Origin of the sequence: Klebsiella sp. DY2415, from assembly GCF_026314315.1 — a bacterium.
In the GTDB taxonomy this organism is placed as follows: domain Bacteria; phylum Pseudomonadota; class Gammaproteobacteria; order Enterobacterales; family Enterobacteriaceae; genus Klebsiella; species Klebsiella ornithinolytica.
The window spans coordinates 5,501,200-5,558,870 of record NZ_CP111115.1 but is presented as its reverse complement, the minus strand read 5'-3'; the positions used below and the strand labels follow the sequence as shown (position 1 = coordinate 5,558,870).

Here is a 57,671-nt window from a genome sequence, read left to right as displayed (position 1 = left end):
ACGTTTCGCCGTCGGCGGTGAGTAAATCATTAGCTAAACTGCGCGCCTGGTTTGACGATCCGCTATTCGTCAAAACGCCGCTCGGTCTGTCGCCGACGCCATTGATGACCAGCATGGAGCAGGATCTGGCGGACTGGATGCAGATGGGCAATCAGATCCTCGATAAACCCCACCACATCATGCCGAGCGGTCTGAAGTTCGAACTGGCGGCGGAAACGCCGCTGCTGATGATTCTGTTTAATTCGCTGTCGCAGCAAATCTACCAGCGCTATCCCCAGGCGCTGATTCGCCTGCGCAACTGGGACTATGACTCGCTGGATGCGATCATTCGCGGTGAAGTCGATATCGGCTTTTGCGGACGTGAAACACATCCGCGTTCACGGGAGCAACTCAGCCAGCTGCCGTGGTATATCGATTTTGAAGTCCTGTTTACCGACCTGCCTCAGGTCTGGCTGCGCGCGGATCACCCGGCGCTCAACGAAGAGTGGAATCTGGAGACCTTTTTACGCTATCCGCATATCAATATCAGCTGGGAACAGAGTGATACCTGGGCGCTGGATGATGTTCTCCACGAGCTGGGGCATAAACGCACCGTTGCGTTAACCCTGCCGGGGTTTGAACAATCGCTGTTTATGGCCGCCCAGCCGAATCACACGATGCTGGCCACCGCGCCGCGTTATTGCCATCACTATAACCGGCAGCACCACCTGCCGCTGGTGTCGCGGCCGCTTCCGCTGGAGCCGCTATTGCTGGAAAAAACGCGGGTGCCCTTTACCCTGCTATGGCACAAACGCAACAGCGACAACCCGAAGATAGTCTGGCTCAGAGAAACGTTTAAGCGACTCTATGCGGACCCCCTCTGACGTGTTTTCTCCTGCCATCCCCGCCTGACTGCGCAAGAAATTGTAAAAATCGCGCAAATCCCTTTTCAAGGGGGGATTTCCGCATTAAAACCTATCAATACCAGGTGATAATAGACCCCCAACTTTTTCTCTGACCATTAATCACGGAGCGACGAATGGCAACGCATTTTGCAAGAGGGATACTCAGCACCAGGGAGCCGCTATCGACACGACTGTCCGCGGCCTGTCATCAATCCGCGCAGCGCCTGCCAGAATACCGACAGACCCGCTATCGCGCATCACGTTCGCTGCTCGCCGAACTGTTGTTTATGCTGTATGGCATTAGCGAGCTCCCCGAAATCATCAGCGAAGAGAACGGCAGACCCGTTTTTCGCGATCCCCACCTGCCGCGATTTTCCATTTCCTATGCCGGAAACATTGTCGGCGTGAGCCTGACGACGGAAGGCGATTGTGGGCTGGATATGGAGCTTCAGCACGCCTCGCGCGGCGTCCACCCGCTGCACGACGCCAACCGCTACGTGTTCAACAGCAATGAGAATTTATGGATTAACATCCAGCATGACCCTGACGAAGCGCGCGCCCAGCTGGTGGCGCTGCGCAGGAGCGTGCTGAAGTTGACCGGTGAAGCGCCCGTCCGTCTGCAGCTGCTACCCGGCGCGGGGCGACTACGGACCACCAACATGCAACCTGTTGAAGCCCTGTGCGATGCGGAACCGATACTGGTCTGGTCGATTGCCGCCACGCCGGCCATCGGCCAGCTTAAAGTCTGGGAATACAATTGTCAGGAAGGCTGGCGTAGCCTGCCGGACGCACAGATGCGAGCGAAGGAGCCCTCTGCCCGTCTGATGCGCTTTACCAGCCTGCCCACAGAAAAAGCACTCTCCCTCAACTGACCGGTCTGTCCGGCTATCATGATGCAAAGGAGCAATCATGTCTGATACGTTGAAAGTTGTTACGCTACTCGGAAGTCTGCGCAAGGGGTCTTTTAATGGCATGGTAGCGCGCACCCTGCCTGGCATTGCGCCGGCGGGCATGGAGATCTCCGCATTGCCATCGATTGGCGACATTCCGTTATATGACGCGGATATCCAGCAGGAAGACGGGTTTCCGCAAAGCGTGCAGGATATTGCACAACAGATTCGCGAAGCCGACGGCGTTGTTATCGTTACACCTGAATATAACTATTCCGTTCCCGGCGGCCTGAAAAACGCGATTGACTGGCTGTCGCGCCTGCCTGAACAACCGCTGTCCGGGAAACCGGTCCTGATTCAAACCAGCTCCATGGGCGCAATTGGCGGCGCACGCTGCCAGTATCACCTGCGTCAAATTCTGGTGTTCCTCGATGCGATGGTGATGAACAAGCCTGAGTTTATGGGCGGCGTGATTCAGAACAAGGTCGATCCGCAGTCAGGAGAGGTGGTCGATCAGAGCACGCTCGACCATCTGAGTGGACAGCTGAGCGCCTTTGCCGAGTATATTCAGCGAGTGAAAGCGTAAAAAAAAGCCCGGCAGCGCTGCCGGGCTTTCTTATTATGCTCGACGCTTAGTGCGCGTCGATAAACACGATTTTCAGCACGAACAGCAGCGAGACGATAATCACGCACGGGCTGAGATCGCGCAGACGACCGGTACCAATCTTCATCACGCAGTAAGAGATAAAGCCTAACGCAATCCCTTCGGTAATCGAGAAGCTGAACGGCATCATCACGGCGGTCACAAAGGCCGGCACCGCTTCCGTCAGGTCGTCCCACTTCACGCGCGACAGGCTGGATGTCATCAGTACGCCCACATAGATCAGCGCACCTGCTGCGGCATACGCCGGCACCATGCCCGCCAGCGGCGACAGGAAGATAACCAGCAGGAACAGAATCCCCACGACCACCGCCGTCAGACCGGTACGCCCGCCCACGGAAACACCGGAGGAGGATTCGATATAGGCGGTCACAGAAGAGGTGCCGATAAAGGAACCGGCCACCGATGAGATACTGTCGACAAACAGCGCCTGTTTCATCCGCGGGAATTTGCCTTTTTCATCGGCCAGACCGGCTTTATCAGTCACGCCGATCAAGGTTCCGGAGGAGTCGAACAGGTTCACCAGCATAAAGGAGAAGATGATACCCGCCAGACCGAGATTAAATGAGCCAGCCAAATCAACATGGCCAATCACCGACGTAATGCTCGGTGGAGCGGAAACAATACCGGTGTAGTGGACATCACCCAGAATCCAGCCCAGCAGCGTCGTGACGATGATGGAAACCAGCACCGCAGCATGAATGTTACGGGAGGCGAGAATAGCGATAATAAAGAAGCCGAGAATCCCCAGCAGCACGCTGTGGGAGGTCAGGTTACCGATGCTCACCAGCGTGTCTTTGTTTGCGACAATCACGCCGGCATTTTTCAGCCCCATCATGCCGATAAACAACCCGATACCGCTGGTGATCCCCACCCGCAGGCTGACGGGAATATTGGCAATCATCCAGTAACGTACGCGGAAAATAGTCAGCAGCAGCAGACCAACGGCGCCCCAGAAGATAGCGCCCATCCCCACCTGCCACGGCAGCCCCATCGCCTGGACGACGACAAAGGCGAAGAAGGCATTCAGCCCCATTGCCGGCGCCAGCGCAACCGGCAGGTTAGCAAACAGCCCCATCAAAATACTACCGAAGGCGGCGATCAGACAGGTCGTCACAAAGACAGCGCTGGTATCCATACCCGCTACGCCAAGAATTTGTGGGTTAACGAAAACAATGTAGACCATTGTCAAAAAGGTGGTGAAACCTGCTATCGCTTCGGTACGTGCCGTCGTGCCGTGTTCACGTAGTTTGAATACGCGCTCCAGCAGACCCTGGCCAGAAGACTGGCTGGTTTGTTGTTGACTCATTATCGGTTTCCGAACAAAAGGAGGGAAAATTCGTCGCTATCCTATACCAAAATGCGACACCGGGGGCAGTTGTATGGTAATTTTTTTCATTGAATTTGCTTATACGGCAACGATTGCGTCTTGTGAATAGGCAGGACGAAAACGTTAACTTGTTAAAATGGAAACGGCATGTCCCAAATAGAAGCCCTGTTTTTCGACTGCGACGGCACGCTGGTCGACAGCGAAGTGATCTGTTCCCGCGCCTATGTTCACATGTTCAAAGCGTTCGGCATTACGCTGGATTTAGACGAGATTTTTAAGCGTTTCAAAGGCGTAAAGCTCTACGAAATCATTGATACCATCAACCAGGAGCACGGCGTTAATCTACAAAAACCAGAGCTCGAACCTCTCTACCGTGCCGAAGTCGCACGCCTGTTTGATTCTGAACTGGAAGCGATTGCCGGAGCGGAAACGCTGCTGGATACGATCAGCGTGCCGATGTGCGTGGTCTCTAACGGCCCGGTCAGTAAAATGCAGCACTCGCTGGGAAGAACCGGCATGTTGCGCCATTTTCCCGACCGACTGTACAGCGGTTACGATATTCAGCGCTGGAAACCCGATCCGGCACTGATGTTCCATGCAGCAAAGGCGATGAACGTTAACGTCGAAAACTGCATTCTGGTGGATGATTCCAGTGCAGGCGCTCAGTCCGGGATTGAGGCAGGAATGGAAGTGTTTTACTTCTGCGCCGATCCGCACAACAAACCGATAGTTCATCCAAAAGTGACGACCTTTACTGATTTGGCACAGCTGCCTGCGCTGTGGAAAGCCCGTGGATGGCATATTACGCGTTAATGAAAAAAGCCGGATAGCGCGAGCGCGTATCCGGCCTCCAGGATCCGGGGTTTTGTCGACCCGGTAAGCGTAGCGCCTGCGGGTATTTTACGGCGGATCACTCTTTCGGATCTTTACCCGCCAGCAGCTTATCCAGCTCGTCGCCGCCAACGTGGCGGAAATCCTGACCTTTGACGAAGTAGAAAATATATTCGCAAATATTCTGGCAGCGGTCGCCGATACGCTCGATTGAACGGGCGCAGAACAGCGCGGTCAGCACGCTTGGAATCGTACGTGAATCTTCCATCATATAGGTCATCAGCTGACGCACGATGCCCTCATATTCCTGATCCACCTTCTTATCTTCGCGATAGATACGCACCGCTTCGTCGAGATCCATGCGAGCGAAGGCATCCAGCACGTCATGCAGCATCTGCACGGTATGACGCCCTAGCGATTCCAGGCTCACCAGCAGCGGCTGGTGCTGCTGGGAGAACTTCTCCAGCGCGGTGCGGCAAATTTTATCCGCCACATCACCGATACGTTCCAGCTCGGCGATAGTCTTGATAATCGCCATGACTAAACGCAGATCGCTGGCGGTTGGCTGACGCTTGGCGATGATGCGCACGCAGGCTTCATCAATGGCCACTTCCATCATGTTGACCTGCTTATCGCCGTCAATCACGCGTTTTGCCAGATCGCTGTCCTGATTGTGCATCGCGGTGATCGCATCAGACAGCTGCTGTTCCACCAGCCCACCCATGGTCAACACCTGAGTGCGGATATACTCCAGTTCTGCATTGAACTGGCCAGAAATATGTTTGTTAAGATTTAGGTTGTCCATGGTGTCTCCTGAATGCCCAACGGGTTAGATCCTGTGAAAGCAGAAGGGCAATCAACCGTAGCGGCCAGTAATATAATCTTCAGTTTGTTTCTTCGCGGGCTTCGTAAACAGATCGTCCGTGTTACTGAATTCAATCAGCTCGCCAAGATACATAAATGCCGTATGGTCTGAACAACGCGCAGCCTGCTGCATGTTGTGGGTAACAATAACGACGGTGTAGTCCTGTTTCAGTTCGGTGATCAGCTCTTCAATGCGCCCGGTGGAGATCGGGTCCAGCGCTGAACACGGTTCATCCAGTAACAGCACTTCCGGACGAATCGCGATACCGCGCGCGATGCACAGACGCTGCTGCTGACCGCCGGAGAGAGAATATCCGCTCTGATGCAGTTTATCTTTGGTTTCGTTCCATAATGCGGCTTTGGTCAAGGCCCACTGCACGCGCTCATCCATATCGGCACGCGACAGCTTTTCAAACAGGCGAACGCCAAAGGCAATATTGTCATAAATCGACATCGGGAACGGCGTCGGCTTCTGGAAAACCATGCCGACTTTGGCACGCAGCAGAGCGATATCCTGAGTATTGGTCAGAATATTATCGCCATCCAGCAGGATTTCGCCTTCCGCGCGCTGCTCCGGGTAGAGCTCGAACATTTTGTTGAACGTCCGCAGCAGGGTCGATTTACCGCAGCCTGACGGGCCGATAAACGCCGTAACCTGGTTTTTGGTGATATCCAGGTTGATATTTTTCAGGGCATGGAATTTTCCGTAGTAGAAGTTCAGGTTACGAACTGAAAGTTTACCCGGGGTCGCATTCGCCATACTCATCAATCTCTTCCTCATTCGGCGCCGCATTTCGCCGCGCCGCAAAAATTAACCGTGTTTATTCTTCGCGAAAACCACGCGCGCCAGAATGTTCAGCAGCAATACGCACAGGGTGATAAGCAGTACCCCGGCCCATGCCAGTTGCTGCCACTCCGCGAACGGACTCATGGCAAATTTGAAAATAGTCACCGGCAGGTTGGCAATCGGCTGCATCATATCGGTGCTCCAGAACTGGTTGGAGAGCGCGGTGAACAGCAGCGGCGCCGTTTCCCCGGCGATACGCGCGATAGCCAGCAGGATCCCCGTCATGATGCCGGACACCGAGGCCTTCAGCGTGATCGCAGAAATCATTTTCCACTTCGGCGTGCCCAGCGCATAGGCCGCCTCACGCAGGCTGTCCGGCACCAGTTTCAGCATATTCTCGGTAGTACGAATCACGATAGGCACCTGCAGCAACGCCAGGGCGATAACCCCAGCCCAGCCGGAAAAGTGCTGCATCTGTGCAACCACGATGGTATAGACGAACAGACCCACGACGATGGATGGCGCGGAAAGCAGAATATCGTTAATAAACCGAATCACTTCCGCCAGCGCGGACTTACGCCCGTATTCCGCCAGATAGATACCCGCCATAATGCCCAGCGGCGTACCGAAAACCGTCGACCACAGGATCAGCAGGCCGCTGCCCGCCAGGGCATTCGCCAGACCACCGCCCGCGGTGTTCGGCGGCGGCGTCATTTCGGTAAACAGCGCCAGACTCATGCCATCGATACCGCGGGTAACGGTGGACATCAGGATCCAGATAAGCCAGAACAACCCGAAGACCATGGTTCCCATTGACAGGGTCAGGGCGATACGGTTTTTCAGCCGGCGTTTAGCCTGCATCTTACGACGGGATTCAGCCAGCTCGGTGCTGGTTTGCAATTCAATCGTGGCCATTAGCGCGCCCCCTCACTCTTCGCCAGACGCATCACCATAAACTTCGATGCGGCCAGAACAATAAAGGTAATCACAAACAGAATCAGCCCCAGCTCCATCAGCGCCGCCACGTGCAGCCCGGTTTCCGCTTCGGCAAACTCATTCGCCAGAGCGGAAGTAATACTGTTCCCCGGCATATACAGTGAAACGCTATCCAGCTGGTAAGTGTTGCCGATAATGAAGGTCACCGCCATGGTTTCCCCCAGCGCGCGCCCCAGACCGAGCATCACGCCGCCGATAACCCCGTTCTTGGTAAAGGGCAGGACGATACGCCAGATGACCTCCCAGGTCGTACAGCCGATACCGTAGGCCGACTCTTTCATCATCACCGGCGTTTGTTCAAACACATCGCGCATGACGGCGGCGATGTACGGAATAATCATGATGGCCAGAATGACGCCCGCCGCCAGAATACCGATACCAAATGCCGGACCGGCAAACAGCGCTCCCACAAACGGGATCGTCGACAGGACGTTGCCTACCGGTTCCTGGAAGTAGGTGGCAAACAGCGGAGCAAAGATAAACAGGCCCCACATGCCGTAAACGATACTCGGAATGGCCGCCAGCAGTTCAATGGCGATGCCAAGAGGACGTTTCAGCCAGGCAGGAGAGAGCTCCGTCAGGAACAGTGCGATACCAAAGCTCACCGGAACGGCGATCAGCAGCGCTATAAATGAGGTCACCAGCGTCCCGTATATCGGCACCAGCGCACCGAAAATTTCGTTGGGCGCATCCCACTCTTTGGTCCACAAAAAGGAAAAACCAAACTTCTGAATGCTTGGCCATGAAGAGATGATGAGGGAAACGATGATGCCGCCCAGCATCAATAGCACAATCAGCGCCGCCAGTTTGACCAGCACGCCGAAAATTATGTCACCCTTTTTCCCCGGAGGGTTAAATGCCGGCTTGGTTGCAGCCATAGATTACTCTTTCTGTTTGGGCCTGGAAGCGCGCATTTTACCGTGCCTCCAGGCTAACGTAATGCTATACCCTAAATAATTCGAGTTGCAGCAAGCGCAGCCAACGCAGCTGCGGCTCGAAGTATGACGGGTATTTAGTACAGCGCTTTACCGCTGCTGTCTTTCACGTTGGTTTTCCATGCAGCACGAACCTGCTCAACCACGCTTTCCGGCAGCGTTGCGTAATCCAGCGCGTTGGCTTCTTTACTGCCATTTTTGTACGCCCAATCGAAGAACTTCAGCACTTCAGCAGTCTGTTCTGGCTTGTTCGTAGCTTTGTGTACCAGGATAAAGGTGGTTGAGGTGATCGGCCATGCATTCTCACCTTTCTGGTTAGTCAGATCCTGTGCGAAGGATTTGCTCCAGTCGATACCTTTAGCCGCGTTAGCGAAGTTATCTTCCGTCGGGCTGACCGGCTTGCCATCTGCGGAAAGCAGTTTGGTGTAAGCCAGGTTGTTCTGCTTCGCATAGGCGTATTCTACGTAGCCAATGGAGCCCGGCAGACGTTGAACGAAAGCGGCGATACCGTCGTTACCTTTACCGCCCAGACCGGTCGGCCAGTTAACGGTAGAACCCGCGCCAATCTTAGATTTCCACTCTTCGTTCACTTTCGCCAGGTAGCTGGTGAACACGAAGGAAGTGCCGGAACCATCGGCGCGACGAACCACGGCGATATTCTGAGACGGCAGCTTCATACCCGGGTTGAGTTTAGCGATCGCTTCGTCATCCCACTTTTTAATTTTGCCCAGGTAGATATCACCCAGAGTTTTTCCGTCCAGAACCAGCTCACCCGACTTCACGCCAGGCAGGTTGATTGCCAGAACCACACCGCCGATAACGGTCGGGAACTGGAACAGGCCTTCCTGAGCCAGTTTGTCATCGGCCAGAGGAGCATCAGAAGCACCGAAATCAACGGTGTTAGCAATAATTTGTTTGACACCACCGGAAGAGCCAATGCCCTGGTAGTTCACTTTATTGCCGGTTTCTTTCTGATAGGTATCAGCCCATTTGGCATACACCGGTGCAGGGAAAGTTGCGCCCGCGCCAGTCAGGCTTGCAGCTGCAAATGCAGAGAAAGCGCTCATCGATAAGGTCGCGGCGACAACTGTTGCGACGGTGGTACGCATAACGTTCATAATGTCTCCTGCTGGATTCGTAAATCGTTGTTTCGAGGCTATGGTGAGCAAAATAGGACAAAGAGGTGACAGTAAAATGTACGAATTATTACAGTTTTATGACACCCAAAAAGATAGCGGACTGGCGAAAATAAAAACAATATAAATCATAATGTTAATTATTTAAGTGACCGTAAGATTGCAGAAAAATTTTCTTTTTATGACACTTAAAATCGTAGTCGAAGATGACGGTTTGTCATAAACCCGCGCAGCAGCATTTTTCAGCAGAGCGCTGAAAAACGATCGCGGGAAATAAAAAAGGGCCGCCGGATGGCAGCCCTTTGTCTGATGCGTGTTGGCTTATTCTACGGTGACCGATTTTGCCAGGTTACGCGGCTGGTCAACGTCAGTGCCTTTAATCAGCGCAACGTGATAGGCCAGCAGCTGCAGTGGCACGGTGTAGAAGATCGGCGCAATGACCTCTTCAACATGCGGCATTTCAATAATGTGCATATTGTCGCTGCTGCTAAAACCCGCCTCGCCATCGGCGAAGACATACAGCTGGCCGCCACGCGCGCGAACTTCTTCAATGTTGGATTTCAGCTTCTCCAGCAATTCGTTATTCGGCGCCACGACGATCACCGGCATTTCGGCGTCAATCAGGGCCAGAGGGCCGTGCTTCAGCTCACCGGCCGCGTACGCTTCCGCGTGGATATAAGAGATCTCTTTGAGCTTCAGCGCCCCTTCCAGCGCGATCGGATACTGATCGCCACGGCCAAGGAACAGCGCATGGTGCTTATCGGAGAAGTTCTCGGCCAGCGCCTCAATACGCTTATCCTGCGACAGCATCTGCTCAATACGGTTCGGCAACGCCTGCAGCCCATGAACGATATCATGCTCAACGGCGGCATCCAGACCTTTAAGGCGCGCCAGTTTTGCCACCAGCAGCAGCAATACGGTCAGCTGAGTGGTAAAGGCTTTGGTCGAGGCCACGCCGATCTCAGTGCCCGCTTTGGTCATCAGAGCCAAATCGGACTCGCGGACCAGAGAAGAACTCGCCACGTTACAAATAGCCAGCGATCCGAGGTAGCCCAGCTCTTTTGACAGACGCAGCGCGGCCAGCGTATCCGCGGTCTCACCGGACTGGGAAAGCGTGATCATCAGACTGTTGCGACGCACCGCCGATTTGCGATAGCGGAATTCAGAGGCGATTTCAACATCGCACGGCACGCCCGCTAGCGCTTCAAACCAGTAGCGAGAAACCATGCCGGAGTTATACGAAGTGCCACAGGCTACGATCTGGATATGTTCAACCTGAGACAGCATTTCGTTAGCATGCGTGCCCAGCTCGCTGAGATCCACTTCGCCATGGCTGATGCGCCCGGAGAGGGTGTTTTTGATCGCATTCGGCTGTTCGTAAATCTCTTTTTGCATGTAGTGGCGGTAAGTGCCTTTGTCGCCTGCGTCGTACTGCAGATTAGATTCGATCTCCTGACGTTTCACCTGCGCGCCTTTGGTATCGAATACGGTCACGTTGCGGCGAGTCACTTCCGCGATATCGCCTTCTTCCAGGAAGATAAAGCGACGGGTAACCGGCAGCAGAGCCAGCTGATCGGAGGCAATAAAGTTTTCCCCCATACCCAGACCGATAACCATCGGGCTACCGGAACGCGCTGCCAGCAGCGTGGACGGATCGCGGGAATCCATGATCACCGTACCGTAGGCACCGCGAAGCTGAGGAATGGCTCGCAGTACCGCTTCACGCAGCGTGCCGCCCTGCTCCAGCTCCCAGTGCACCAGGTGAGCAATCACTTCGGTGTCAGTTTCAGAGACGAAGGTGTAACCGCGCGCTTTCAGCTCTTCGCGCAGCGGCTCGTGGTTTTCGATGATGCCGTTATGGACCACCACAATGTGTTCAGAAACATGCGGATGCGCGTTACCTTCAGACGGCTCACCGTGCGTTGCCCAGCGGGTATGGGCAATCCCCGTACCACCGTGTAACGGGTGTTCTTCTACCGCCTGAGCCAGCATCTGGACTTTACCGAGACGACGAACGCGGGACATATGCCCTGCGTTATCAACCACTGCCAGACCGGCAGAGTCATATCCACGGTATTCCAGACGACGTAGACCTTCGAGAAGGATTTCAGCAATATCACGCTGCGCGACTGCGCCAACAATTCCACACATAGTTAAATTTCCTGATAATGGCGTTATGCCATGCGTTGTCGCTGACCTGTATTTGCCCGCGTTACGGGCGCCCCGAGCCTTGTAGAGAGTGGGGTTATTTTTATGGTACTGCCTGCGGACGGGGACCTATATTGATCCTCTCATCCTGGTTCGCCGGGCGGTTTCCCCCCGGCGATAAGCCAAAAATTACTTCTTCTTCACCGGACGCTGCCAGCCCTGTTTATGGACCTGCGGCACACGGCTTAAAACCAGTTCGTTGTCGGCGATATCGCGCGTGACCGTCGTACCGGCGGCAATCGTGACGCCTTTACCCACGGTCACCGGCGCCACCAGCTGAGTGTCGGAACCGACAAACACATCATCGCCGATAATGGTTTTGAATTTATTTGCGCCATCGTAGTTACAGGTAATGGTACCGGCGCCGATGTTCACGTTGTCGCCGATTTCCGCGTCGCCGAGGTAGGAGAGATGCCCTGCCTTCGAACCTTTACCTAGTCGCGCTTTTTTCATTTCTACGAAGTTGCCGACATGCGCACCTTCCAGCAGTTCGGCGCCTGGCCGCAGACGTGCGAACGGCCCGATGGTGCAGGCGGCCTGCAGATGAGCATCTTCCACCACCGAGTACGGGCTGATCTCACAATCATCGCCAATGGTGCTGTTCTTGATCACGCAGCCGGCGCCGATCTTCACGCGCTCACCCAGAACCACGTTGCCTTCGAGGATAACGTTAGTATCAATCTCCACATCACGCCCATGTTTCAGGGTACCACGGAGATCAAAACGCGCAGGATCGCGCAGCATCACGCCCGCCAGCAGCAGTTTTTCCGCCTGCTCGGCTTGATAAACGCGCTCCAGACGCGACAGCTGCAGGCGGTTGTTTACCCCTTCAACTTCGCTTAAGCGCTGCGGATGAACGGCAACGATTTCACGCCCTTCCTGATACGCCATGGCGATAATATCGGTGATGTAGTATTCGCCCTGCACATTGTTGTTCGTCAGCTTCGCCAGCCAGCGTTTTAAATCCGCCCCACCAGCGATCAAAATACCGGTGTTAATTTCCTGAATCTGACGCTGCGCATCGCTGGCATCTTTATGCTCCACGATGCCGGTTACCTGACCGTTTTCACGCGTAATGCGACCATATCCGCTCGGATCGTCCAGCTTTACCGTCAGCAGGCCAATGCCGCCCTGCGGCTTCGCCGCGCGCAGGCGTTGTAGCGTATCAACGGAAATCAGCGGAACATCGCCGTACAGCATCATGATGTCTTCATCATCATGGAAGAACGGCGCCGCCTGTTGCATGGCATGGCCGGTACCGAGCTGTTCAGCTTGTAAGACCCAGTTAAGATTATCTTCATGCAGCGTCTGGCGCAGCAAATCGCCACCGTGCCCGTACACCAGATGTACGGCCGAAGCACCGAGATCTTTAGTCGCATCAATAACATGTTGCACCATTGGCTTCCCGGCCAGGGAGTGCAGCACCTTAGGAAGATCGGAATACATGCGGGTCCCTTTGCCTGCGGCAAGGATAACCACGCTCATCGCACTGTTTGACATACGCATCCTGACAACAATTAGAACGAAAAGTAAAAGCCTTTCACGTTGAAATATCTACATATTTTTCATCATGAAACGAGACGAGGATAAAACGCTCAGGCTCAACGATATACACCATTTTATGGTGCTATTTTTCACCGCTGTAAATGAGTTTATCTCCTGAAAAAGCGCATAAGGGAGATAAATCCCTGCTATCCCACTGCTTTTCCTGTTTTTTTGACACCTGAATAAAGCAAATCAATAAAATAAAACATAGTTTCAATATTCATTAATTGTGACGTGTCAAATAGAAACGCCATTTCATTATTATGATAATACTGCTCAATAATTACCCAGGAGACAAAAATGAATAAAAAAATACCTTTGGCATTAGCCCTTTGCAGCACAATTATCGCATTACCGCTGCAGGCTGACGAGCAGCATGTCTGGCGAGGCATCGCTTTTGGTCAATCAACTGACGTGAATTTTTCCTCCAACGTGCTGCCGGAAAAGATCGGCGTTAACGACGTAACGATAGCAGGCAAAAAACTGGCTCCGCAGGATACTGCCAACCTCCAGGCCCCCATCACCATTGAGAGCCGCGGCGGAAAAATAGCTAATTCGCACGACGGTTTGACCTTCTTTTATACCGAACTACCGGCCCGACAGAATTTCATCCTGCAGGCCACGGTGACGGTGGATCAATTTGGTCCAGAAAATGGCGCCCTTCCGGCTGCACAGGAGGGCGCCGGGCTGCTGGTACGCGATATCATCGGCCATCCGCGGCAGCAGCCTTTGGTGGTTGGCTACGAAGAGTTTCCGGCGGCATCCAATATGGTCATGAACGCGATTATGACCCAAGATAAAAAAGATCGCTCGCACGTCAAACTCCAGGCCATCACCCGGGAAGGGATCGCGCAACCGTGGGGAAACGCAGGTTCGACTATCAACCGGCTGAGTTATAAAGAGAATATCGATCTTAAACAGACACCGGACTTCCAGCTCAGACTCGAACGAACCAACGAAGGATTTGTAACATCATGGGCGCCAGTCGGCAGCGATAAGTGGGTGAGCCAAAAAGTGCCTCATGCCGATCTGATCACCCAACAGGATAAAGATAGCTACTACGTTGGCTTTTTTGCCTCTCGTAACGCCAAAATCACCGTCAGCCATGCATCTCTGGTGACATCCCCGGCGAATACCGTTGCTTCACAGCCCTATGTTGCCAAAACCTGGCCGGTCGTGATGCAAATCGCCTCAGGCGCAGTAAGCCAGAGCGCAGATTACGTATTGCAGGCCCGGGCCAGTAGCGACGGTAACTTCACGGTTCGTCAGGATGAGGTGACGATTGGGATGAATAAAAAGGTCAAGGCCGGTGAGATGTTTACTCAACCCGCGACGCTCAAAGAGAAAAGTACCTTTGAGATTGTTTTTACACCCACCAGCAGCCAAAAACCCATCACACAAAGCCTGACGGTTGAACGCAGCCACCGCATTGAAGGGAGTACGCTACATGTCTCCCCTGAGGGGCTGTCTGACGCGAAAGGGACGCTTGATTCTCCGCTCGATCTCTCCACCGCGGTCGATTTGTTGCCTCCGGGCGTAAAGATTATCTTAGCCGCCGGGGATTATCCGCAAACGGTGATTCCGCTACAGGCCAGCGGGCTCAGAGAAAAGGTAAAAACGCTGCAGGCCGACGACAAGGCGGTTATTCATGGCCTGCTGCTGGATGCAAGCTACTGGCATATCAAGGGTATCTCAATAACAGACAAGAGCCTGCGCATACAGGGCAGCCATAACCTGATCGAGAACGTCACCGCCTACAAAAACGAGGATACCGGGATCCAGATCTCCTCCCCGGACAAAACCGATCGCCCGCTATGGGCCAGCTACAACCGGGTCGTGAACTCAGAATCCTACGGCAATGAGGATCCCGGTAAGATTAACGCCGATGGTTTCGCCGTAAAAATGCGGGTAGGGGAAGGTAATCGCCTGGAAGGCTGCTACTCACACGACAATATCGATGACGGATTCGACCTGTTTAACAAAATCGAAGACGGTGCCAATGGCGTTGTGGTGATCGAGAATTCAATTGCCCGCAATAACACCAGTAACGGTTTTAAACTCGGTGGGGAAGGGCAGCCGGTTGCCCACGAAATACGTAACAGCATTGCTATCGGTAACCATCTGGACGGGTTCACTGATAATTTCAATCCCGGCAAGCTGGTGGTGGTCAATAACGTCGCGGTAGATAACCAGCGCTTTAACTATCTCTTCCGCCCCAGCCCATACGGTAAGCCAGAGACTCAAGGCAACTTCAGCGACAATCTGTCGCTGCGCAGCCAGCCCGGAAAATATGATGATGCCGTTGTCGGGAATATTGAAGATAACAACTACTTTATTCGCGGGGGAAAAAGCGTCAATGCAGAGGGGAAAACCATTCTGAGCACCGATTATCAAACCCTGGCGCTACCGGATCCGCTGCTGCGTCATGCCGATGGCAGTTTTGCTACCGGAGACTTTCTCAACCGTAGATAGCAATATCCGGCTGAGAAAAACACAAAGGCCGCCCTCGGGCGACCTTTTTTGTTCTGCTTCGCACCGCAGGTGTTGTCGTTTTCGTTAGCGGTACAGCGCAAATGCAGAGAGGCTGGCGACTTAGTGATTGAAGGTACCGAAAGTGACGTTCATAGCACTGAAGAAAGCGATGATTTTGTTAAGCAGTTTCATGATGACTTCCTGGATAAAGAATGTGTTCTGGTAAATTTGTTTTGTGATTTACATCACAAAAACAAGTCTACGCTTCATTTTTTAACCGATCAACAAAAATGAGACGCTCATCACAAAAAATTAAAATGCCATTTTAGTTTTGATAAATTTGAAACGAAGCCATAAAAAAAGCCAGCCTGGAAACCAGACTGGCTTTTTAACTTTCAAGCCGGTGTTACATCGCTTTTTTGGTCAACTCGATAACGCGCAGTTTGGCGATCGCTTTGGCCAGTTCCGCGGACGCCTGAGCGTAATCCACGTCGCCGTGAGAGCTGTTAATGTGCTCTTCCGCTTTACGCTTCGATTCCAGGGCTCGCGCTTCGTCGAGATCCTGGCCACGAATTGCCGTATCAGCCAGAACGGTCACGCTACCAGGCTGCACTTCAAGAATGCCGCCAGACAGATAGATAAACTCTTCATGACCGTGCTGTTTAACGATGCGAATCATACCAGGCTTAATGGCGGTGAGCAGCGGTGCGTGACCCGGGTAAATACCCAGTTCACCTTCACTACCCGTTACCTGGATTTTTTCGACCAGACCGGAGAACATTTGCTGCTCCGCGCTGACGACGTCCAGGTGGTAAGTCATTGCCATATCACCCTCCGATTAAGGCGTTAAAGTTTTTTGGCTTTTTCCACGGCTTCGTCGATAGAACCGACCATGTAGAACGCCTGCTCTGGCAGGTGATCGTATTCGCCTTCCATGATGCCTTTAAAGCCACGGATGGTGTCTTTCAGGGAGACATACTTGCCCGGAGAACCGGTAAATACTTCTGCCACGAAGAACGGCTGGGACAGGAAGCGCTGAATCTTACGTGCGCGAGCTACCACCAGTTTGTCTTCTTCAGACAGTTCATCCATACCGAGGATGGCGATGATGTCTTTCAGTTCCTGATAACGTTGCAGCAGGGACTGTACGCCACGTGCGGTGTCGTAGTGCTCCTGACCCACAACCAGCGGATCCAGCTGACGGCTGGTGGAGTCCAGCGGGTCAACGGCCGGGTAGATACCCAGAGACGCGATCTGACGGCTCAGTACCACGGTTGCATCAAGGTGAGCAAAGGTGGTGGCTGGTGACGGGTCAGTCAAGTCATCCGCAGGGACGTATACGGCCTGTACGGAAGTGATAGAACCGGTTTTGGTGGAGGTGATACGTTCCTGCAGAACACCCATCTCTTCCGCCAGGGTCGGCTGATAACCTACCGCTGAAGGCATACGACCCAGCAGTGCGGATACTTCAGTACCGGCCAGGGTATAACGATAGATGTTATCGACGAACAGCAGAACGTCACGACCTTCGTCACGGAATTTCTCAGCCATGGTCAGGCCGGTCAGAGCAACGCGCAGACGGTTTCCCGGCGGCTCGTTCATCTGGCCATAAACCAGGGATACTTTATCCAGAACGTTGGAGTCGGTCATTTCGTGGTAGAAGTCGTTACCCTCACGAGTACGTTCACCTACGCCCGCAAACACGGAGTAACCGGAGTGCTCGATCGCGATGTTACGGATCAGCTCCATCATGTTTACGGTTTTACCTACACCCGCACCACCGAACAGACCAACTTTACCGCCCTTAGCGAACGGACACATCAGGTCGATAACTTTGATGCCGGTTTCCAGCAGTTCCTGAGAGCTGGACAGCTCTTCATAGGACGGAGCTGCACGGTGAATAGCCCAACGCTCTTCTTCGCCGATGTCGCCTTTCATATCGATTGGCTGACCCAGCACGTTCATGATACGACCCAGCGTTGCTTTACCAACCGGGACTTCGATCGGGTGCTCAAGGTCTTTAACTTCCAGACCACGACGCAGACCGTCGGAAGAACCCATGGCGATAGCACGTACGATACCACCGCCGAGCTGCTGCTGAACTTCCAGCACCAGGCTCTCATTACCATTCTGTACCTCAAGAGCATCGTACACGCGCGGTACGGCATCCTGAGGGAATTCGACGTCAACCACGGCGCCGATTACCTGGACAATTTTTCCAGTAGCCATCTTGAATCCTCTACGAATTAACCTGGTTATACCGCGGATGCACCACCGACGATCTCGGTGAGTTCCTGAGTAATGCTGGCCTGACGAGCTTTGTTGTATACCAACTGCAGCTCTTTAATCAGGCTGCCGCCATTATCGGTTGCGGCTTTCATCGCCACCATACGTGCGGCCTGCTCGCTGGCCAGGTTTTCTACCACGCCCTGATAAACCTGGGACTCGACATAACGACGCAGGAGGGTATCCAGCAGCGCTTTCGGGTCTGGCTCATACAGATAATCCCAGGATTTACGCTTCAGCTCAGCATCTTCTGATGCCGGTAACGGCAGCAGCTGAGTGATGGTCGGAGTCTGGGACATGGTATTAATAAATTTGTTGCTGACAACGTACAGCTTGTCCAGACGGCCTTCATCATAGGCCTGCAACATCACTTTTACCGGGCCGATCAGTTCGGACAGCGATGGGTTATCCCCCATGCCAGTCACCTGGGCGACAATATTGCCACCGACGGAACTAAAGAAAGATACGCCTTTAGAGCCGATCATTGCGATGTCGCACTGAACGCCTTTATCGGACCATACTTTCATATCTGCCAGCACTTTCTTGAACAGGTTAATGTTCAAGCCGCCGCACAGACCACGGTCGGTCGACACCACCAGGTAGCCCACGCGTTTAACGTCGCGTTCTTCCAGGTACGGGTGCTTATATTCCAGATTACCGTTTGCAAGGTGACCAATCACTTTGCGCATAGTATCTGCATAAGGACGGCTGGCCGCCATGCGCTCCTGCGATTTACGCATTTTGGAAGCGGCGACCATTTCCATCGCTTTAGTGATCTTTTGCGTGTTCTGGACGCTTGCGATCTTACTACGTATCTCTTTTGCGCCGGCCATGAACTTCTCCTCAATGCCTTGCGGCCTGCCCTAAGGCAAGCCGCCAGACTTTACCAGGACTGGGTTGCTTTAAAGGAGTCGAGGATGCTTTTCAGCTTGCCTTCGATCTCGTCGTTATAGCCACCGGTCTGGTTAATCTCTTGCATCAGCGGAGCGTGGTCACGGTCAACGTAAGCCAGCAGAGCGGCTTCGAAGCTACCGATTTTCGCCAGTTCCACATCTTCGAGGTAACCGCGTTCAGCAGCAAACAGGACCAGACCCTGCTGTGCTACAGACATAGGTGCATACTGTTTCTGTTTCAGCAGCTCGGTTACTTTCTGACCATGGCTCAGCTGTTTACGGGTTGCTTCATCCAGATCGGATGCGAACTGAGAGAACGCAGCCAGTTCACGATACTGTGCCAGCGCGGTACGGATACCACCGGACAGTTTCTTGATGATCTTGGTCTGAGCAGCACCACCCACACGGGATACGGAGATACCCGGGTTAACCGCAGGACGAATACCGGAGTTAAACAGGTTGGTTTCCAGGAAGATCTGACCATCGGTAATGGAGATTACGTTGGTCGGAACGAACGCAGAAACGTCACCCGCCTGGGTTTCGATAATCGGCAGTGCGGTCAGGGAGCCGGTTTTACCTTTAACTTCACCTTTGGTGAATTTCTCAACGTATTCCGCGTTAACGCGGGATGCGCGCTCCAGCAGACGGGAGTGGAGGTAGAACACGTCGCCCGGGAATGCTTCACGTCCTGGCGGACGACGGAGCAGCAGGGAAACCTGACGGTAAGCAACAGCCTGTTTAGACAGGTCATCGTAAACGATCAGCGCATCTTCACCGCGATCGCGGAAGTATTCGCCCATTGCGCAACCGGCATACGGTGCCAGGTATTGCAGTGCAGCAGATTCAGAAGCGGTCGCCACAACAACGATAGTGTTGGACAGCGCGCCGTGCTCTTCCAGTTTACGTACCACGTTAGAAATGGTGGACGCTTTCTGGCCGATAGCAACGTAGACGCACTTGATACCGGAATCACGTTGGTTGATGATCGCATCGATTGCCATCGCGGTTTTACCGGTCTGACGGTCACCGATGATCAGCTCACGCTGGCCACGGCCGATTGGAATCATGGCATCGACGGATTTATAACCGGTTTGTACCGGCTGATCGACGGACTGACGTTCGATAACGCCCGGAGCGATAACTTCGATTGGCGAGAAGCCATCGTGCTCAACCGGACCTTTACCGTCGATAGGTGCACCCAGGGTGTTCACCACGCGACCCAGCAGGCCACGGCCAACCGGAACTTCAAGGATACGGCCAGTACATTTAACCTTCATGCCTTCGGCGAGGTCAGCGTACGGACCCATGACTACTGCACCTACGGAGTCGCGCTCCAGGTTCAGTGCGATAGCGTAACGGTTACCCGGCAGGGAAATCATCTCACCCTGCATACAATCGGCCAGGCCGTGGATGCGGATAACACCGTCACTGACGGAAACAATAGTACCTTCGTTGTGAGCTTCGCTCACCACATTGAACTGAGCAATGCGCTGCTTGATCAGTTCGCTGATTTCGGTGGAATTCAGTTGCATGCTCCAGTCCCCTTAAGACTGCAAGACGTCTGCAAGGCGATCAAGACGGCCGCGTACGCTACCATCAATGACCATATCACCCGCACGGATGATAACACCTGCCATAACAGACTTATCGATTTTGCAATTCAGCTTAACTTTGCGTGACAGACGTTTTTCCATCGCGCCGACGATCTTCTCAAGCTGTGCTTCACTCAACTGGGAGGCAGAAATAACATCTACCTCTGCGGTTGCCTCACTGGCAGCGCGCAGGTGAATAAATTGCTCAAGAACATCCGGGAGCACTTGCAGACGACCATTTTCAGCCATAACCCGAATCAGGTTCTGGCCATTTTCGTCCAGTTGCTCACCGCATACCGCAATGAACGCGTCAGAGAGCGTTTCCGGCGCCAGAGCACCGGACAGAAGCTCTGCCATTTGTTCGTTTTTGGTCACTTCAGCGGCAAACGCCAGCATATCCTGCCAGCGTTCAACACTTTTGTGTTCGACGGCAAAGTCAAAAGCTGCTTTGGCGTAGGGGCGAGCTACCGTTACAAATTCAGACATCAGCCCCTCCCTCCTTACAGTTCAGCGACAAGTTTGTCCACGATGTCGCTGTTAGCAGCTTCATCCACGGAACGTTCGATGATCTTCTCGGCGCCAGCAACAGCCAGGATTGCGACCTGCTTACGCAGCTCCTCGCGAGCACGTTTACGTTCGGCATCGATTTCAGCCTGCGCCTGTGCGACGATTTTGGTGCGTTCCTGTTCTGCTTCAGCTTTAGCTTCGTCCAGCATCTGAGAGCGACGCTTGTTCGCCTGCTCGATGATGACCTGAGCTTCCGCTTTCGCTTTTTTCAGCTGGTCGGTCGCGTTGGCCTGTGCAAGGTCCAAATCTTTCTTAGCGCGTTCTGCAGAAGCCAAACCGTCAGAAATCTCTTTCTGACGTTTTTCGATGGCAGCCATTAACGGCGGCCATACGTACTTCATGCAGAACCATACGAAAAGAACAAACGCGATGGCCTGGCCGAGGATTGTTGCGTTCATGTTCACAGCACAATACCTCTTAAATTAACTCTGTGGCTTAGGTTTCTTTCGAACAACTTACTACGCGACAGCAAACATCACGTACAGACCCAGACCTACAGCGATCATCGGGATAGCATCCACCAGACCCATAACGATAAAGAACTGAGTACGCAGCAGAGGAATCAGATCCGGTTGACGCGCTGCGCCTTCCAGGAATTTGCCCCCGAGGATGCCGATACCGATCGCAGCACCGATCGCCGCCAGACCCATCATCACAGCGGCAGCCATGTACAGCAGATCCATATTCAGGTTTTCCATGACAGTCTCCAGTTTGTTTCAGTAAAAACGTAGTATGTTGGTAAAAATCAATGCTCTTCAGATGCCATCGACAGATAGACGATCGTCAGAACCATGAAGATGAAGGCTTGCAGCGTAATAATCAGGATGTGGAAAATGGCCCATGGCACATTCAGAACCCACTGTGACCACCACGGCAGCAGACCAGCAATCAGAATGAAAATCAGCTCACCGGCATACATGTTGCCGAACAGTCGCAGACCAAGTGAAACCGGTTTGGACAGCAGGCTTACCCCTTCAAGGATTAAGTTGACAGGAATGAACGCCCAGTGATTGAACGGCTGCAGAGTCAGTTCTTTAACGAACCCACCCACGCCTTTCATTTTGATGCTGTAGAAAAGAATCAGGATAAACACGCCAAGCGCCATCGACAGGGTGATGTTCACGTCAGCAGACGGAACCACGCGCAGTGCAGGCAGGCCGAAAATGTGTTCGCCGATATACGGAATCAGGTCGATTGGCAGCAGGTCCATCAGGTTCATCAGGAATACCCAGACGAACACGGTGAGGGCCAGCGGAGCAATCAGCTTGCTCTTGCCATGATACATGTCTTTGACGCTGCCATGGACGAAGCCAATGGTCATTTCGATAGCCGTCTGGAGTTTACCAGGAACACCGCTGGTCGCTTTTTTCGCAACGCTACGGAAAATGGTAAGGAACAACAGACCGAGCACCACTGAGAAGAACATGGAGTCAATGTTGAGCGTCCAGAAGGTGGCCGGGGGGTTGTGCGGATCCACCAGCGAGAAAGTACGCAGGTCCAGCTGAAGGTTGTTCAGATGGTGGCCTATGTATTCCTGCGGCGTCATATTTTCTGCAGCCATGATGCCTTTTACCCTTTGTTGTTAATTACAGCTGGTGCCAGAATTTGTACCACCAGCACCAAAACCCACGTCACTATCAGCGGCATGAATACCACTTTGAATACGGCCAGCGCCACCGCGAGGAGGGCAAAGGTCAGCAACACCTTGAAAGCTTCGCCGAAGGCGAAGGTCCAGGCCACTCGGCCTTTAGATGGTGTATGCGCCTGATGACGCCAGGCAAAAATCATAAACAACATGTTTGGCAAAACAACCGCCAAACCTCCGCATACTGCGGAGACGCCCCAGAAGGGGTCTTTTAGGCTGAACAGCAGTCCACTTGCTATTACTGCCAGTAACTGAATAAACAGAAGCTTACGAGCAACGTTTCGACTCAAGAGCGACACAGACATCACGTTTTTACTCCTGCTCCCTTCGAGGTATGTCGCGTGTCGTATAAAACGTCCTTTAAGACGAAGAGTCAAGCATCAAAAAGCGGACAAATTATACGGTGACGCCCCGTGATTTCAAACAATAAGTAGCAAAATAGTGAATAAATGTTTAATTATTTTCCAGCAGGCAACTTTTCCTGCATTTTGCCAATCTGTGAGCCGTCATACGAAACTGCAAATACTGAGAAAACACAGAGATTAAAGCGTGCACCAGATCACATATTAAACATTTTAGAGTAAAGCGAATTAATTCCGCTCATAAATTGTCTGTTTTCATCTTTTTGATATTAAAGATAAAAAATGAGCAGTTTTTATAAAACAACCGCGCATACAATGAAAACCTTTTATTGACATTTATAATAAATATTTAACATCCGTATGCCCTGTCAGTTGCTCGATTTTTAGCGTACTGATATTTTCAATGTTGACTATTTTATGGGTTAACCAACCGTTAAAGTTAACTTCGAGATAACCCATAGTAAAAACATGGTTAAAACACGCCGGGAATAGCTCGCAGTGACATTTATTTTTGTAACATGCGGCGGTCTCATTTTTTTCACATTTTTTGATAAAAACTAAATCATTTTTGGCTTAATAACCACCAGGTGACGCTCCCCTTCCAGCTCAGGAACATGCAGCCTGATGATCTCGCTGACGGTGTATCCTTCGGGAAGATTTGCCATTTCATCTTCCTGGGCCACCCCTTTCAACGCATAGAAGCAGCCGGTTTCCGACGGCAGATGATGACACCAGCTGACCATGTCATTCAACGAGGCAAATGCGCGGCTGATGACGCCATCGAACGGCGGCTCAGCGGGGAAATCTTCCACGCGGCTCTGTACCGGGGCGATATTCTCCAGTTTTAACTCATGCTGGACCTGACGAAGAAAACGCACGCGCTTACCGAGGCTGTCCAGCAGCGTGAAATGTGCTTGCGGGAGAACTATCGCCAGCGGGATTCCCGGTAGTCCAGGCCCTGTTCCGACGTCGATAAAACGCGTTCCCTGCAGGTACGGCGCAACAACAATGCTATCGAGGATATGGCGAATCAGCATCTCATTCGGATCGCGAACGGAAGTCAGATTGTAGGCTTTGTTCCACTTATCCAGCATGCCAACGTAGGCCACCAGCTGGTTTTTCTGGTGATCGGTGAGCGAAATACCGGCTTCAGCCAGCAGACGAGAGAGTTTGTTGAGCACGTTCAGTACCTGTCCAGAAATAATGAGCCCGGAGGCGATGACGCTTACCGGGCCGGTGAATCAAAAAGGGCGGAGAAGCAGCCTGCTATCCGCCAAATTCCGCCTGTCAGGGCAATCAGGCGCTACGGCGCAGCATCCCCTGCTTTTTCAGCCAGACCAGCAAAATAGAGATCGCCGCTGGCGTGATGCCGGAAATACGCGAAGCCTGACCGATTGAAGACGGTTTGTGATCGTTGAGCTTGGCAATCACCTCATTCGACAACCCGATCACCTGACGATAATCAAGCGTTGCCGGCAGGATCGTATTCTCATTACGCTGCTGTCTTTCGATCTCTTCCTGCTGACGAGCAATATACCCTTCGTACTTCACCTGGATTTCGACCTGTTCTGCGGCCTGCACATCTTCGAGGCCCGGCGCGAACGGCGACAGCTGAACCAGCTGCTCATAGGTCATTTCCGGACGACGGAGTAAATCTTCTCCACTCGCTTCGCGAGAAAGTGGTGCAGTCAGGTGAGTATTCACTTCTTCCGCACTGTCCGCCGCCGGATAAACCCAGGTGGATTTCAGACGCTGACGCTCCAGCTCAATGCTTTCCAGCTTCTCGTTGAAACGCGCCCAGCGTTCATCATCGACCAGACCCAGTTCACGCCCCTGTTCCGTCAGACGCAAATCGGCGTTATCTTCGCGCAGCATCAGACGATATTCGGCGCGTGAAGTAAACATCCGGTACGGTTCTTTGGTCCCCAGAGTACACAGATCGTCGACCAGCACGCCGAGGTAGGCTTCCGAACGCGCCGGCGCCCATCCCTCTTTTTCCGCAGAGAAACGACCGGCGTTCAGACCGGCAAGCAGCCCCTGGGCGGCAGCTTCTTCGTAACCCGTGGTGCCGTTAATCTGTCCGGCAAAGAACAGACCGTGGATATATTTACTTTCCAGCGTCGGCTTCAGATCGCGCGGGTCGAAAAAGTCGTACTCAATAGCGTAGCCTGGACGAACGATTCTGGCGTTCTCCATGCCTTGCATAGAGCGAACAATTTGCATTTGTACGTCAAACGGCAGGCTGGTGGAGATACCGTTTGGATAAATTTCGTTGGATGTCAGCCCTTCTGGCTCGAGGAAGATCTGATGCTGGTTACGATCGGCAAAACGCATCACTTTATCTTCGATCGACGGGCAATAACGCGGTCCGATCCCTTCAATCACCCCGGCATACATTGGGCTACGATCGAGGTTATTACGGATCACGTCGTGGGTTTTCTCGTTGGTATACGTGATATAGCACGGTACCTGCTGCGGATGCTGAGCCACGTTGCCCATGAACGAGAAGACCGGCATGGGGTTATCACCATGCTGCGGCGCCAGAACGCTAAAATCGATGGTACGGGCGTCAATACGCGGCGGCGTACCGGTTTTCAGGCGGCTGACGCGCAGCGGCAGCTCACGTAAGCGGCGAGAAAGGGGGATGGACGGCGGATCGCCTGCGCGACCACCGCTGTAATTATCCAGTCCGATATGGATCTTGCCGTCAAGGAAGGTGCCGACGGTCAGGACCACCGCTTTGGCGCGGAATTTCAGACCCATTTGGGTAACGGCACCGACAACCCGATCGTTTTCAACAATCAGATCCTCAACCGCCTGCTGGAAGATCATCAGGTTGGGCTGGTTTTCCAGCGCAGTGCGCACCGCCTGACGATAGAGCACGCGGTCTGCCTGAGCGCGTGTCGCCCGTACCGCCGGGCCTTTGCTGGCGTTTAGTATCCTAAACTGAATGCCTGCCTGGTCGATCGCTTTCGCCATCAGTCCGCCAAGCGCATCCACTTCTTTTACCAGGTGTCCTTTCCCAATGCCGCCAATCGCCGGGTTGCAGCTCATCTGCCCCAACGTGTCGATATTGTGTGTCAAAAGCAGGGTCTGCTGACCCATTCGCGCTGCGGCCATCGCGGCCTCAGTGCCTGCATGACCCCCGCCAATGATGATGACGTCAAAAGGATCCTGATAAAACATGGTGGTATGCCTCGCATAAAGCGGTTTGAAAATGGATTGAAGCCCGGGCCGTGGATTCTACTCAACTTTAGTCGATCGAGAAAGCTCCGGGATCTTGAGTATTAAAAAGAAGATCTTTTATTTAGAGATCTGTTTTATTGTGATCTCTTATTAGGATCGAACCTTTCTGTGGATAAGCCGGATCCGCGTTTTAAGATCAAATGCTTAAGAAGGATCACTATCTGTGAATGATCGGTGATCCTGTTCCGTATAAGCTGGGATCAAAATGAAGGGTTATACACAGGTCAAAAAGCAGCCACTGGTTATACGTTGGATAACTACCGGTTGATCAGAGCTTTTAACTGTAGTTATCCACAGAAGATCGGACGATCTTTACAAAACTTAGAGTAAATCTTTCCAGGATCCGACCCAAATCTCAGCCGGATCCTCCGGAATTTCATGTTCCAGGACATTTATCTTCAGCGTTTCGCCGATCTGTTGGGCTCCACATGCCTTCAATGCGCTGTCGATTTTGTCGATGGCGCCGCAAAAGGTGTCGTATTCGCGGCTACCAATACCTACGGCGCCAAAACGAACGGCGGACAGGTCTGCCTGCTTTTCCTGAAGCGCTTCATAGAACGGCAGCAGATTATCAGGGATATCGCCCGCACCATGTGTCGAGGAGATAACTAACCAGATCCCTTCAGCCTGCAGATCCTCGATCAACGGACCGTGCTGGATTTCGGTGCTGTAGCCCGCCTCTTCCAGCTTTTCAGCCAGATGCTCCGCTACATATTCCGCACTGCCCAGGGTACTGCCGCTGATAAGCGTAATGTCTGCCATGATCGTCTGCTCAATTATTCAGAGTGGCACATTGTACGCTGTGTGAGAGCTGGGATCTACCTGTGGAAAATGTGGGATTAAAAAAGCCCGATCACGGGCGGATGGTCCGCATGATCGGGTTCTGCAGGGAGATCAGGGTCTCGGTGGACTGAATTTCATCGATTGTTTGGATCTTGTTGATAAGTACCTGCTGCAGGGCATCGATCGAGCGGCACATCACCTTAATAAAGATGCTGTAGTGCCCGGTGGTGTAGTAGGCCTCGGTAACCTCGTCGAGGCTTTCGAGTTTGGCCAGCGCAGAGGGATAGTCTTTGGCGCTTTTCAAAATAATGCCGATAAAGCAGCAGACGTCGTAACCGAGCTGTTTGGGGTTCACGTCGATACGGGCACCGGTGATGATGCCCGCCTGTTTCATCTTCTCCACACGAACATGAATCGTCCCCGGGCTGACGCCAAACTGTTTGGCCAGTTCAGCATAGGCGGTACGGGCATTGGCCATTAAGGCTTCCAGGATGCCGCGGTCCAGATTGTCGATCTGATAATTTTCCATAGGTTTTTCTTATGATGTTTGATGATTCTTTCTATATTAGCCATATATTTTAATGAATCAAAAGTGAACATGGCTTTTTGTTGTTTGATTATTGAATTGGTGGTCGTTTTTGTTGCTTAATCAATATCAACAGGACGCAGGAGTAATAAAAAATGAAAACCGCATACATCGCAAAACAACGCCAGATTAGTTTCGTTAAGTCTCACTTTTCCCGCCAGCTGGAAGAGAAGCTTGGTCTGATTGAAGTCCAGGCACCTATCTTAAGCCGCGTAGGAGACGGGACTCAGGACAACCTGTCTGGTTGCGAGAAAGCGGTTCAGGTGAAAGTGAAAACACTGCCAGACGCCCAGTTCGAAGTGGTTCATTCACTGGCGAAGTGGAAACGTCAAACCCTGGGACAACACGACTTCAGCGCGGGCGAAGGGCTGTACACGCACATGAAGGCCCTTCGCCCCGATGAAGACCGACTGACCGCCATTCACTCCGTTTACGTCGACCAGTGGGACTGGGAACGCGTGATGGGTGATGATGAACGTCATGTCGGCACATTAAAATCAACCGTAGAGGCTATCTACGCCGGGATCAAAGCGACCGAAGCCGCCGTATGTAAAGAGTTCGGCCTGACGCCGTTCCTGCCGGAACAGATTCAGTTTGTCCATAGCCAGACGCTGCTGAGCCGTTATCCGGATCTCGATGCCAAAGGCCGCGAGCGGGCGATTGCCAAAGAGCTGGGAGCCGTATTCCTGATAGGGATTGGCGGTAAGCTTTCTGATGGTCAGCGTCACGACGTTCGTGCGCCGGATTATGATGACTGGAGTACGTCGGTTGAGGAAGGCTTTAGCGGCCTGAACGGCGATATTCTGGTGTGGAACCCGGTGCTGGAAGACGCTTTCGAGCTCTCCTCTATGGGGATTCGCGTGGATGCCGAGGCCCTGAAGCGCCAGCTGGCGATCACCGGTGATGAGGATCGTCTGAAACTGGAGTGGCACCAGGCGCTGCTGCGCGGTGAAATGCCGCAGACTATTGGCGGCGGCATTGGTCAATCCCGTCTTACCATGCTGCTGCTGCAGCTGGATCATATCGGCCAGGTGCAGTGCGGCGTATGGCCGGCGCAGGTTCGTGAGAGCGTGACTTCGCTCCTTTAATTGCCCGGAGAGATCCGTTAACGCCGCCAGCGTCGCAGCAGGCGGCTACGTAACCCGGTATCAAAGCGCCAGATATGATCGAAGATGCGCATTATGCCGGGTTTGCCATGTACAGACATCGCCACCGCATGAAAGCGATGATGATGCTTGCGCTGTAGCTCCCCCACCTTATTGATCACCTCGTCCGGCAGCCGCTGGGCAATAAAATCGGAAATCACCACCGCATCGGCATCGACCCACTGCGGATTTTGCATTCGCTCAATGATCGAACGGAAACAGCTGGCTAAATCCGTACCGCCGCGAAAACGCTGGCTCAGGAAGCGGATCGCCTGCTCCAGACCCTGCGGGCCCGTCAGCTCGTAATGCACGACTTCACTGGAGAAAAGCATAATAAAGCAGCGGCGATTGTCCGCCAGCGCCACCCGCATTAATGCCAGGCAAAATGCCTTGGCGCACTGTTCGTTGAAACCGCCCATCGAGCCGGAAGTATCGACGCAGACGATAAACGGTCCGCGCGGCTGCTCGTCAACATCTTGTCGGGTCACCGGCCGCTCGGTGATTTTTTCCCGCCAGGCGTCGCCATGTAGCCGATAGGTCAGCAGCTGCTTTTCTACCAGCTTGCGATAGAACTCGAATTCCAGTTCAGTGATCCCCAGCGTCGCCAGCTCCGGCGGCAGCAGGCGCAGGATATCGTCGCTCTGTTGTAGGCCATCAACCTGTTCCGGTACCGTTGCCGGCTCACGCACCAGGCTGCGAAAGGCTTCCATCGGCGCATCCTTTTTCGGTACCGATTTGGCTTCCCGCGAGCGGCCTAACTGTTCAGCCAGCTGCATCAGCTCCGGCTGCTGGCTGAGAAAGTCACCGTAGCGAACGATCAGCTGATAGTCACCGCGCTTCAGCTCACCTGCGCTCATATCCCACAGCCGGCCCGCGGCGTTATCGTTTTCCACCAGCACCGGCTCCAGCTGCCCGCTCAGCGTCATCCTCTCCTGGACTTCGCTCAGCAGCTGATCGCGTTCTTCATCCAGTAGCTGCTGGTTGAGTGTGGTTGCCTGCACCACCAGACTCAGACGCCAGCGTTGTAAAAACAGGGTATGTAGTGCGGGCGTGAAGGTCGCATTGTCATCCACCAGCAGCTGCGCCTGGGCTGCAAACGGCGAGTGCAGCTGATGCAGCTGGCCAAGGATCTGCGGGAGCTGCACGATGAACTGCGAGGTGGAGAGCAGCTGCGATCGCTGATAGTGCTGTACTTCAATATCCAGCTCCGGCGGGATCGGCGTCTCTTTGAGTCGTGCTCTGACGGCTTGCCGCCAGCGTGGAATATCGGCGGCGATAATATTCTTCAGGCGCGGAAATTTTTCGAAGAACACGGCAAGCTGAGGAGAGGCCAGCAGCGCCAGCAGCATCTCCTCGATCATCCCCTCTTCGCTGACTGCCAGCATGACATTCAGCATATCCAGCGTCATGGCTGTCGCGCCTGTTTAATCTGCGTGCCGACGTCCTGCAGGCTGGCTTCAATACGTCCTAGCCAGTCACCGGGAATAAACAGACATTTTTGCTGTTCGCTAAAGCGGTTATGTTGCTGGTGCCACTCGTCATCCAGCGCTTCCAGCTGCTGGCGGATTTCTGCCGGCATGTTTTCTTGCGATTCGCTGCCGGGCAACGAAAGACGGGATCCTTGCAGGCTGACGTCGCGCACAACCAGATGCTGGCTGGCATCGACATCGATATTCAACTGCTGGGCGAAACCAATGCCGTTAAGCTTGCCGCGGATTTCACCGCCTTTTTCCAGCCAGTGCGAAAGCTCTTCGCGGACGAAGGTAATATGAATCACTTCCATATCGTGCAGCTTAAGCGGCTGCTGGAGCAGCAGAGTCAGCGTGGTATCTTTGAGTTCAGACGGTAATTCATAATGCGGCTTACGGCTGAACATCCCGCCGAGGCGCGTGACCTTCAGCGCGGTTTTGTCGCTGTGCTGCTGTTGGATTTGGATGCGTCTTTGGGTTATGGCGCCCAGTTTGGTCAGCATTGCCTGCTGTTGCCAGGCATGGCTGGTCATCAAGGTTTCCAGCTGCTGTGACATCAGATTCATGCTTTCGATATCGTGCCACAGACAATCTTTCAGCAAAATCAGATCGATAGGAGCAATAGTATCCCGGCCGCTGAAGAAGGCGCTGGCCTGCAGCAGACGAATGGCCTTTTTCCAGCGCCGATCCGAGACATAAGGCGAACCCGGTAACGTATCCAGCTGCTGGCGGAGCTGGAAGATAAGCTCAAACACACTATCCGGAAGCTTCACGGCGCTGATATCCTGCTGCCACTGCCGGAACTCTTCGTCGCTGACCTGCAGGCTGGCGGGGACCGGGTTGCTGTTTTCATCCTGCTGGCTTATCAGCATCGAGCGGAAGTTCGTTTTATCCTGAACCTTATCCAGCCATAAACGGATGAGCATACGGTCGTACAGCGCTTCAAGGCTGCTGTCCGCTTCCGGTAATTCGTTTGAGGCCGCCACCAGCAGGCGCATGGGGATTTTTTCTTCTTTCGCCCCGTTGCGGAAATGACGTTCGTTGATTGCCGTCAGTAAGGTGTTGAGGATAGCCGGCCCGGCTTTCCAGATTTCATCGAGGAAGACAATTTCGGCTTCCGGAAGGTAGCCTGTCGTCAGGCGTTCGTAGCGTCCTTCATCCTTCAGCGCCTGGATGGAGAGTGGACCAAAAACCTCTTCCGGAGTGGAAAAGCGGGTCATCAGGTATTCAAAGGCGCGGGCTTGCTGAAAGGCAAATTTGAGGCGGCGGGCGATCAGGCTTTTAGCGATGCCCGGCGGACCGAGTAAAAAAACGCTTTCGCCGCTGAGTGCGGCAAGCAGGCAGAGTCGTATCGCGTGACTGCGTTCGAACAAACCTTTTTCGAGGGAGGCGCTGAGCCGGGAAATTCTTTCTGCCAGTAAATGTGATTGAGCCATAATTGAGTTGCGTGCTTTTTCATGTGTCGTTATTGATCCGAGTATAGATGTTTGATTAGGGATGGTAATAGCCTGAAGAATCGATTTATTTTCTTTGAGTCAGGTTAATATGATGTTCGTTAGGGGTACGATTCAGCAAATAATCGTGCATACTGTGCGCTTTTTGTGGGCCAAGGGACTAGGCACACATTTGTTTTATAAACGAAAAGACTAGTCTATGAGCACTGATAATAAGCAATCGTTGCCAGCAATAACGCTGGCGGCTATCGGCGTGGTATACGGAGATATCGGTACCAGTCCGCTGTATACACTTCGGGAATGTCTGTCTGGTCAGTTTGGGTTTGGCGTTGAACGTGATGCTGTTTTTGGCTTTCTGTCGCTAATATTCTGGCTATTGATCTTTACCGTATCACTCAAATATATCACCTTCGTCATGCGCGCAGATAACGCCGGTGAAGGGGGGATCCTGACGCTGATGTCGCTGGCGGGCCGCAATACGTCCGCGCGAATGACGTCGGTTCTGGTTATTCTTGGCCTGATCGGCGGCAGCTTCTTCTATGGCGAAGTGGTGATTACGCCAGCGATTTCGGTGATGTCGGCTATTGAAGGGCTGGAAATTATCGCCCCTAATCTGGATACCTGGATTGTCCCCATCTCCATTATCGTGCTGACGCTGCTGTTTGCTATCCAGAAGCACGGCACCAGCATGGTCGGCAAGCTGTTCGCGCCGATTATGCTGATTTGGTTCCTGCTGCTGGCGGTGCTGGGCGCGCGCAGCATTATCGCCAACCCGGAAGTGCTGCAGGCGCTAAACCCTTACTGGGCGGTTCATTTCTTCCTTGAATATAAAACCGTCTCTTTTGTTGCGCTGGGCGCGGTGGTGCTGTCCATTACCGGTGTTGAAGCGCTGTATGCGGATATGGGGCACTTTGGCAAACTTCCGATTCGCCTGGCCTGGTTCTCGGTGGTGCTGCCCTCGCTGGTGCTGAACTACTTCGGTCAGGGAGCGCTGCTGTTGCAGCACCCGGAGGCGATCAAAAACCCCTTCTTCCTGCTGGCCCCTGAATGGGCGCTGATTCCGATGCTGATCATTGCGGCGCTGGCGACGGTTATCGCCTCACAGGCGGTAATTTCCGGCGTCTTCTCGCTGACTCGCCAGGCGGTTCGTCTGGGATATCTGTCGCCGATGCGGATTATTCATACCTCGGAAATGGAGTCCGGACAGATCTATATTCCGTTCATCAACTGGCTGCTGTATGTCTCGGTGGTGATCGTGATTATCAACTTCGAGCACTCTTCGAACCTGGCGGCGGCATACGGGATCGCGGTAACGGGAACCATGGTGTTGACCACGATTCTCTTCACTACGGTCGCGCGTAAAAACTGGCGCTGGAATAAGTTCGTTGTCGCGCTGCTCCTTATCGCCTTTATGAGCATTGATTTTCCGCTGTTCTCGGCCAACCTCGATAAGATTGTTTCCGGCGGCTGGCTGCCGTTAACCCTGGGTCTGGTGATGTTCACCGTGATGACGACCTGGAAAAGCGAGCGTTTCCGTCTGCTGCGTCGGATGCATGAACACGGTAACTCTCTGGAAGCGATGATCTCTTCCCTGGAGAAATCACCGCCGGTTCGCGTGCCGGGGACTGCCGTATATATGTCCCGTGCGCTGAACGTGATTCCGTTTGCCCTGCTGCATAACCTGAAGCACAACAAGGTGCTGCATGAACGCGTGATTCTGCTGACGCTGCGTACTGAAGATGCGCCTTATGTGCATAACGTCCGCCGGGTGCAGATTGAGCAAATCTCACCGTCGTTCTGGCGCGTGGTGGCCAGCTACGGCTGGCGCGAAACGCCAAACGTGGAAGAGGTGTTCCACCGCTGCGGGCTGGAAGGACTGAGCTGTCGGATGATGGAAACCTCCTTCTTTATGTCGCATGAATCGCTGATTATCGGCAAACGGCCATGGTATCTGCGTTTGCGCGGAAAACTGTACCTCCTGCTGCAGCGTAACGCCCTGAGGGCGCCGGACCAGTTTGAAATCCCGCCAAACCGGGTGATTGAACTCGGTACCCAGGTCGAAATCTGATGCTCTGAAGCCCTTCCACGTGAAGGGCTTTTTTTGGTTTTTTGCCCCGCTTCACTTTTCTCTTCTCCCGCTTGCGAAACGTTTCGATGGCGATCACATTTCTCTCTTCTGAAGATGGTTTTCTGCGCGCATTTTGACAATAATTTCTTCAGCGAAACGTTTCGCTAATGGAGCAAAAGAGAAAAATGAAAAAAGGCACCGTACTTAACGCTGATATTTCCTCGGTTATCTCCCGCCTGGGTCATACCGATACGCTGGTGGTCTGCGATGCCGGTTTACCGGTTCCCCGCAGCAGCGCGCGCATCGATATGGCATTAACCCAGGGCGTTCCCTCCTTTATGCAGGTTCTGGAGGTGGTGACGGCGGAAATGCAGGTTGAGGCGGCGATCCTGGCGGAAGAGATAAAAACTCATAATCCGCAGCTCCATGCGACGTTGCTCACTCACCTTGAGCTGCTGCAGCAACACCAGGGAAACACCATTGAAATTCGTTACACCAGTCATGAGCAGTTTAAAAAACAAACCGCAGATAGTCAGGCGGTGATTCGCAGCGGGGAGTGTTCCCCGTATGCGAACGTTATTCTCTGTGCCGGCGTGACGTTCTGAGGTCGCCGATATGGAAGCCTTATTGCAATTAAAAGGGATCGATAAAGCGTTCCCTGGCGTTAAGGCGCTCTCCGGCGCCTCGCTCAATGTCTATGCTGGCCGCGTGATGGCGCTGGTCGGCGAAAACGGCGCCGGCAAATCCACCATGATGAAGGTGCTGACCGGGATCTATACCCGCGATGCCGGCTCGCTGTTGTGGCTCGGCAAAGAGATCACCTTCAACGGACCGAAATCCTCCCAGGAAGCCGGTATCGGCATTATTCACCAGGAACTCAATCTGATCCCACAGCTGACGATCGCGGAAAACATTTTCCTCGGTCGTGAGTTCGTGAACCGGTTTGGCAAAATCGACTGGAAAACAATGTATGCCGAAGCCGACAAACTGCTGGCAAAGCTGAATTTACGCTTTAACAGCCAGAAGCTGGTGGGCGATCTGTCGATTGGCGATCAGCAGATGGTTGAAATCGCCAAGGTGCTGAGCTTTGAGTCGAAGGTCATCATTATGGATGAACCAACGGACGCATTGACCGATACCGAAACGGAATCTCTGTTCCGCGTCATCCGCGAGCTGAAAGCGCAGGGGCGCGGAATTGTCTATATCTCTCACCGTATGAAAGAGATCTTCGAGATTTGCGATGATGTGACGGTCTTTCGCGACGGGCAGTTTATCGCCGAGCGCGAGGTAGCCAGTCTGAATGAAGATCTGCTGATCGAAATGATGGTTGGCCGCAAGCTGGAAGATCAGTACCCGCACCTGGATAAAGCGCCCGGTACGGTTCGTCTGAAGGTGGACAATCTGTGCGGACCGGGCGTTGAAAATGTGACCTTTTCCCTTCGTCAGGGCGAAATTCTCGGCGTCGCCGGGCTGATGGGGGCCGGACGCACGGAGTTGATGAAGGTGCTGTACGGCGCGCTGCCGCGCACCAGCGGTTCCGTCACGCTCGACGGCCATGAAGTGGTGACCCGTTCCCCTCAGGATGGTCTGGCAAACGGGATTGTCTATATTTCCGAAGACCGCAAGCGCGATGGCTTAGTGCTCGGTATGTCGGTGAAAGAAAACATGTCGTTAACGGCACTGCGCTATTTCAGCCATGCTGGTGGCCGCCTGAAACACAAAGATGAGCAGCAGGCGGTGAGCGATTTTATCCGCCTGTTCAATGTGAAAACGCCGTCAATGGAACAGGCAATAGGTCTGCTCTCCGGCGGTAACCAGCAAAAAGTGGCCATCGCCCGCGGGCTGATGACGCGGCCGAAGGTGCTGATCCTTGATGAACCGACCCGCGGCGTGGACGTGGGGGCGAAGAAAGAGATCTATCAGCTGATCAACCAGTTTAAAGCCGATGGTCTGAGCATCATTCTGGTCTCTTCGGAGATGCCGGAAGTGCTGGGCATGAGCGATCGCATCATCGTGATGCATGAAGGGCATCTCGGCGGTGAGTTCACACGCGAGCAGGCCACCCAGGAAGTATTGATGGCTGCCGCTGTGGGCAAGCTTAACCGTGTGAATCAGGAGTAAAAAAGATGACAACCCAGGCTGTTACTGGTCGCCGCTATTTCACAAAAGCATGGCTGATGGAGCAAAAGTCGTTGATTGCCCTGCTGGTGCTGATAGCGATTGTTTCGACCATGAGCCCCAACTTTTTTACCGTTAATAACCTCTTCAATATTCTGCAGCAGACGTCGGTCAACGCCATTATGGCCGTCGGAATGACGCTGGTCATTCTGACCTCGGGGATCGACCTGTCCGTCGGCTCCCTGCTGGCGCTGACCGGCGCGGTTGCGGCATCGATTGTGGGGCTGGAGGTTAATGCGCTGGTGGCGATTGCCGCGGCGCTTGCTTTAGGCGCGGCAATTGGCGCAGTGACCGGCGTGATTGTGGCGAAAGGGCGTGTTCAGGCCTTTATCGCTACCCTGGTGATGATGTTGCTCCTGCGCGGGGTGACGATGGTCTACACCAACGGTAGTCCGGTGAACACCGGGTTTACTGATAACGCCGACCTGTTTGGCTGGTTTGGTATCGGGCGCCCGTTAGGGGTTCCGACGCCGGTGTGGATTATGGCAATCGTCTTTCTGGCGGCCTGGTACATGCTGCACCATACGCGGCTGGGTCGTTATATTTATGCGCTGGGCGGTAACGAGGCGGCAACTCGCTTATCCGGCATCAGCGTCAATAAAGTAAAAATCATCGTCTATTCGTTATGCGGCCTGCTGGCTTCGCTGGCGGGGATTATCGAAGTGGCGCGTCTCTCTTCCGCGCAGCCGACGGCGGGGACCGGCTATGAACTGGATGCTATCGCGGCGGTCGTGCTCGGCGGCACCAGTCTGGCGGGTGGTAAAGGCCGTATTGTCGGTACCTTGATTGGTGCGTTGATCCTTGGCTTCCTGAACAACGGTTTGAATCTATTAGGCGTTTCATCCTATTACCAGATGATCGTGAAAGCGGTGGTAATTTTGCTGGCGGTGCTGGTAGACAACAAAAAGCAGTAACTAAGAACTCTACAGGACATCTTAACTATGAATATGAAAAAACTGGCGACCCTGGTCTCTGCTGTGGCTCTCAGCGCAACCGTCAGCGCCAACGCGATGGCCAAAGACACTATCGCCCTGGTTATCTCTACTCTGAATAACCCGTTCTTTGTTTCTCTGAAAGAGGGGGCGCAGAAAGAAGCTGACAAACTGGGTTACAACCTTGTCGTACTGGATTCGCAGAACAACCCGGCGAAAGAGCTGGCGAACGTGCAAGATTTAACGGTACGTGGCGCGAAGCTGCTACTGATTAACCCTACCGATTCTGATGCAGTAGGTAACGCCGTGAAGATGGCTAACCAGGCGAAGATCCCGGTGATTACCCTCGACCGTCAGGCTTCGAAAGGCGACGTTGTCAGCCATATCGCGTCTGATAACGTGCTGGGCGGTAAGATGGCCGGCGACTACATTGCGAAGAAAGCCGGTGAAGGCGCGAAAGTGATTGAACTGCAGGGTATTGCAGGGACCTCCGCAGCTCGTGAACGTGGTGAGGGCTTTAAGCAGGCCGTTGCCGCGCACAAATTCAATGTGCTGGCCAGCCAGCCGGCGGACTTCGACCGAACCAAAGGTCTGAACGTCATGCAGAACCTGCTGACCGCCCATCCTGATGTGAAAGCGGTGTTTGCGCAGAACGATGAAATGGCGCTGGGTGCGCTGCGCGCACTACAAACGGCAGGCAAATCCGATGTGATGGTGGTTGGATTTGACGGTACTCCGGATGGCGAAAAAGCCGTAAATAGTGGCAAACTGGCAGCGACCATCGCTCAGTTGCCAGAGCAGATCGGCGTGAAAGGCGTGGAGACTGCTGATAAAGTGCTGAAGGGTGAGAAAGTGGATGCCAGCTATCCGGTTGAGCTGAAGCTGGTCATTAAGCAGTAATATGCGATTCGGCTCGGAAACGATCCGAGGGACAATATAAAAAAGAAAAGCAGGGCATGCGCCACCGGAGTCCGGTGGCGCGCTTTCCCGGGAACAGAAATAATGAAAACCGCAGGCAAACTTGTCGTCCTTGGCAGCATCAATGCCGATCACATTCTTAACCTTGAATCTTTCCCGACGCCGGGCGAAACCGTCACCGGTCATCATTATCAGGTGGCTTTCGGCGGTAAAGGGGCTAACCAGGCCGTCGCCGCCGGGCGAAGCGGCGCGGATATTGCGTTTATTGCCTGTACCGGTGATGACGATATCGGCGAACGCGTTCGCCGCCAGCTGGAGCGCGATCGTATCGATGTTGCGCCGGTGCGTGCGGTCAACGCTCAATCGACCGGCGTGGCGCTGATTTTTGTTAACGCCGAAGGTGAGAATGTCATCGGTATTCATGCCGGAGCTAACGCCGCGCTCTCTGTCGAGCAGGTTGAGGCGGAAAAAGCGCGTATTGCGGGTGCTCAGGCGCTGCTGATGCAGCTGGAGTCACCGCTGGAAAGCGTGCTGGCGGCGGCAAAAATCGCCCATCAGCATCAGACCACCGTTGTGCTCAACCCGGCACCGGCGCGTGACCTGCCAGATGAGTTGCTTTCGCTGATAGATATTATTACGCCTAACGAAACCGAAGCGGAGAAGCTGACCGGCATCCGCGTTGAAAACGATGACGATGCGGCTAAAGCTGCCCGTGTGCTGCATGAAAAAGGCATTGGTATCGTGATGATTACGCTTGGCAGCCGGGGCGTATGGGTCAGCCATGACGGTCAAGGCCGTCGGGTTCCCGGTTTTAAAGTTCAGGCCGTCGATACCATTGCCGCTGGCGATACCTTTAATGGCGCCTTTGTGACGGCCTTACTGGAAGGAACCGCGCTGGACGAAGCGATCCGTTTTGCCCATGCCGCGGCAGCGATTGCCGTTACCCGCAAAGGCGCACAGCCTTCCGTACCATGGCGCGAAGAAATCGACGAGTTTTTACGTCAACAGGGGTAATGTTTGGCTACCATGAAGGATGTAGCCCGCGAGGCGGGCGTTTCCACTTCAACAGTTTCTCACGTCATTAATAAAGATCGCTTCGTCAGCGAGGCGATTACCGCCAAAGTTGATGCGGCGATTAAAAACCTTAACTATGCGCCGTCTGCGCTGGCGCGTAGCCTCAAATTAAACCAGACCCGGACCATTGGCATGCTGATCACCGCCAGTACCAATCCGTTTTATTCGGAACTGGTGCGCGGCGTGGAGCGCAGCTGTTTTGAGCGTGGTTATAGTCTGGTGCTGTGTAATACCGAAGGCGATGAGCAGCGTATGAACCGCAATCTTGAGACGCTGATGCAAAAACGCGTCGACGGTCTGCTGCTGCTGTGTACCGAAACGCATCAACCTTCACCGGAAATTATGCAGCGCTACCCGTCAGTCCCTACGGTGATGATGGACTGGGCGCCGTTCGACGGCGATAGCGATCTGATTCAGGACAATTCGCTGCTGGGCGGCGATATGGCAACCCAATATCTGATTGATAAAGGATATACCCGCGTGGCCTGCATTGCCGGGCCGCTGGATAAAACGCCGTCGCGCCTGCGCCTGGAGGGATATCACGCGGCAATGGCGCGCGCCGGGCTTCCGGTGATGGAAGGTTATGTCATTACCAGCGATTTCGAATTTGGCGGCGGATTTAGCGCTATGCAAAAGCTGCTCGCCTTACCCGAGCGGCCGCAGGCGGTGTTCGTCGGCAACGACGCGATGGCCGTTGGGGCCTATCAATCGCTGTATCAGGCCGGGTTACGAATTCCGCAGGATATGGCGCTGGTGGGGTATGACGATATCGAACTGGCGCGCTATATGACGCCGCCGCTGACCACTATCCATCAGCCGAAAGATGAACTGGGCGAACTGGCCATCGATGTGCTGATTCATCGCATGGCCGATCCGGGTCAGAAGCAGCAGCGCGTTCAGCTCACCCCGGAACTGGTCGTTCGCGGCTCCGTCTAACGCTTGTGCCGCTCCTTAATCAGGTTGCGGCCGTCTTTCGCTCTTAACAGCATAAATGTCAGCGCCGAAACCACGGTAATCGCCCCCATCGTAATAAAGGTATAGTGGAACTGCTCAACGGTACTGGCGCTGTCGAACCCTTCATAAAAACGTAGCACTGCGGCGCTAATGGCGACGCCGAGGCTAATGGATAGCTGCTGCGTCACGGCCAGCAGGCTATTGCCGCTGCTGGCGTTATCATCGGTCAAATCGGCCAGCGTGATGGTATTCATCGATGTGAACTGGGTAGACATCGCCATCCCCAGCACAAACAGCGGTAGCAAGAGCATCCAGACAGGCATTGCCGGAGACTGGAATGAGAACTGGGCAATCATCAGTCCGATAAAAATGGTGACGCCGACCAGGGTTTTCCGATAGCCGAGCCAGCGTAAAATCTGCGTCACGGTCGATTTCGCGATAATCGACCCGATGGCGGTGGGGGCTATCATGCAGCCTGCGACGATCGCCGGATAGCCAAAACCGACCTGCAACATCAAGGGCATCAGAAACGGCACGCAGCCGGTTCCCAGACGCGTCGCCAGATTACCGGCAATACCGACCGAAAAGGTGCGCGTTTTAAATAAAGAAAGCGAGATCAGCGGAGTCGGGTGGCGGCGTGCGTGGCGGATATAGGCCAGCAGCAGGATGACGCTGAGGGCAATGACCGAAAGGGCTATCCAGGTTGCGACGATTTTCTCGCCAAACAGTTCGATGCCGCTGGAAAACAGTACCAGGCTCAATCCAAACAGCAGAAAACCGGTGGTATCGAAACGCCGGCGCGGGGTGGTGAAATCCGGCATATATTTGCGCGCGTAAAGTATCCCGATAATGCCGATAGGAATATTAATGAGGAAAATCCAGTGCCAGCTGGCCCAGGTAACCAGCACGCCGCCGAGCACCGGCCCAAGAATAGGGCCAACAAGGCCGGGCATAGTGACGAAGTTCAGTACGGGGAGCAGTTCGCTGCGCGGGTAGGCTCTTAATAATGCCAGGCGCGCCACCGGCATCATCATGGCGCCGCCTATCCCCTGAATCACGCGAAAGATAACCAGCTCCATTAATGAACTGGAGAGGGCGCAGGCCAGTGATCCGAGCGTAAACAGGCCGACGGCAATGATAAACACCTTACGGGTGCCGAAGCGGTCAGCTAACCAGCCGCTGACCGGGATAAGCATAGCGACCGTTAATGTGTAGCTGATGATGGCGGACTGCATGGCCAGCGGTGAACGGTTAAGGCTATGCGCAATGGCGGGAAGGGCGGTGTTGAGAATGGTGGCATCCAGCGCCTGCATAAAAAAAGCCATGGCTGCAATCCACGGCAGTCCGGCCATACTGCGCCCTTTTTTTTCGCTCATGCGGAACCCTTGTTACTTGCCTGAATGGTTTGGTGCGCTCAATAACGTCTGGCAGGCGCTTAGCGCGCGCGGGCCATCGCTATCCTGGATAGCGTCGACAATGGCCTGGTGGAGATCCAGCTTAACCACTTCGTTCTGAGTAATAGAGGTGAAATAGGTGTGGTAGACCGAATGAAACAGAGATGCGAAAGCGATCAGGAACGGATTTCCGCTCATTTCATAGATGTGCTCATGCCAGGCCATATCGACTTCTATCCAGCGTTCGCGCAGAAAGCGTTTTTTTAACTGGCCCATCTCTTCCATTAAGGTATTGAGCTCGGCCTTTTGCTCCGCGTTACCGAAGGTAGCTGCCAGAAAACAGGCCTGAGGCTCCAGGCTACTGCGCATAACCAGGAAATGGCTCACCACCTCTTCAAAGTTATCTTCCGTTAACCACCATGAGAGCAGCTCCTTGTCGAGGAAGTTCCAGCTACTGCGTGGCATGACTCGGGTGCCGATACGCGGGCGCGGCAACAGCATCCCTTTGGCGGTAAGCGTCTTAACCGCTTCGCGTACCGCGGTGCGACTCACGCCAAACTGTTCCCCCAATTCCATTTCGCCTGGAAGAATACTTTCCGGCGGGTATTCGCCGGTCAGGATTTTTTGAGCCAGTTTCTCTGCTAATACCCAGGAGATGTTCTTTTGTGCCGCCAGTTGCTGTGCGCTTAAAGACATATATGCCGTTCCTTTCTCTTTTTATCTGTATCAGTATGCCATCTGGTGGACTATTTCGTTGGTTAAAACAGCAAAACGCTGGTTTTTTGCCACGTCACGGGCTGATTTGGTGAAAAAAGAGACGGTTGAAAAGTTTTTTTAAAACAGGGCTTGTCAACGTCTCAGAACTCCCTATAATGCGCCTCCACTGACACGGAACAACGGCTTACAGGCCGCCGGGTTAGCGGGGTTCAGCGATGAACGCCAACAGAGAAAAGCAAAAATAAATGCTTGACTCTGAATGAGGAAAACGTATTATACGGGACCTCGCGACAGAGCGCTCAGCGCCGTCGCACTGCTCTTTAACAATTTATCAGACAATCTGTGTGGGCACTCAAAGTGACATGGATTCTTAACGTCCTCGGACGAAAAATGAATACCAAGTCTCTGAGTGAACACGTAATTCATTACGAAGTTTAATTCACGAGCATCAAACTTAAATTGAAGAGTTTGATCATGGCTCAGATTGAACGCTGGCGGCAGGCCTAACACATGCAAGTCGAGCGGTAGCACAGAGAGCTTGCTCTCGGGTGACGAGCGGCGGACGGGTGAGTAATGTCTGGGAAACTGCCTGATGGAGGGGGATAACTACTGGAAACGGTAGCTAATACCGCATAACGTCGCAAGACCAAAGTGGGGGACCTTCGGGCCTCATGCCATCAGATGTGCCCAGATGGGATTAGCTAGTAGGTGAGGTAATGGCTCACCTAGGCGACGATCCCTAGCTGGTCTGAGAGGATGACCAGCCACACTGGAACTGAGACACGGTCCAGACTCCTACGGGAGGCAGCAGTGGGGAATATTGCACAATGGGCGCAAGCCTGATGCAGCCATGCCGCGTGTATGAAGAAGGCCTTCGGGTTGTAAAGTACTTTCAGCGAGGAGGAAGGCGTTAAGGTTAATAACCTTGGCGATTGACGTTACTCGCAGAAGAAGCACCGGCTAACTCCGTGCCAGCAGCCGCGGTAATACGGAGGGTGCAAGCGTTAATCGGAATTACTGGGCGTAAAGCGCACGCAGGCGGTCTGTCAAGTCGGATGTGAAATCCCCGGGCTCAACCTGGGAACTGCATCCGAAACTGGCAGGCTAGAGTCTTGTAGAGGGGGTAGAATTCCAGGTGTAGCGGTGAAATGCGTAGAGATCTGGAGGAATACCGGTGGCGAAGGCGGCCCCTGGACAAAGACTGACGCTCAGGTGCGAAAGCGTGGGGAGCAAACAGGATTAGATACCCTGGTAGTCCACGCTGTAAACGATGTCGACTTGGAGGTTGTTCCCTTGAGGAGTGGCTTCCGGAGCTAACGCGTTAAGTCGACCGCCTGGGGAGTACGGCCGCAAGGTTAAAACTCAAATGAATTGACGGGGGCCCGCACAAGCGGTGGAGCATGTGGTTTAATTCGATGCAACGCGAAGAACCTTACCTACTCTTGACATCCAGAGAACTTAGCAGAGATGCTTTGGTGCCTTCGGGAACTCTGAGACAGGTGCTGCATGGCTGTCGTCAGCTCGTGTTGTGAAATGTTGGGTTAAGTCCCGCAACGAGCGCAACCCTTATCCTTTGTTGCCAGCGATTCGGTCGGGAACTCAAAGGAGACTGCCAGTGATAAACTGGAGGAAGGTGGGGATGACGTCAAGTCATCATGGCCCTTACGAGTAGGGCTACACACGTGCTACAATGGCATATACAAAGAGAAGCGACCTCGCGAGAGCAAGCGGACCTCATAAAGTATGTCGTAGTCCGGATTGGAGTCTGCAACTCGACTCCATGAAGTCGGAATCGCTAGTAATCGTAGATCAGAATGCTACGGTGAATACGTTCCCGGGCCTTGTACACACCGCCCGTCACACCATGGGAGTGGGTTGCAAAAGAAGTAGGTAGCTTAACCTTCGGGAGGGCGCTTACCACTTTGTGATTCATGACTGGGGTGAAGTCGTAACAAGGTAACCGTAGGGGAACCTGCGGTTGGATCACCTCCTTACCTGAAAGAACCTGCCTTTGTAGTGCTCACACAGATTGTCTGATGAAAAATAAGCAGTAAAAAATCTCTGCAGGCTTGTAGCTCAGGTGGTTAGAGCGCACCCCTGATAAGGGTGAGGTCGGTGGTTCAAGTCCACTCAGGCCTACCAAATTCATCCTGAATACTGCGTTGTGAAACGACTCGCATACTTCAGTATGCTTCGTCCTTCCACGCCTTGTCTCAGTCTGAATTACCGGTACAAGAGATTTAGCATTACGATGGGGTTATAGCTCAGCTGGGAGAGCGCCTGCCTTGCACGCAGGAGGTCTGCGGTTCGATCCCGCATAGCTCCACCATCCTTTACTGCTGCACAACAAGAAAACTTCAGAGTGTACCTGAAAAGGTATGCTGCGAAGTTTTGCTCTTTAAAAATCTGGATCAAGCTGAAAATTGAAACGACACACTGTTTCCTTTCTCCGTAATAAGAGAGGAAAAGCGGTGTGTTCGAGTCTCTCAAATTTTCGCAACGCGGACTGTTTTACGAAACAGCTTCGGGTTGTGAGGTTAAGCGACTAAGCGTACACGGTGGATGCCCTGGCAGTCAGAGGCGATGAAGGACGTGCTAATCTGCGATAAGCGTCGGTAAGGTGATATGAACCGTTATAACCGGCGATTTCCGAATGGGGAAACCCAGTGTGATTCGTCACACTATCGTTAAGTGAATACATAGCTTAACGAAGCGAACCGGGGGAACTGAAACATCTAAGTACCCCGAGGAAAAGAAATCAACCGAGATTCCCCCAGTAGCGGCGAGCGAACGGGGAGGAGCCCAGAGTCTGAATCAGCGCGTGTGTTAGTGGAACGGTCTGGAAAGTCCGGCGGTACAGGGTGATAGCCCCGTACACTAAAATGCACACGTTGTGAACTCGAAGAGTAGGGCGGGACACGTGGTATCCTGTCTGAATATGGGGGGACCATCCTCCAAGGCTAAATACTCCTGACTGACCGATAGTGAACCAGTACCGTGAGGGAAAGGCGAAAAGAACCCCGGCGAGGGGAGTGAAAAAGAACCTGAAACCGTGTACGTACAAGCAGTGGGAGCCTACTTGTTAGGTGACTGCGTACCTTTTGTATAATGGGTCAGCGACTTATATTCTGTAGCAAGGTTAACCGTATAGGGGAGCCGCAGGGAAACCGAGTCTTAACTGGGCGTTAAGTTGCAGGGTATAGACCCGAAACCCGGTGATCTAGCCATGGGCAGGTTGAAGGTTGGGTAACACTAACTGGAGGACCGAACCGACTAATGTTGAAAAATTAGCGGATGACTTGTGGCTGGGGGTGAAAGGCCAATCAAACCGGGAGATAGCTGGTTCTCCCCGAAAGCTATTTAGGTAGCGCCTCGTGAACTCATCTTCGGGGGTAGAGCACTGTTTCGGCTAGGGGGTCATCCCGACTTACCAACCCGATGCAAACTACGAATACCGAAGAATGTTATCACGGGAGACACACGGCGGGTGCTAACGTCCGTCGTGAAGAGGGAAACAACCCAGACCGCCAGCTAAGGTCCCAAAGTCATGGTTAAGTGGGAAACGATGTGGGAAGGCACAGACAGCCAGGATGTTGGCTTAGAAGCAGCCATCATTTAAAGAAAGCGTAATAGCTCACTGGTCGAGTCGGCCTGCGCGGAAGATGTAACGGGGCTAAACCATGCACCGAAGCTGCGGCAGCGACACTATGTGTTGTTGGGTAGGGGAGCGTTCTGTAAGCCGTTGAAGGTGGCCTGTGAGGGTTGCTGGAGGTATCAGAAGTGCGAATGCTGACATAAGTAACGATAAAGCGGGTGAAAAGCCCGCTCGCCGGAAGACCAAGGGTTCCTGTCCAACGTTAATCGGGGCAGGGTGAGTCGACCCCTAAGGCGAGGCCGAAAGGCGTAGTCGATGGGAAACAGGTTAATATTCCTGTACTCGGTGTTACTGCGAAGGGGGACGGAGAAGGCTATGTTAGCCGGGCGACGGTTGTCCCGGTTTAAGCATGTAGGCGGAACGATTAGGTAAATCCGGTCGTTTATTCAACGCTGAGGTGTGACGACGAGGCACTACGGTGCTGAAGTAACAAATGCCCTGCTTCCAGGAAAAGCCTCTAAGCATCAGGTAACAACGAATCGTACCCCAAACCGACACAGGTGGTCAGGTAGAGAATACCAAGGCGCTTGAGAGAACTCGGGTGAAGGAACTAGGCAAAATGGTGCCGTAACTTCGGGAGAAGGCACGCTGATGGTAGGTGAAGTGACTTGCTCATGGAGCTGAAATCAGTCGAAGATACCAGCTGGCTGCAACTGTTTATTAAAAACACAGCACTGTGCAAACACGAAAGTGGACGTATACGGTGTGACGCCTGCCCGGTGCCGGAAGGTTAATTGATGGGGTTATCCGTAAGGAGAAGCTCTTGATCGAAGCCCCGGTAAACGGCGGCCGTAACTATAACGGTCCTAAGGTAGCGAAATTCCTTGTCGGGTAAGTTCCGACCTGCACGAATGGCGTAATGATGGCCAGGCTGTCTCCACCCGAGACTCAGTGAAATTGAACTCGCTGTGAAGATGCAGTGTACCCGCGGCAAGACGGAAAGACCCCGTGAACCTTTACTATAGCTTGACACTGAACATTGAGCCTTGATGTGTAGGATAGGTGGGAGGCTTTGAAGTGTGGACGCCAGTCTGCATGGAGCCAACCTTGAAATACCACCCTTTAATGTTTGATGTTCTAACGTAGACCCGTGATCCGGGTTGCGGACAGTGTCTGGTGGGTAGTTTGACTGGGGCGGTCTCCTCCCAAAGAGTAACGGAGGAGCACGAAGGTTAGCTAATCCTGGTCGGACATCAGGAGGTTAGTGCAATGGCATAAGCTAGCTTGACTGCGAGCGTGACGGCGCGAGCAGGTGCGAAAGCAGGTCATAGTGATCCGGTGGTTCTGAATGGAAGGGCCATCGCTCAACGGATAAAAGGTACTCCGGGGATAACAGGCTGATACCGCCCAAGAGTTCATATCGACGGCGGTGTTTGGCACCTCGATGTCGGCTCATCACATCCTGGGGCTGAAGTAGGTCCCAAGGGTATGGCTGTTCGCCATTTAAAGTGGTACGCGAGCTGGGTTTAGAACGTCGTGAGACAGTTCGGTCCCTATCTGCCGTGGGCGCTGGAGAATTGAGGGGGCTGCTCCTAGTACGAGAGGACCGGAGTGGACGCATCACTGGTGTTCGGGTTGTCATGCCAATGGCATTGCCCGGTAGCTAAATGCGGAAAAGATAAGTGCTGAAAGCATCTAAGCACGAAACTTGCCCCGAGATGAGTTCTCCCTGACTCCTTGAGAGTCCTGAAGGAACGTTGAAGACGACGACGTTGATAGGTCGGGTGTGTAAGCGTAGCGATACGTTGAGCTAACCGATACTAATGAACCGTGAGGCTTAACCTTACAACGCCGAAGCTGTTTTGGCGAAGAGACGAAATGTTCAGCTTGATTACAGATTCATCATCACGCAGGAATGCGGGGTGAAACAGAATTTGCCTGGCGGCGATAGCGCGGTGGTCCCACCTGACCCCATGCCGAACTCAGAAGTGAAACGCCGTAGCGCCGATGGTAGTGTGGGGTCTCCCCATGTGAGAGTAGGGAACTGCCAGGCATCAAATCAGTAAAAAGCCCATCCTGACGGATGGGCTTTTTGCGTTTTTATCGTTATTTATCCGCAACGCCTAATCTCGCAGGAATAACGCAGAACGGGCGCTATATTACGCCCATTGCTGAAATACTCACTGCCATTGCGCTTCTGCCAACCAGCGTAGAATAAACGCCGCGATCTGCGGAATATCGTTTAAATCTAACTGCGGGAGTGATGTCTCTAATGGAGTATCGCTGACTACCGCAATCACATGCTCATCCAGGACGAGCTCCTCGACACGATGCCCACCCTGTTGCCGAAAAAGCAGGAGCTTCGCTACCGGCTCATGCTTAAACCCTTCAACCAGAACCAAATCCAGCGTTGATGCATCCATCCTGCTAACCAGCCAGGCTAAATCCACCTCTTCTTCATCCGGCGTTTCAGTCATTAGCGCCCAGCGTTGTGAACTGGCGACAATCGTTTGAGCTGCCCCGGCTTTACGCAATTCATAGCTGTCCTTACCCGGCAGATCGACATCCATATTATGATGGGTATGCTTGATCAAACCCGGACGCAGGCCAGCAGCACACAATGCGGGGATTAATTTTTTTAACAGCGTTGTTTTACCGGTACCACTCCAGGCGGAAATGGCGAGAACGGGGATCATGATTGCTCCTGTATACCCTGCAAGTCATCAAGGGTATTGACGTTAATAAAGGCCGGGCGGACATCGCTGAAATCAACGCGATGCCCGCCGCTGTTGCGCATAAAAGCCATCACGCGTCGTTCGCCTGCGGCAAGATATGCCGCCAGATCGGGCATTAAACATCGATGCATCAGGGTAATAGCGGGATGATCGCGTTCTCCGTCGTAAACCCAGACGACGGGAGCGGTCTGTTTCTGCTGTATAAAGCGCTCAGCCAGGAATGAGGGGATAAAGGGGGTATCGCAGGGGCAGAAGAGGAACCATTCGCTCTGTGTCTGCTGCATCACGGATAGCATACCGGCTAATGGCCCCGGGAAGTCAGAGAGACTGTCGGAATACACCGGATACCCGCTTTCATACCAGCGTTCCAGATTACGGTTGGCACTGATAACCAGGTGGGTCACCTGAGGAGACAACGCATCTGCAACATGGCGCCATAATGGCTTACCATCGAGTAGCTGCAATCCCTTATCCGCACCTCCCATCCGCGTGGCCCTTCCGCCTGCTAATATAACGCCGGTTATGACCTCGCCTTGCATATCAATATCGCCTCTTTCATTGTGGGATTGACCCTGTTAAGTTGTCGCTATCAAGAGTAAGGAGCATGACCATGAAATGTAAACGTCTGAATGAAGTAATTGAACTCCTCCAGCCAGCCTGGCAGAAAGAGCCGGAGCTGAACCTGATGCAATTTTTGCAGAAACTCGCAAAAGAGGCCGGTTACGACGGCGAGCTGGTCGATCTTTCCGACGATATCCTGATTTATCATCTGAAAATGCGTGATTCGGCAAAAGAAGCCGTTATTCCTGGTATTCAGAAAGATTACGAAGAGGATTTCAAAACGGCCTTATTGCGCGCTCGCGGTGTGATTAAAGAGTAAAAGGTTGTAAGTGCTGCCGCGGAACGAGTTATGAGATGATATCCTGAACTATTCCTAAGATTATCGGATGTCAGGATGCACGATAAGGCTTTTAATTTTCAGACGCTAAACCCGGATACCATCATCGATGGGCTATTCGATCTGGGGATGCGAGTGGACTCCGGGCTCACTCCGCTTAACAGCTATGAAAACCGCGTTTACCAGTTTCAGGACGAAGACCGCCATCGCTATGTGGTGAAGTTCTATCGTCCTGAACGTTGGTCTGCCGAACAGATCCTCGAGGAACACCAGTTTACCCTTCAGCTCAAGCAGGATGATGTTCCTGTTGCTGCGCCATTATTTTTCAATGACAGTACTCTTCATCAGCATCAGGGCTTCTATTTTGCCGTGTTCCCCAGCTTAGGTGGGCGTCAGTTTGAATCGGATAACCTCGATCAAATGGAGTCCGTCGGCCGTTATCTGGGGCGCTTGCACCAGACCGGGCGCAAAGCGCGTTTTGTCGCGCGCCCTGAGATAGGCGTGAATGAGTATTTGTTCGCGCCGCGGGACGTTTTTGAACACTCAACGCTGATCCCCTCAGCTCTGAAGAAGGACTTCCTCCGCGCCGCAGATAAGCTGATTGCTGCCGTTATCGCTCAATGGCACGGCAACGCGGACATTCTGCGTCTGCACGGCGATTGTCATGCCGGTAATATTCTCTGGCGCGATGGTCCGCTTTTTGTTGATTTAGATGATGCCCGCAACGGTCCGGCCATCCAGGATCTGTGGATGCTGCTGAACGGTGATAAAGCCGAGCAGCGAATGCAGCTGGAGATGATTGTTGAAGCTTATGAAGAATTCAGTCCGTTCAATTCAGACGAAATCGCCCTTATCGAACCTTTACGCGCCATGCGGTTAGTTTATTATCTGGCATGGTTGCTCAGGCGCTGGGACGATCCTGCTTTCCCTATTAATTTCCCCTGGCTTACCGGGGAAGATTACTGGCGGGGGCAGACAGCAACTTTTCTTGAGCAGGTGAAGGTTCTGCAAGAACCCCCTCTTCAGTTAACGCCAATGTATTAATCAGATATTTCCAGGAGAGACGTAAACATGAAAAAAATTTGGCTGGCGCTGGCTGGTATGATTCTGGCTTTTAGTGCTTCTGCGGCCCAGATCACCGACGGTAAGCAGTACATCACCCTTGATAAGCCCGTAGCCGGCGCGCCTCAGGTTCTTGAGTTCTTCTCGTTCTACTGCCCGCACTGCTATCAGTTTGAGGAAGTGCTGCACGTTTCTGATAACGTGAAGAAAAAGCTGCCGGAAGGCGCCAAAATGACCAAGTACCACGTTGAATTCCTCGGACCTTTGGGTAAAGACTTAACCCAGGCATGGGCCGTCGCGATGGCGCTGGGCGTTGAAGATAAGATCACCGTGCCGATGTTTGAAGCGGTACAGAAGACCCAGACCGTGCAGACCGTGGCGGATATTCGTAAAGTCTTCGTTGACGCTGGCGTGAAAGGCGAAGACTACGATGCGGCATGGAACAGCTTTGTCGTGAAATCCCTGGTTGCTCAGCAGGAAAAAGCGGCTGCTGACTTCCAGCTGCAGGGCGTACCGGCAATGTACGTCGACGGCAAATATCAGCTGAACCCGCAGGGAATGGATACCAGCAATATGGACGCCTTTGTCGCCCAGTATGCGGATAGCGTTAAGCAGCTGGTTGAGAAGAAGTAAAAAAAAAGCCGGTCACTGACCGGCTTTTTTCATATCTCTCTTAAACCGCCAGTGGAGGTGGCATGGTTATCAGGTTCAATGCTCTTCGCGTCCTTTTGTCCGCATGATTTCCGTCAGCTGACAGTCTTTCTCTTCCCACAGTTCATTCAACCAACGCTGGAAACGGCGCTTAAAGTTTTTGTCATTCACGTAGTCGCCGTGCAGATCTTCCGCCACGGGAATGAGATTAACGCGAACAACAATACGCGTCAGTCGGCCGCTTAACATATCGTAAAATGGCCTCTGGTTGTTCTCCGGATAGCAAAGCGTGACGTTCAACAGCTTATCGAACTGAGCACCGAGCACGTTCAACGCCATCGCGATACCTGCGGCCTTCGGTGGCAATAAATTACGATAAGGTGAACGAGTTTGCCGCTGCTTATCTTCGGTAAAACGCGAACCTTCTACAAAATTGACGATGGTCGTCGGATGCGAGCGAAATTTCTCGCAGGAGCGGCGAGTGGTTTCAACATCTTTACCGCGACGCTCAGGATGGCGAATTAAATAACCTCGCGAGTAGCGACGCATAAAGGGCATATCCAGCGCCCAGCAGGCAAGCCCGATAAAAGGTACCCACGCCAGCTGTTGCTTAAGGAAGTACTTATTCATAGGGATATGCTTGCGAAACAACACGCAGAGCACCACGATATCCGCCCAGCTGTGATGATTGCTGATAAGCAGATACCAGTTTTTCTTGCTCAGCCCTTCAAGACCTTGCACGTCCCACGTCAGTCTGGGATTCAGATAGAGCAGCAGTGCCAACCCTTCGCACCAGCAATACATCATGAAATTGCAGAAACGGGAAATCGCACGCCATACCGCAGGGATGGGGACAAGAAGTTTAATCAGCCCGGCGATGATTATCGGTACGGAACAGATAATGGTGACTAAGATGGTAAGGGCGATACTCAGCGGAAGTGTTATTGCAGCGAGTAATCTCGACATAGTTAGTTTATTCAGAAAGTTAGGCTGATAAAGAGCGCAGTTAAACCGTGCAAGAGGCTGATTTTACCAGAAAACGCAGCAAATGACGGGTCTTACCAGAACAGAAAAAACGGCGGATCTTATATCCACATGGAACATTGAGTCATTAGAAAGGTATTAAAAGCAAGGATCAATCATTAACTTTATGATAAATAAACTTAAATTATGTTTTTTGTTATTTTATTTCAGACCAGACAGCTATCCTTATAAAACTATGCACAAAGTTATCCACAGATATTACTGCCGCACGATCGACCGGATCAACGAATCTTTTTGGTGAAATGCGGGAAAAATTCAGGTTTTCAGGCCTGTCTGTGGCATCCTTTACCCATAATCTGATAAACAGGCACGGAAATTATGGTTCAGATCCCAGAAAACCCACTTATCCTCGTTGACGGCTCCTCTTACCTCTACCGGGCGTATCACGCTTTCCCGCCGCTGACTAACAGCGCCGGAGAACCGACAGGCGCTATGTATGGCGTGCTGAATATGCTGCGAAGCCTGATCCTCCAGTATCAACCCACGCACGCCGTTGTGGTTTTTGATGCCAAAGGGAAAACATTCCGTGACGAACTGTTTGAGCATTACAAATCCCATCGTCCGCCGATGCCGGACGATCTGCGGGCGCAGATCGAACCGCTGCATACTATGGTGAAAGCGATGGGGCTGCCGCTGATGGCTGTGCCTGGCGTCGAAGCGGACGATGTGATCGGAACTCTGGCGCGCGAAGCAGAAAAAGCGGGCCGCCCGGTGCTCATCAGTACCGGTGATAAAGATATGGCGCAGCTGGTCACGCCGGGAATTACCCTGATTAATACCATGACCAATACCATTCTTGGCCCGGAAGAAGTAGTGACGAAGTACGGCGTTCCGCCAGAGCTGATTATTGACTTCCTGGCGCTGATGGGCGACTCCTCCGATAACATTCCAGGCGTACCCGGCGTGGGCGAGAAAACGGCCCAGGCGCTGCTGCAGGGGCTGGGTGGGCTGGATACGTTGTACGCTGAGCCAGAAAAAATTGCCGGTTTGACTTTCCGCGGCGCCAAAACGATGGCGGCAAAACTGGAGCAGAATAAAGAGGTGGCCTACCTCTCGTATCAGCTGGCGACGATTAAAACCGACGTCGAGCTGGATCTGAGCTGTGAAGAGCTGCACGTGCTGCCGCCGGCGGCGGATGACCTGTTGGCTCTGTTCAAAAAATATGAATTTAAGCGCTGGATCACCGATGTTGAATCCGGCAAATGGATGCAGTCAAAAGGCGTTAAGCCAGCTGCAAAACCGGCTGAAGCGGCGGCAGTAGCGGAAGAAGAAGCCGAGGTGGTAGCGACACTGTCTGCGGAAAACTACGTCACTATTCTTGATGAGCAGACGCTGATCGAATGGATCGAGAAGCTGAAAAAAGCGCCGCTGTTTGCGTTTGATACCGAAACGGACAGCCTGGATAATATCTCCGCCAATATGGTCGGCCTGTCGTTTGCCATTGAGCCCGGCGTTGCAGCCTATGTACCGGTTGCGCATGATTATCTCGATGCACCGGATCAGATCTCCCGCGAACGCGTACTGACGTTGTTGAAACCTCTGCTGGAAGACGAGAATCTGCTGAAGGTCGGGCAAAACCTGAAATATGACCGCGGAATTCTGGCGAACTATGATATTGAGCTGCGCGGCATCGCTTTTGACACCATGCTGGAATCCTACATTCTTGATAGCGTGGCGGGCCGCCATGATATGGACAGCCTTGCCGACCGCTGGCTGAAGCATAAAACGATTACCTTTGAAGAGATTGCAGGCAAAGGTAAAAATCAGCTCACCTTTAACCAGATCGCGCTGGAAGAAGCCGGCCGCTACGCGGCGGAAGATGCCGACGTCACTCTGCAGCTGCACCTGAAGATGTGGCCGAAGCTGCAGCAGCATGAAGGTCCGCTGAATATCTTTAAGCATATTGAGATGCCGCTGGTACCGGTGCTCTCTCGCGTGGAACGTAACGGCGTCAACATTGATCCGGCTGTACTGCACGCTCATTCGCAGGAGATCGCCAGGCGCCTGATCGAACTGGAACAGAAAGCCTACGAGATCGCTGGTGAAGAGTTCAATCTCTCTTCACCCAAACAGCTTCAAACTATTTTGTTTGAAAAACAAGGCATTAAACCGCTGAAGAAAACACCGGGCGGCGCGCCTTCAACCTCCGAGGAAGTGCTCGAAGAACTGGCGCTGGACTATCCGCTACCGAAAGTTATTCTCGAATATCGCGGACTGGCGAAGCTGAAGTCGACATATACCGACAAGCTACCGCTGATGATTAACCCCAAAACCGGCCGCGTGCATACCTCTTATCACCAGGCGGTAACGGCGACGGGGCGTCTCTCCTCCACCGATCCTAACCTGCAGAACATTCCGGTGCGTAACGAAGAGGGGCGTCGTATTCGTCAGGCATTTATCGCGCCGCCGGATTACCTCATCGTCTCTGCCGACTACTCGCAAATTGAGTTGCGCATTATGGCGCATCTGTCGCGTGACAAGGGGCTGCTGACCGCGTTTGCGGAAGGTAAAGATATCCACCGCGCAACGGCGGCAGAGGTCTTTGGCCTGCCGCTGGAGAGCGTAAGCAGCGAGCAGCGTCGCAGTGCCAAGGCGATTAACTTTGGTCTGATTTATGGCATGAGCGCATTTGGCCTCGCACGGCAGCTCAATATTCCGCGCAAAGAAGCGCAGAAATATATGGACCTCTATTTTGAGCGCTATCCGGGCGTCCTTGATTACATGGAGCGTACCCGGGCACAGGCAAAAGAGCAGGGCTATGTCGAAACGCTGGATGGCCGTCGCCTTTACCTTCCGGACATCAAATCCAGCAACGGCGCCCGTCGTGCCGGCGCCGAACGTGCGGCGATCAACGCCCCGATGCAGGGGACGGCGGCTGACATTATCAAGCGCGCAATGATCGCCGTTGATGAATGGCTGCTGACCGAGAAGCCGCGGGTGCGGATGATCATGCAGGTGCACGATGAACTGGTCTTTGAAGTGCACAAAGATGACCTTGATGCCGTGGCGAAAAAGGTGCACGAACTGATGGAGAACAGCACCACGCTGGCGGTACCGCTGCTGGTGGAAGTAGGAAGCGGAGAAAACTGGGATCAAGCGCACTAAGTATTCAGTGGATAAGGTGATTTTCTGTAAGTAAGCAACATAACTTATAGCGTTTTGTGATGATCATTTGAATTTGCTATGTAAAGAGTGAAAAAAAACTACAAAAAGTGCTTTCTCCGTAACCGAAAGAAGAGTAGAGTTAATGACGTAGGGTACAGAGGTAAGATGTTCTATCTTTCAGACCTTTTACTTCACGTAATCGGATTTGGCTGAATATTTTAGCCGCCCCGGTCATTTATGACCGGGGCGTTTTTTATTGCGCGAAAGAAAATTTTGGCGGACTGCGGTGGGCTGATGATGCAGCCCGGATAAGGCGTCAGGCGCCGCTATCCGGGAAAACAACGGCGATTACTCTCCGTCGGCGATCTCTTCCTGAGGAGGGATCTCATTAAACCAGCTGTCGAGCTTCTGACGCAGCTTATCCACGCCTGTTTTTTTCAGCGAAGAGAAGGGTTCAACCTGCACATCGCCGTTAAAGGCAAGAACCGCTTCACGCACCATATTCACCTGCGCTTTACGTGCGCCGCTGGCCAGCTTATCGGCTTTGGTGAGCAGAACCAGAACCTGGATATCGCTTTCTACCGCCCATTCGATCATTTGCTGATCGAGGTCTTTCAGCGGATGACGGATATCCATCAGCACCACCAGTCCTTTCAGGCACAGACGTTTCTCCAGGTATTCACCCAGCGCGCGCTGCCATTTGATCTTCATCTCCTCCGGGACCTGAGCGTAGCCGTAACCCGGCAGGTCGACCAGGCGTTTGCCTTCGGCGACTTCAAACAGGTTGATTAGCTGGGTGCGGCCAGGGGTCTTAGAAGTACGCGCCAGGCTTTTCTGGTTGGTGAGCGTATTCAGGGCGCTGGATTTCCCCGCATTTGAGCGACCAGCAAAGGCAACTTCGATACCCGTATCGGATGGAAGATGGCGGATATCGGGTGCGCTGGTGACAAAATGCGTCTGTTGATAGTTCCAGTTAGTCAAGACTGTCGTCTCCGTTAAATAAGGCTATGGCGGGGATTATACCTGAACAGCAGAAAAAGGCTGTTTTTACCGCATCCTCTGTCGTAAGTAAAAACCCCTCTCTTTGTGAGACATTGTCCATTCAATGTCGAGGCAATCGATGAGAAACAACGGGGGTTGGTCGTGTTAAAACATTAAAAATCATACAATTAACACTATAGAACAATCTTAAATAGCCATTTTTACTCTGAGGGTTGGTTGTAGGATGGGATTAAAACGGTAAAGTAAGGGGCACAGGCAAGGAAGCCGACAGGATAGTGACTCAGGATGAGTTGTCAGGAGCGCCAGGGGGGCGAAGACCCGGGATTAATGTCAGGATGACCAACGTCTGGAGACGTTTTAACAAGGAAAAGGACATAACAGGGACTGTTATTGGCTAAAGGAAAGACAGGGTGCGTCGTGAGCTAACAGGGAAAGTGGAAACCCGCTAAGGGTTATCAGTGAGGAAAAAGGCGGCAGAGTAATCTGTCGCCTTTTTTCTTTGCTTGCTTTCTGCTAGATTCCGCCTCAATTCTATACTGAAGAAAACGAATCTGAAGATTACCTATATGAAAAAACCGACATCCGTACCCCGTGGCAAAACGCATCGCAAGACACGTGAAGAAATGAATCAGGAATCCCGCGATCGCAAACGCCAGAAGAAACATCGTGGTCACGCGGCAGGAAGTCGCGCAACCGGCGGTGATGCCGCGTCATCCGGCAAAAAACAGAGCCAGCAGCAAGATCCGCGTATTGGGAGTAAAAAACCGATTCCGCTGGGCGTGACTGAAAGCACCCCGGCTACTAAGCAGCACAAACCGAAGAGCGAGAAACCTATGCTTTCACCACAGGCTGAGCTGGATTTGCTGGAAAACGATGAGCGCCTGGACGCGCTGCTGGAACGTCTGGAAGAGGGGGGCACCCTGAATGCTGAAGAGCAGTCGTGGGTCGATGCCAAACTCGATCGTATTGATGAGCTGATGCAGCAGCTTGGCCTGTCCTACGATGATGACGAGGATGAGGAAGAAGAAGAGCGTCAGGAAGATATGATGCGTCTGCTGAAGGGTGGAAACTAACGTTTGCACTCAATCGGATTCCCGGTCCTGCTTATAACCCTTTTGGTTGTATGTTATCTGCTGTGGTTATTCGTTAAACTACGACGGTTGTCGCGGCGTCAGAAATGGCTGCGCAACCGGCTCATCACCCGAGGTGCGGTTGGGCCGGGGCGGCGTACCCGCCGACGGCACCATCGGAAGGAGTGAGCATGTCTGTGCAGTTAATCGACTGGGATCTGGCCCTGATCCAGAAATATAACTATTCGGGGCCGCGTTATACCTCATACCCCACCGCACTGGAGTTTTCACCTGAGTTTGGTGCGGCAGAATTTGACGAGGCGGTAGCTCGCTACCCGCAGCGTCCGCTATCGCTGTATGTGCATATTCCGTTTTGTCACAAGCTCTGCTATTTCTGCGGCTGCAACAAGATTGTGACTCGCCAGCAGCATAAAGCCGACCAGTATCTGGATGTGCTGGAGCAGGAAATTATTCATCGCGCGCCGCTCTTTGCCGGGCGTCAGGTGAACCAGCTGCACTGGGGCGGCGGTACCCCCACCTACCTGAATAAAGCGCAAATCAGCCGCTTAATGCAGTTGCTGCGCAGCCATTTCAATTTTAACGCCGATGCAGAGATCTCGATTGAAGTCGATCCGCGCGAAATTGAACTGGATGTCCTGGATCATCTCCGATCGGAAGGCTTCAACCGGCTGAGCATGGGCGTGCAG

General features: G+C 53.1%; 49 protein-coding genes, 2 tRNA genes and 3 rRNA genes (2 of these 54 only partly in view). 25 read left to right on the top strand and 29 right to left on the bottom strand.

All coding sequences use genetic code 11. The features are described from left to right. From yidZ to OQV00_RS26270, 3 genes are all read left to right on the top strand, one after another. On the top strand, window positions 1–863 hold the 3' portion of the coding sequence (yidZ, locus tag OQV00_RS26280) for an HTH-type transcriptional regulator YidZ (protein ID WP_004869189.1). The gene continues 97 nt to the left of window position 1, outside the view; 863 of the gene's 960 nt are visible here — the last part of the coding sequence; its start codon lies beyond the left edge, outside the window; its stop codon occupies window positions 861–863. A 155-nt stretch (window positions 864–1,018) separates the two neighbouring features. Then, on the top strand, window positions 1,019–1,756 hold the full coding sequence (locus OQV00_RS26275) for a 4'-phosphopantetheinyl transferase family protein (RefSeq protein WP_004869191.1): 738 nt from the start codon (window positions 1,019–1,021) through the stop codon (window positions 1,754–1,756). 37 nt (window positions 1,757–1,793) lie between these two features. Then, window positions 1,794–2,360 carry an NADPH-dependent FMN reductase gene (locus OQV00_RS26270; RefSeq protein WP_004869193.1) on the top strand — a complete coding sequence of 189 codons (567 nt, stop codon included), beginning with the start codon at window positions 1,794–1,796 and terminating at the stop codon, window positions 2,358–2,360. 46 nt (window positions 2,361–2,406) lie between these two features. Here the strand turns inward: OQV00_RS26270 and OQV00_RS26265 are convergent, their stop codons facing one another. Continuing rightward, window positions 2,407–3,744 (bottom strand): NCS2 family permease, encoded by a 1,338-nt coding sequence (locus OQV00_RS26265; protein WP_004869195.1) that lies wholly within the window; start codon window positions 3,742–3,744, stop codon window positions 2,407–2,409. Between the two features lie 168 nt (window positions 3,745–3,912). Between OQV00_RS26265 and yieH the strand changes: the two genes are divergently transcribed. Beyond that, on the top strand, window positions 3,913–4,578 hold the full coding sequence (gene yieH / locus OQV00_RS26260; RefSeq protein WP_004869197.1) for a 6-phosphogluconate phosphatase: 666 nt from the start codon (window positions 3,913–3,915) through the stop codon (window positions 4,576–4,578). A 97-nt stretch (window positions 4,579–4,675) separates the two neighbouring features. Here yieH and phoU read toward each other — a convergent pair whose 3' ends face one another. From phoU to glmU, 7 genes are all read right to left on the bottom strand, one after another. Next, window positions 4,676–5,401, bottom strand: coding sequence for a phosphate signaling complex protein PhoU (gene phoU, locus OQV00_RS26255; protein WP_004869199.1), 726 nt, complete (start codon window positions 5,399–5,401; stop codon window positions 4,676–4,678). Window positions 5,402–5,452: 51 nt separating this feature from the next. Further along, window positions 5,453–6,226, bottom strand: coding sequence for a phosphate ABC transporter ATP-binding protein PstB (gene pstB, locus OQV00_RS26250; RefSeq protein ID WP_004869200.1), 774 nt, complete (start codon window positions 6,224–6,226; stop codon window positions 5,453–5,455). A gap of 45 nt (window positions 6,227–6,271) precedes the next feature. Continuing rightward, complete coding sequence (gene pstA, locus OQV00_RS26245; RefSeq protein ID WP_004869202.1) at window positions 6,272–7,162, bottom strand: phosphate ABC transporter permease PstA; 891 nt, start codon at window positions 7,160–7,162, stop codon at window positions 6,272–6,274. Then, window positions 7,162–8,121, bottom strand: coding sequence for a phosphate ABC transporter permease PstC (gene pstC / locus OQV00_RS26240; RefSeq protein WP_004869204.1), 960 nt, complete (start codon window positions 8,119–8,121; stop codon window positions 7,162–7,164). The genes pstA and pstC overlap by 1 nt, the downstream gene beginning before the upstream one ends. 134 nt (window positions 8,122–8,255) lie before the next feature. Further along, the gene (gene pstS / locus OQV00_RS26235; RefSeq protein ID WP_004869206.1) at window positions 8,256–9,296 is read right to left on the bottom strand and encodes a phosphate ABC transporter substrate-binding protein PstS; all 1,041 of its coding nucleotides are present in this window, start codon (window positions 9,294–9,296) and stop codon (window positions 8,256–8,258) included. Window positions 9,297–9,635: 339 nt separating this feature from the next. Continuing rightward, on the bottom strand, window positions 9,636–11,465 hold the full coding sequence (gene glmS / locus OQV00_RS26230) for a glutamine--fructose-6-phosphate transaminase (isomerizing) (RefSeq protein WP_004869213.1): 1,830 nt from the start codon (window positions 11,463–11,465) through the stop codon (window positions 9,636–9,638). A 186-nt stretch (window positions 11,466–11,651) separates the two neighbouring features. Then, window positions 11,652–13,022, bottom strand: coding sequence for a bifunctional UDP-N-acetylglucosamine diphosphorylase/glucosamine-1-phosphate N-acetyltransferase GlmU (glmU, locus tag OQV00_RS26225; RefSeq protein ID WP_004869214.1), 1,371 nt, complete (start codon window positions 13,020–13,022; stop codon window positions 11,652–11,654). Window positions 13,023–13,367: 345 nt separating this feature from the next. Between glmU and OQV00_RS26220 the strand changes: the two genes are divergently transcribed. Then, complete coding sequence (locus OQV00_RS26220) at window positions 13,368–15,539, top strand: right-handed parallel beta-helix repeat-containing protein (protein WP_266279642.1); 2,172 nt, start codon at window positions 13,368–13,370, stop codon at window positions 15,537–15,539. A gap of 406 nt (window positions 15,540–15,945) precedes the next feature. Here the strand turns inward: OQV00_RS26220 and OQV00_RS26215 are convergent, their stop codons facing one another. The 13 genes from OQV00_RS26215 to asnC all read right to left on the bottom strand — a co-directional run bounded on the left by OQV00_RS26215 (window position 15,946) and on the right by asnC (window position 27,442). Beyond that, on the bottom strand, window positions 15,946–16,365 hold the full coding sequence (locus OQV00_RS26215) for a F0F1 ATP synthase subunit epsilon (RefSeq protein ID WP_004869216.1): 420 nt from the start codon (window positions 16,363–16,365) through the stop codon (window positions 15,946–15,948). A gap of 20 nt (window positions 16,366–16,385) precedes the next feature. Then, window positions 16,386–17,768: a F0F1 ATP synthase subunit beta gene (atpD, locus tag OQV00_RS26210; protein WP_004869217.1), complete on the bottom strand. Its 1,383-nt coding sequence runs from the start codon at window positions 17,766–17,768 to the stop codon at window positions 16,386–16,388. A 26-nt stretch (window positions 17,769–17,794) separates the two neighbouring features. Then, window positions 17,795–18,658: a F0F1 ATP synthase subunit gamma gene (gene atpG / locus OQV00_RS26205; protein ID WP_004869218.1), complete on the bottom strand. Its 864-nt coding sequence runs from the start codon at window positions 18,656–18,658 to the stop codon at window positions 17,795–17,797. A gap of 50 nt (window positions 18,659–18,708) precedes the next feature. Beyond that, window positions 18,709–20,250 (bottom strand): F0F1 ATP synthase subunit alpha, encoded by a 1,542-nt coding sequence (gene atpA / locus OQV00_RS26200; protein WP_004869219.1) that lies wholly within the window; start codon window positions 20,248–20,250, stop codon window positions 18,709–18,711. A 12-nt stretch (window positions 20,251–20,262) separates the two neighbouring features. Then, window positions 20,263–20,796, bottom strand: a complete 534-nt coding sequence (atpH, locus tag OQV00_RS26195) for a F0F1 ATP synthase subunit delta (RefSeq protein ID WP_004869220.1) — start codon at window positions 20,794–20,796, stop codon at window positions 20,263–20,265. Between the two features lie 14 nt (window positions 20,797–20,810). Beyond that, window positions 20,811–21,281, bottom strand: coding sequence for a F0F1 ATP synthase subunit B (gene atpF, locus OQV00_RS26190; RefSeq protein WP_004869221.1), 471 nt, complete (start codon window positions 21,279–21,281; stop codon window positions 20,811–20,813). 54 nt (window positions 21,282–21,335) lie between these two features. Next, on the bottom strand, window positions 21,336–21,575 hold the full coding sequence (gene atpE / locus OQV00_RS26185) for a F0F1 ATP synthase subunit C (protein WP_000429386.1): 240 nt from the start codon (window positions 21,573–21,575) through the stop codon (window positions 21,336–21,338). 47 nt (window positions 21,576–21,622) lie between these two features. After that, a complete protein-coding gene (gene atpB / locus OQV00_RS26180) occupies window positions 21,623–22,438 on the bottom strand; it encodes a F0F1 ATP synthase subunit A (protein ID WP_004869223.1) in 816 nt (271 codons plus the stop codon). Between the two features lie 8 nt (window positions 22,439–22,446). After that, complete coding sequence (atpI, locus tag OQV00_RS26175) at window positions 22,447–22,827, bottom strand: F0F1 ATP synthase subunit I (RefSeq protein WP_004869225.1); 381 nt, start codon at window positions 22,825–22,827, stop codon at window positions 22,447–22,449. Window positions 22,828–23,441: 614 nt separating this feature from the next. Further along, window positions 23,442–24,065: a 16S rRNA (guanine(527)-N(7))-methyltransferase RsmG gene (gene rsmG, locus OQV00_RS26170; RefSeq protein WP_004869227.1), complete on the bottom strand. Its 624-nt coding sequence runs from the start codon at window positions 24,063–24,065 to the stop codon at window positions 23,442–23,444. A gap of 115 nt (window positions 24,066–24,180) precedes the next feature. Beyond that, entirely contained in the window at window positions 24,181–26,070 is a 1,890-nt protein-coding gene (gene mnmG, locus OQV00_RS26165; RefSeq protein WP_234537000.1) for a tRNA uridine-5-carboxymethylaminomethyl(34) synthesis enzyme MnmG, read from the bottom strand. Between the two features lie 381 nt (window positions 26,071–26,451). After that, the gene (mioC, locus tag OQV00_RS26160) at window positions 26,452–26,892 is read right to left on the bottom strand and encodes an FMN-binding protein MioC (RefSeq protein WP_004869231.1); all 441 of its coding nucleotides are present in this window, start codon (window positions 26,890–26,892) and stop codon (window positions 26,452–26,454) included. Between the two features lie 91 nt (window positions 26,893–26,983). Next, on the bottom strand, window positions 26,984–27,442 hold the full coding sequence (gene asnC, locus OQV00_RS26155; protein WP_004869233.1) for a transcriptional regulator AsnC: 459 nt from the start codon (window positions 27,440–27,442) through the stop codon (window positions 26,984–26,986). Window positions 27,443–27,594: 152 nt separating this feature from the next. On the opposite strand from asnC, the gene asnA reads away from it, so the two are divergent. Beyond that, window positions 27,595–28,587, top strand: a complete 993-nt coding sequence (asnA, locus tag OQV00_RS26150) for an aspartate--ammonia ligase (protein WP_004869235.1) — start codon at window positions 27,595–27,597, stop codon at window positions 28,585–28,587. Between the two features lie 17 nt (window positions 28,588–28,604). On the opposite strand, the gene viaA is transcribed toward asnA, so the two are convergent. Together viaA and ravA are read right to left on the bottom strand one after the other, a co-directional pair. Continuing rightward, window positions 28,605–30,053 carry an ATPase RavA stimulator ViaA gene (gene viaA, locus OQV00_RS26145; protein WP_004869237.1) on the bottom strand — a complete coding sequence of 483 codons (1,449 nt, stop codon included), beginning with the start codon at window positions 30,051–30,053 and terminating at the stop codon, window positions 28,605–28,607. Then, a complete protein-coding gene (gene ravA, locus OQV00_RS26140) occupies window positions 30,050–31,549 on the bottom strand; it encodes an ATPase RavA (protein ID WP_004869239.1) in 1,500 nt (499 codons plus the stop codon). The genes viaA and ravA overlap by 4 nt, the downstream gene beginning before the upstream one ends. Window positions 31,550–31,766: 217 nt before the next feature. On the opposite strand from ravA, the gene kup reads away from it, so the two are divergent. The 7 genes from kup (at window position 31,767) to rbsR (ending at window position 39,673) form a co-directional block, all read left to right on the top strand. Beyond that, window positions 31,767–33,635, top strand: coding sequence for a low affinity potassium transporter Kup (gene kup / locus OQV00_RS26135; protein WP_004869240.1), 1,869 nt, complete (start codon window positions 31,767–31,769; stop codon window positions 33,633–33,635). A 185-nt stretch (window positions 33,636–33,820) separates the two neighbouring features. Next, the gene (rbsD, locus tag OQV00_RS26130; RefSeq protein ID WP_004869242.1) at window positions 33,821–34,240 is read left to right on the top strand and encodes a D-ribose pyranase; all 420 of its coding nucleotides are present in this window, start codon (window positions 33,821–33,823) and stop codon (window positions 34,238–34,240) included. Between the two features lie 10 nt (window positions 34,241–34,250). After that, window positions 34,251–35,756, top strand: coding sequence for a ribose ABC transporter ATP-binding protein RbsA (rbsA, locus tag OQV00_RS26125; protein WP_004869243.1), 1,506 nt, complete (start codon window positions 34,251–34,253; stop codon window positions 35,754–35,756). A 5-nt stretch (window positions 35,757–35,761) separates the two neighbouring features. Continuing rightward, window positions 35,762–36,727: a ribose ABC transporter permease gene (gene rbsC / locus OQV00_RS26120; protein WP_004869245.1), complete on the top strand. Its 966-nt coding sequence runs from the start codon at window positions 35,762–35,764 to the stop codon at window positions 36,725–36,727. A gap of 27 nt (window positions 36,728–36,754) precedes the next feature. Then, window positions 36,755–37,645 (top strand): ribose ABC transporter substrate-binding protein RbsB, encoded by an 891-nt coding sequence (rbsB, locus tag OQV00_RS26115; protein WP_004869247.1) that lies wholly within the window; start codon window positions 36,755–36,757, stop codon window positions 37,643–37,645. A 102-nt stretch (window positions 37,646–37,747) separates the two neighbouring features. After that, entirely contained in the window at window positions 37,748–38,677 is a 930-nt protein-coding gene (gene rbsK / locus OQV00_RS26110; RefSeq protein ID WP_004869249.1) for a ribokinase, read from the top strand. A 12-nt stretch (window positions 38,678–38,689) separates the two neighbouring features. Then, window positions 38,690–39,673, top strand: coding sequence for a ribose operon transcriptional repressor RbsR (rbsR, locus tag OQV00_RS26105; protein ID WP_004869251.1), 984 nt, complete (start codon window positions 38,690–38,692; stop codon window positions 39,671–39,673). Here the strand turns inward: rbsR and mdtD are convergent. Beyond that, a complete protein-coding gene (gene mdtD, locus OQV00_RS26100; protein ID WP_004869253.1) occupies window positions 39,670–41,067 on the bottom strand; it encodes a multidrug transporter subunit MdtD in 1,398 nt (465 codons plus the stop codon). The two genes, rbsR and mdtD, sit on opposite strands and share 4 nt — an antisense overlap. A gap of 12 nt (window positions 41,068–41,079) precedes the next feature. Next, complete coding sequence (locus OQV00_RS26095) at window positions 41,080–41,781, bottom strand: FadR/GntR family transcriptional regulator (protein ID WP_004869256.1); 702 nt, start codon at window positions 41,779–41,781, stop codon at window positions 41,080–41,082. Between the two features lie 477 nt (window positions 41,782–42,258). Here OQV00_RS26095 and OQV00_RS26090 point away from each other — a divergent pair. From OQV00_RS26090 to rrf, 5 genes are all read left to right on the top strand, one after another. Further along, window positions 42,259–43,796, top strand: a 16S ribosomal RNA gene (locus OQV00_RS26090). Between the two features lie 71 nt (window positions 43,797–43,867). Next, a tRNA-Ile gene (locus OQV00_RS26085) sits at window positions 43,868–43,944 on the top strand. 111 nt (window positions 43,945–44,055) lie between these two features. Next, a tRNA-Ala gene (locus OQV00_RS26080) sits at window positions 44,056–44,131 on the top strand. 206 nt (window positions 44,132–44,337) lie between these two features. After that, window positions 44,338–47,242 (top strand): 23S ribosomal RNA (locus OQV00_RS26075). A gap of 92 nt (window positions 47,243–47,334) precedes the next feature. Continuing rightward, window positions 47,335–47,450: ribosomal RNA gene (gene rrf, locus OQV00_RS26070) — 5S ribosomal RNA — on the top strand. Together the 16S, 23S and 5S rRNA genes with 2 tRNA genes alongside form the textbook arrangement of a ribosomal RNA operon. Window positions 47,451–47,577: 127 nt before the next feature. Here rrf and mobB read toward each other — a convergent pair. Both mobB and mobA read right to left on the bottom strand, forming a co-directional pair. Further along, a complete protein-coding gene (gene mobB, locus OQV00_RS26065) occupies window positions 47,578–48,093 on the bottom strand; it encodes a molybdopterin-guanine dinucleotide biosynthesis protein MobB (RefSeq protein ID WP_015585455.1) in 516 nt (171 codons plus the stop codon). Beyond that, window positions 48,090–48,671 (bottom strand): molybdenum cofactor guanylyltransferase MobA, encoded by a 582-nt coding sequence (gene mobA / locus OQV00_RS26060; RefSeq protein WP_015585454.1) that lies wholly within the window; start codon window positions 48,669–48,671, stop codon window positions 48,090–48,092. The genes mobB and mobA overlap by 4 nt, the downstream gene beginning before the upstream one ends. Before the next feature lie 71 nt (window positions 48,672–48,742). On the opposite strand from mobA, the gene OQV00_RS26055 reads away from it, so the two are divergent. From OQV00_RS26055 to dsbA, 3 genes are all read left to right on the top strand, one after another. Further along, window positions 48,743–49,012 carry a YihD family protein gene (locus OQV00_RS26055; protein WP_004869260.1) on the top strand — a complete coding sequence of 90 codons (270 nt, stop codon included), beginning with the start codon at window positions 48,743–48,745 and terminating at the stop codon, window positions 49,010–49,012. A 75-nt stretch (window positions 49,013–49,087) separates the two neighbouring features. Continuing rightward, window positions 49,088–50,074: a serine/threonine protein kinase gene (locus OQV00_RS26050; protein WP_054829029.1), complete on the top strand. Its 987-nt coding sequence runs from the start codon at window positions 49,088–49,090 to the stop codon at window positions 50,072–50,074. 27 nt (window positions 50,075–50,101) lie between these two features. Continuing rightward, the gene (dsbA, locus tag OQV00_RS26045) at window positions 50,102–50,725 is read left to right on the top strand and encodes a thiol:disulfide interchange protein DsbA (protein WP_004869264.1); all 624 of its coding nucleotides are present in this window, start codon (window positions 50,102–50,104) and stop codon (window positions 50,723–50,725) included. 75 nt (window positions 50,726–50,800) lie between these two features. On the opposite strand, the gene OQV00_RS26040 is transcribed toward dsbA, so the two are convergent. Then, window positions 50,801–51,709, bottom strand: coding sequence for an acyltransferase (locus OQV00_RS26040; protein WP_015585452.1), 909 nt, complete (start codon window positions 51,707–51,709; stop codon window positions 50,801–50,803). A gap of 396 nt (window positions 51,710–52,105) precedes the next feature. Between OQV00_RS26040 and polA the strand changes: the two genes are divergently transcribed. Beyond that, window positions 52,106–54,892 (top strand): DNA polymerase I, encoded by a 2,787-nt coding sequence (gene polA / locus OQV00_RS26035; RefSeq protein ID WP_004869269.1) that lies wholly within the window; start codon window positions 52,106–52,108, stop codon window positions 54,890–54,892. A 165-nt stretch (window positions 54,893–55,057) separates the two neighbouring features. Beyond that, window positions 55,058–55,105, top strand: coding sequence for a small protein SpfP (gene spfP, locus OQV00_RS27280; protein WP_071892919.1), 48 nt, complete (start codon window positions 55,058–55,060; stop codon window positions 55,103–55,105). A gap of 135 nt (window positions 55,106–55,240) precedes the next feature. Here the strand turns inward: spfP and yihA are convergent, their stop codons facing one another. Continuing rightward, window positions 55,241–55,873 carry a ribosome biogenesis GTP-binding protein YihA/YsxC gene (gene yihA, locus OQV00_RS26030; protein ID WP_004869272.1) on the bottom strand — a complete coding sequence of 211 codons (633 nt, stop codon included), beginning with the start codon at window positions 55,871–55,873 and terminating at the stop codon, window positions 55,241–55,243. A gap of 587 nt (window positions 55,874–56,460) precedes the next feature. Here yihA and yihI point away from each other — a divergent pair. Both yihI and hemN read left to right on the top strand, forming a co-directional pair. Beyond that, window positions 56,461–56,967: a Der GTPase-activating protein YihI gene (yihI, locus tag OQV00_RS26025; RefSeq protein ID WP_004869274.1), complete on the top strand. Its 507-nt coding sequence runs from the start codon at window positions 56,461–56,463 to the stop codon at window positions 56,965–56,967. 188 nt (window positions 56,968–57,155) lie between these two features. Beyond that, window positions 57,156–57,671, top strand: partial view of an oxygen-independent coproporphyrinogen III oxidase gene (gene hemN, locus OQV00_RS26020; protein WP_044350449.1) — the 5' portion only. 858 nt of this gene lie beyond the right edge of the window; only the first 516 of its 1,374 coding nucleotides appear in the window; the start codon lies at window positions 57,156–57,158; the stop codon falls past the right edge of the window.

Bases quoted from the DNA above. Each gene is read 5' to 3' on its own strand.
- OQV00_RS26275 (WP_004869191.1), top strand. From the start codon at position 1,019: ATGGCAACGCATTTTGCAAGAGGGATACTCAGCACCAGGGAGCCGCTA.
- OQV00_RS26270 (WP_004869193.1), top strand. From the start codon at position 1,794: ATGTCTGATACGTTGAAAGTTGTTACGCTACTCGGAAGTCTGCGCAAG.
- OQV00_RS26265 (WP_004869195.1), bottom strand. From the start codon at position 3,744: ATGAGTCAACAACAAACCAGCCAGTCTTCTGGCCAGGGTCTGCTGGAG.
- yieH (WP_004869197.1), top strand. From the start codon at position 3,913: ATGTCCCAAATAGAAGCCCTGTTTTTCGACTGCGACGGCACGCTGGTC.
- phoU (WP_004869199.1), bottom strand. From the start codon at position 5,401: ATGGACAACCTAAATCTTAACAAACATATTTCTGGCCAGTTCAATGCA.
- pstB (WP_004869200.1), bottom strand. From the start codon at position 6,226: ATGAGTATGGCGAATGCGACCCCGGGTAAACTTTCAGTTCGTAACCTG.
- pstA (WP_004869202.1), bottom strand. From the start codon at position 7,162: ATGGCCACGATTGAATTGCAAACCAGCACCGAGCTGGCTGAATCCCGT.
- pstC (WP_004869204.1), bottom strand. From the start codon at position 8,121: ATGGCTGCAACCAAGCCGGCATTTAACCCTCCGGGGAAAAAGGGTGAC.
- pstS (WP_004869206.1), bottom strand. From the start codon at position 9,296: ATGAACGTTATGCGTACCACCGTCGCAACAGTTGTCGCCGCGACCTTA.
- glmS (WP_004869213.1), bottom strand. From the start codon at position 11,465: ATGTGTGGAATTGTTGGCGCAGTCGCGCAGCGTGATATTGCTGAAATC.
- glmU (WP_004869214.1), bottom strand. From the start codon at position 13,022: ATGTCAAACAGTGCGATGAGCGTGGTTATCCTTGCCGCAGGCAAAGGG.
- OQV00_RS26220 (WP_266279642.1), top strand. From the start codon at position 13,368: ATGAATAAAAAAATACCTTTGGCATTAGCCCTTTGCAGCACAATTATC.
- OQV00_RS26215 (WP_004869216.1), bottom strand. From the start codon at position 16,365: ATGGCAATGACTTACCACCTGGACGTCGTCAGCGCGGAGCAGCAAATG.
- atpD (WP_004869217.1), bottom strand. From the start codon at position 17,768: ATGGCTACTGGAAAAATTGTCCAGGTAATCGGCGCCGTGGTTGACGTC.
- atpG (WP_004869218.1), bottom strand. From the start codon at position 18,658: ATGGCCGGCGCAAAAGAGATACGTAGTAAGATCGCAAGCGTCCAGAAC.
- atpA (WP_004869219.1), bottom strand. From the start codon at position 20,250: ATGCAACTGAATTCCACCGAAATCAGCGAACTGATCAAGCAGCGCATT.
- atpH (WP_004869220.1), bottom strand. From the start codon at position 20,796: ATGTCTGAATTTGTAACGGTAGCTCGCCCCTACGCCAAAGCAGCTTTT.
- atpE (WP_000429386.1), bottom strand. From the start codon at position 21,575: ATGGAAAACCTGAATATGGATCTGCTGTACATGGCTGCCGCTGTGATG.
- atpB (WP_004869223.1), bottom strand. From the start codon at position 22,438: ATGGCTGCAGAAAATATGACGCCGCAGGAATACATAGGCCACCATCTG.
- atpI (WP_004869225.1), bottom strand. From the start codon at position 22,827: ATGTCTGTGTCGCTCTTGAGTCGAAACGTTGCTCGTAAGCTTCTGTTT.
- mnmG (WP_234537000.1), bottom strand. From the start codon at position 26,070: ATGTTTTATCAGGATCCTTTTGACGTCATCATCATTGGCGGGGGTCAT.
- mioC (WP_004869231.1), bottom strand. From the start codon at position 26,892: ATGGCAGACATTACGCTTATCAGCGGCAGTACCCTGGGCAGTGCGGAA.
- asnC (WP_004869233.1), bottom strand. From the start codon at position 27,442: ATGGAAAATTATCAGATCGACAATCTGGACCGCGGCATCCTGGAAGCC.
- asnA (WP_004869235.1), top strand. From the start codon at position 27,595: ATGAAAACCGCATACATCGCAAAACAACGCCAGATTAGTTTCGTTAAG.
- viaA (WP_004869237.1), bottom strand. From the start codon at position 30,053: ATGACGCTGGATATGCTGAATGTCATGCTGGCAGTCAGCGAAGAGGGG.
- ravA (WP_004869239.1), bottom strand. From the start codon at position 31,549: ATGGCTCAATCACATTTACTGGCAGAAAGAATTTCCCGGCTCAGCGCC.
- kup (WP_004869240.1), top strand. From the start codon at position 31,767: ATGAGCACTGATAATAAGCAATCGTTGCCAGCAATAACGCTGGCGGCT.
- rbsD (WP_004869242.1), top strand. From the start codon at position 33,821: ATGAAAAAAGGCACCGTACTTAACGCTGATATTTCCTCGGTTATCTCC.
- rbsA (WP_004869243.1), top strand. From the start codon at position 34,251: ATGGAAGCCTTATTGCAATTAAAAGGGATCGATAAAGCGTTCCCTGGC.
- rbsC (WP_004869245.1), top strand. From the start codon at position 35,762: ATGACAACCCAGGCTGTTACTGGTCGCCGCTATTTCACAAAAGCATGG.
- rbsB (WP_004869247.1), top strand. From the start codon at position 36,755: ATGAATATGAAAAAACTGGCGACCCTGGTCTCTGCTGTGGCTCTCAGC.
- rbsK (WP_004869249.1), top strand. From the start codon at position 37,748: ATGAAAACCGCAGGCAAACTTGTCGTCCTTGGCAGCATCAATGCCGAT.
- rbsR (WP_004869251.1), top strand. From the start codon at position 38,690: ATGAAGGATGTAGCCCGCGAGGCGGGCGTTTCCACTTCAACAGTTTCT.
- mdtD (WP_004869253.1), bottom strand. From the start codon at position 41,067: ATGAGCGAAAAAAAAGGGCGCAGTATGGCCGGACTGCCGTGGATTGCA.
- OQV00_RS26095 (WP_004869256.1), bottom strand. From the start codon at position 41,781: ATGTCTTTAAGCGCACAGCAACTGGCGGCACAAAAGAACATCTCCTGG.
- mobB (WP_015585455.1), bottom strand. From the start codon at position 48,093: ATGATCCCCGTTCTCGCCATTTCCGCCTGGAGTGGTACCGGTAAAACA.
- mobA (WP_015585454.1), bottom strand. From the start codon at position 48,671: ATGCAAGGCGAGGTCATAACCGGCGTTATATTAGCAGGCGGAAGGGCC.
- OQV00_RS26055 (WP_004869260.1), top strand. From the start codon at position 48,743: ATGAAATGTAAACGTCTGAATGAAGTAATTGAACTCCTCCAGCCAGCC.
- OQV00_RS26050 (WP_054829029.1), top strand. From the start codon at position 49,088: ATGCACGATAAGGCTTTTAATTTTCAGACGCTAAACCCGGATACCATC.
- dsbA (WP_004869264.1), top strand. From the start codon at position 50,102: ATGAAAAAAATTTGGCTGGCGCTGGCTGGTATGATTCTGGCTTTTAGT.
- OQV00_RS26040 (WP_015585452.1), bottom strand. From the start codon at position 51,709: ATGTCGAGATTACTCGCTGCAATAACACTTCCGCTGAGTATCGCCCTT.
- polA (WP_004869269.1), top strand. From the start codon at position 52,106: ATGGTTCAGATCCCAGAAAACCCACTTATCCTCGTTGACGGCTCCTCT.
- yihI (WP_004869274.1), top strand. From the start codon at position 56,461: ATGAAAAAACCGACATCCGTACCCCGTGGCAAAACGCATCGCAAGACA.